We start from the raw sequence: 40,467 nt of genomic DNA, 5'->3' as shown, positions 1-40,467 counted from the left end.
CTTCCCGCCCCCCTCCCGCAGACGCCCCCGATCGCGCGGCCCGACCCGCTGGCCGCCGGGAAGGGAGGGGTCGCGAGCGGAGAGACGGTGCCCGCCGAGCACATCGCCGCGCTGCTGCGCCTCGGCCGCATCGGCCACGTGCGCGGCATCGAGGCCAAGCTCGCCGAACTGGAGGGCGATGCCGCCGTGCCGGCCGCCTTCGTGGCGCAGTTGCGCGGGCTGGTCGCGGCCTACGACATGCGCCGCTACGTCGGCGTGCTGGAAGGGCTCGCCCGCGATGCCTGAGGCGCAGCGCGACATCGTCCTCGTCGTCGATGATTCGCCCGATACCCTGAGCTTCCTCACCGAGGCGATCGAGCGCTCGGGCGCGACGGTGCTGGTGGCGGTGGGCGGCGACCTCGCCCTCGACCTCGTCGAGGAGATCACCCCCGACATCATCCTGCTCGACGCGGTGATGCCGGGCATGGACGGGTTCGAGACCTGCCGCCGCCTCAAGGCCAAGGGCCGGCTCGCCCACGTCCCCGTCATCTTCATGACCGGACTGTCCGAGACCGAGCACATCGTGAAGGGGTTGGGGGCCGGCGGGATCGACTACGTCACCAAGCCGATCGCCCCCGACGAGATCCTGGCCCGCATCCGCGTGCATCTGGCCAATGCCCGGTCGGCCCAGAGCGCGCGCGCCGCGCTCGACACCGCCGGGCGCACCTTGTTCGCGGTCGATGCCGCCGGCTCGGTCCTGTGGTGCACGCCGCAGGCCGCGCAGGTGCTCGCCGCATTTGGCAGTGCCGAACCGTTGAGCCTGCCGCCGAGCGGGCGCGACTGGCTGCAGAGATGCCTCGCCGGCACCGGCACGGCGCCCCTCGCGCTCACCGATGCGGGGGGACGGGCGCATTCCCTCAGCTTCATCGGCCGCACCGGCCCGGAAATCCTGCTGCGCCTGTCCGGCGATCCCACCGCCGCGGGCCTGGAGCGCCTGCGTGAGCGGCTGCCGATCACCGGCCGCGAGGCGGAGGTCCTTCTCTGGCTCTCCCGCGGCAAATCGAGCCGCGACATCGGCGAGATCCTCGGTCTCAGCCCCCGCACGGTGACGAAGCACCTGGAGGGCATCTACGCCAAGCTCGGCGTCGAGAACCGCACCGCGGCTTCGGCGGTGGCGGCGAGGCACCTGCGCGACCTGGATTGATCGGTCACGCCACCATCCGCCCCGGCTCCTGAGCGAGTGGCCTGCGCAAACGACTTGAGGCCTCGCGTGCAGGGGTGTACGGCGCAGGCGTCATGCCTTCGCCGCATTCCACGGGGAAGCAGGCCGCCGTCTCGTTCGGGCAGGAATCGTGCTGCGCCCGAGGCCGCGCACGGCGATCCGGCGCACCGCGCCAGGAAGGCCGCGCCTCGGACCGACGGCCGAGCCTGCCATCCCGCGGGGCTGCGGCGGCCCGAGTGAGCACCGCGTCCGATTTTTACGCGCCATCCGTTGAAGGGGTCAAAACGCCGATGTTCCTTGCCAAGTCTTCCATGGCCAAGCCTTTGGCGCGCCCGCTGCGCGTGGCCGCGTTCCTCGCCATGGCGGGCCTGGGCGCCGGCCTGGGCGGGACCGCGTTCGCCCAGGCGAAGAAGCCGGCCGCCCCGGCGCCGACCCCGGCCCCCGCGCAGGCCCAGCCGGCCGCGCCCGCCCAGCAGCAGGCCCAAGGCGCAGGCCCGCAGCTCATCAACGTGAAGTCCGAGCCGAGCCAGGCCGATTGGACCAAGGTCTGCGGCAAGGATCAGAGCTCCGGCACCGACGTCTGCTACACCACCCGCGACTTCGTCTCGGATTCCGGTCAGCCGGTGCTCGCGGTCGCGCTCTACGACATGAAGAACGCCGCCACGAAGCAGGAGGTGAAGGTCGTCCGCTTCCTGCTGCCGCTCGGCCTGATGCTGGCGCCCGGCATGCGCTTCGACGTCGACGGCAAGGAAGTGACCGGCGGCAAGTTCGCGGTCTGCTTCCCGAACGGCTGCTTCGCCGAGGCCGGCGGCGTCTCGAACGAGCTCATGAACGGCTTCAAGAAGGGCACCACGCTCAACGTCCGCGTCCAGAACCAGACGCAGCGCGAGGTGGTGTTCGCGGTGCCGCTCGCCGGCTTCGGCAAGGCGTTCGACGGTCCGGCCATCGACCCGAAGGTGCTCGAGGAGCAGCAGAAGAAGCTCCAGGCCGAGATGGAGAAGCGCAGCGACGAGATGCGCAAGAAGCTGGAGCAGCAGGGCTCGGCCCCGGCGCCCGCCGCCCCGGCCGCCAACGCCGCGCCGAAGTAAGCCGCCCGCACCAACGGTCGTCAGACGAGAAGCCCCGCCGTGGTCGCCACGGCGGGGCTTTTCTGTCGGCTGCGTCGGGCCGGGCGCCGCCGGCCTTGCAACCATGGGCGGACCTCCGCGTTCAGCATGTCCGAGATCATCCGGACGGCAACAGTCAACCGCCAAGTCGTCGTTAAGGATGTTTCGTCCGCTTGTCGGCGGGATTGCGTGAGCAACGGTGACGAAACGCACCGCGCAATCCCACTGCACAAGGTTAGGGGTTATTTAACGGATCGAGGCGGCCGCGAAGGAGCCGCTACGGAGTTCAGGCGATGAGCCAGCGCATCGAAGACATCAAGTTCATGGCGACGATGACCTTCGTCACCCTGTTCGGCACCTGCCTCACCGCGCTGGTCGGCTGAACGCGTCCGGTCCGGCGCTCCCCTTATCGCCCGGATCCGTTAAGAAGCCGCTTCCCTCTCTCCCCCCAAGCGGGGACGTCGCCGGGACAGAGCCCGGCCGGAAGCGTGAACCTTGCGACACATCCACGTCATCGGCATCGGGACCGGCAATCCGGAGCACCTGACGATTCAGGGCATCCGGGCGCTGAAGGCGACCGACGCCTTCTTCGTCCTCGACAAGGGGGAGGCCAAGGCGGGCCTTCTCGACCTGCGCCGGCAGATCTGCGACCGCTACATCGAGGGCCGGCCCTATCGCTTCATCGAGGCGTCCGACCCGGAGCGCGACCGCCGCCCCGCGGATTACGGCGTGGCGGTGGACGATTGGCACGCCGCCCGCGCGGCCCTCTACGAGGATCTGATCCTCGAGCATCTCCGCGAGGACGAGCGCGGCGCCTTCCTCGTCTGGGGCGATCCCTCCCTCTACGACAGCACCCTGCGCATCCTGGAGCGGGTGCTCGCCCGCGGGCGCGTCGGCTTCACCCACGACGTCGTCCCCGGCATCACCAGCGTGCAGGCGCTCGCCGCCGCCCACCGCATCCCGCTCCACCGCATCGGCGAGCCGGTGCGGATCACCACCGGCCGCCGGCTGCGCGACGGCTTGGGTGACGGCTTGGGCGACGAGCCCGGCGCCACCGTGGTGATGCTCGACGGCGACCCGCGTTTCGAGGGGCTCGATCCCGAGCTGACCATCCACTGGGGCGCCTATCTCGGCACGTCGGACGAATGCTTGGTCGCCGGCCGGCTCGGCGACGTGGCCGAGGAGATCCGCCGGGTCCGCGCGGAGGCCCGCGCCCGCCACGGCTGGATCATGGACATCTACCTCCTGCTGAGACCGGCCCCGTGACTCCGCGCCGGGCTCGCCCGCCCGCCGCGACATAGTGTCAGGGCAGGGGAGCGCCCCGCCACGATCGACGCGTCTCGAGACAGGTTTCTTCCGCCGCCTCACCGCGCGGCGACAAGGACCGCCTCCGGCCGCGTTTTCGCCGTGGCAGAGGCCTTGCTTCGCCGCCGTCGAGAGGGACACATCACGGGTCAAAGACAACCCGGACCATCCTTTGGGGGCAAGATATGGCGGCTGGCTCGCGGCGGGCCGTGCGCGGTGCTGTGTGCGTAACGGTCGGGCTGGCCGGCGCCCTGATGGCGGGACTCCTGTTCTCGGGACAGGACCGGCAAACGGGCCCGCGCGGGATCGTCGATCCGGTCGGCAGCGGCCTCGCCGGCCGCACCGAGTCCCGGCCGCTTGCGCCGGAGGCGGCGCCGATCCGCATCGTCCTCGGACCGGAGGGACGCGACGTGCGCCTGTCGGGCGAGCTGACCGAGGGCGCCGCCGAGCGGCTCGCCGGGCTCCTCGACGCGCATCGAACGGTCGAGCGCATCCATCTCACCAGCGAGGGCGGTCTGGTCGACGAGGGCGCGGCCATCGGCGCGCTGATCGCGGAACGCGGCCTCGTCACCTACGTGCCGGATTACTGCGTCTCCGCCTGCACCCTGGCCTTCGTGCGCGGGCGCGAGCGGCTTGTCCTGGCGGATGCGCGGCTCGGCTTCCACGCCCCCTACGAGACCGACTCGGTCGGCAGCGAGTTCGCCGTCGACAGCGCGCCCGAGCGCGCCGCCTACCTCGCCGCGGGCGTGCGGGCCGACTTCGTCGATGCCGCCCTCACGATCCGGCCGGACGACCTGATGATCCCCGACGCCGACACCCTGGTGAAGGCCGGCGTCGCCACCGGCATCGTCGATGCCTACCGCTTTCCCGACTCCACCCTCGACGACGGCGACACGCCCGAGCGGGTCCGCCGTGTAATCCTGCACGACGTGCCGCTGCTGGACGCGGTGGAGGCGGGTGCGCCGGGCACCGTCGCGCCGATCGCGGCGTGGTATCTCGACGGCTACCACCGAGGCCGCCCGGAGGGGGAGGCGGTGGACGGCGTCCGCCGGATGGCCGCCCACGCGGTGGCGCGAAGCCTCGCCGACGCCGATCCCGCTGCCCTGGACGAACTCGGTCGGATGATCCTGCGGGCGATGCAGCGCCCGAATCCGGACCGGGCGCGGGTCTGCGCGGCGGCCAGGGAGGGGGCGGGCGCCGTGCTGACGCGGCCACGGCTCGACCGGACGCAACTCGCCGCCGGCCGCGCGATCCTCGCGCGCGCCCTCGGATTGAGGCCGGCGGAGGATTCCTCGAAGCGCGCCGCCGTCGAGGCCCTCGCGGCGACGGGGTCGGCGCCGCCGGTCCCGGGACGCGGCTGCTCGGCCCTACGAAAAGCCTTCGCGGCCGCCCTGGCGCGCCCCGTGCCGGAATCGGCACAGGCCCTGCGCCCGCTCCTGTTCCCGGCGCCGCCGGCACGCCTGCGGCCGCCGCTCGAAGCCTCCGCGCTGCCGCCGTGATGCGCCGCCGCGTCGCGATGGTCGCGATGAGCCGCGGACGGCCGAGCATCATCCCGAAAGGCGGCCGCCGGCTTCCGGGAAAATGACGAGGCAAAACGGAAGGCGAGCGCCGCTCAATGCACCTGCCGGCCGCTGCCGCGAAGACGGCGGGCGAGTTCGTGACCGATCTCGACGGCGACCTCATCGACCAGACGGGCCAGCGGCGGATTGCGCAGGCCCGCCACCAGACCCTTCATCGCGGCCGCGTGGTCGGCGAGGCGGTTGGCCTGCCGCTGGGCCTGGTCCGTCTCCGAACCGACGGGGCGGCGCTCCTCCGTCAGGTCGAAGGCGAGCCCCTGCGTCGTCCGCGCGCCCGTGCCGGGATCGCGCCGGCATCGTCCCATCAGGCGCAGCCAGCGCACGCCCTCCGGCCCGGGGCGGGTGCGGAACTCCGCCTCGAAGGGACGGCCATCCTCGACCGCCGCCCGCAAGACACTCTCGAGGCGGAGGGAATCCTCGGCCTCCACCGCCGCCAGAGCCAGCGTCAGGGGTGCCCCACCCGCGGCCTCCCCCGGCACGCCGAGCAGCCGTGCCAGGATCGGCGAGAGCGCGAGACGGTTCGTCGCCGGATCGTGGGCCCAGGCCCCCAGGCAGGCGGAGCCGGCGAAGGCGGAAGGAAGGTCAGGTTCAAAAGCCGTCGTCTCGGGGTACCGGCAGATAGTCTCCGGGCACGAACGGCCGCAGTTCGGGGCTCATCGGCGAGCCGCGGATTCACCCGACCGGAGCAGCATTTGACGCCGCACCGGATCCTGAAAAGCAATCTGAGGTGAATTTATACGGCCGAACCAGTCTTAAGTTATGTTAAGCCGACTCTGCCGACCTCGTAAAGAGCCCAGGTGGCACCGCCACGAAAAACCAACCTCAAGTGAACACAGTGACGGGCGGCAGCCGACCCACCTTTAACGGCCGGTTAACCATGTTGGGCGAAATCCGGGATCTGGGCATCCCGGCATCACAGGACCGGACGGCCCGAAAGACCGAGAACGGTGGGGGTGGCCGGCATGAAAGCGATCACGTTCGTCACGCAGAAGGGAGGCAGCGGCAAGAGCACCCTGTGCATCTCGCTCGCGGTCGCCGCGCAGGAAGCCGGACACGCGGTCTGCATCCTGGAGATGGACCGGCAGGCCACGATCACCGACTGGCTCGATCACCGCACCGCCGACGGCCCCGAGGTGGCGCAGATCGACGCCACGCAGATCGACCTCGTGATGGAGCGGCTGGCCGAGTCGTCCTACGACTACGTGTTCATCGACACCCCCGGCGTCGATTCCAACGGCACGCTCTCGGCGATCCGCGCGGCGGATCTGTGCATCATCCCCTGCCGGCCGACCCCCGCCGACCTTCGCGCCTTCAAGCCGACGCTCGCCGCCGTCTACCGCCTGGAGAAGAAGTTCGCCTTCGTCCTGAACCAGACCCCGCCGCGCTCCTACCGCATCCGCGACGCCGCCGACGGCCTGGCGGTGCTCGGCATCCTGCCCGACGTCAACATCGTGGCGCGCAACGACCACCAGGACGCCATCGGTGTCGGCCAGGGCGTCACCGAGTTCAACCCGAAGGGCCAGGCCGCGGGCGAAGTGCGCCGGCTCTGGAGCTGGATCGAGCGCCGCATGCAGGCGACGGGGCAGCGCCCGAGCAAGGCCGCGGCGACGGGCAAGGACGCGAGAAAGCATGTCAAGGCCGCCTAAGCTCGACCTCGCCTCGATCGTCGCCGCCGCCGGCCCGGCCAACGGGCCGCGGAAAGGCGGGGCCCGACCGGCCGCGAAGGCGAACAAGCCGTCGGGCGCGGAGATCGTCCAGCTCGACCTCGCGGCGTCGCCCCCGCTCTCCGCGCGGGCCGGGACGCTCAAGGAGCGCGCCAAGCAGATGTCGGTCTATCTGGAGCCCCCGGTCTACGACCAGCTCCGGGACCTGGCCTACGCCGAGCGCACCAAGATGCATGCCCTGATGCTCGAAGCGCTCGACCTGCTGTTCAAGCAGCGCGGGGCCCGCTCGATCGAGCAGGTGCTGGGCGAGAACCCGCGCTGAGTTGCGCGCGGCGCCCAGAGGGGTGCGGAGCGCGTCCGGACCGCGCCGTCCGTTCCTCGGTCCGGGAGCGGCCTGCCGGACCTCGCTCGCCCGCGGTGTCCGCTCGCTCGCGGCGCCGACGCGCCGTTCAGCCTTCCTTTACCGCGTCCGGACGATCCTCTGGGGACGGCCGGGCGTCTTCCGGTCGGGCGTAGCGTGATCTCCCGAGACCCAGCTTTCCGCGGTCTCGCGGGAGCCTGTGGCGTAGGCGGGGAGCGGGCGGGCGACATGACCCATGTCATGCCACGGGATTTGGCGCGGGGCGGGAAGACCCCGGAGGATCCGGCGCGCGGCGCGCGGCCGATCCTGCGGCCGGCCCTGCAGCTCCTGGCGGTCTGCGCGGTCGCGCTGACCACCGCCAACTGCGCCAACAACCCGGCCAAGCTCGCGGGCGCCGGATCCTCGTCGGGCAACGGGGTCGATCCGAAATACGGCGTGAAGGCGAGCCGCCGCCTCTACAACGAGGGCGACGTGATCCCGAAGGGCGGCGGACGGCGCTTCTCGGGCAAGCCCTACGTGGTGGCGGGCAAGACCTACGTCCCGCGCGAGGACGCCCGCGGCTACGTCCGCGAGGGCCTCGCCTCCTGGTACGGCAGTGCCTTCCACGGCCGCGTCACCGCCAACGGCGAGGTCTTCGACCGCCACTCCATCGCCGCCGCGCACCCCACCCTGCCGCTGCCGAGCTATGTCCGGGTGACCAACCTCGACAACGGCCACTCGATGATCCTGCGCGTCAACGACCGCGGCCCCTACCATGCCGGCCGCCTGATGGACGTGTCCGAGGAGGCGGCCCGCGCCCTCGACTTCCACCGCAAGGGCACGGCGCGGGTGCGGGTCGAGTATGCCGGAAAGGCCTCGATCGCCGGCAGCGACGACCGCAAGCTGCTCGCGACCCTGCGCACCGACGGCAGCCCCGCCGCGATCGGGCGCGCGCCGGTCATGATGGCCGATCTCGGTCCCTCCGAGCCCGATCCCGCGCCCGAGCGGCTCGAACGCGCCTCCCGCGCGCTCGCCTTCCGCCCGGCGGGCGAGCGCGATGACGACGCGCCGGAGAGCGCGAGCCCCGCAACCCGCCCGACCCGGCCCGCGCCGGTCGTGCTGGCGAGCGCCGCGGTCGCCGTGCCGGCGGCCCTGCAGCCGACCGCCGCCCGCACCGCCCCGTTCCGCCCGGTGCCGGTGGCGCTCGCCGCCGCACCCGCCCACAACGCCGGCGCCAAGCCTGCCGCCGCCGAGCCGCGGCGCATGGTGGCCGAGGCCGGCCGTGCCGCGCCCCCGGCCCGGCACAAGGAGGCGCCGCTCCCGGTCACGCCGACCCGACTGGCCACCGCGCCGGCCAAGGGCACGGCCGTGCCGATCCACACCGCGCAGGCGATGCCGATGAAGGCCGGGGCGACGAAGGCGTCGCCGGTCCAGCAGGTCGCGGCCAAAGGCGAGATCAAGGGCGAGATCAGGGGCGCGTTCAAGCCCGCCAGCCGCGCCGGGGCCGCCGAACCGGCCCCGCGCATGGCGGCCATGCCCGCAACCTCGAAGCAGGCGATCGCGAGGCTCGCCGGCGCCGCCCCGGCACCGGGCGCCAAGGCCGCCGCGAAGCCCGCCGCCAAGACGGCCGTCGCTCAAAGCCCCGGCCCGTCCGGAGCCAAGCCGAGGCGCTCGCAGGTGGCGGCGGCGAACTGACGCCGCCGCGATCGAGCCGGCCTCCGGACGCGGCGGCCGGGAGCGCCTACTCGGCCTTGGCGTTCACGTCGAGCTTGTCGAGGACCGCCGCCGGGGTCGGGGCGGTGCTGACATCGACCATGCCGAGGCCCTCGCCGTTCTTCGCCTTGGCGCTGATCGAGAGGGTGCCGGGCTTGGCCACGAACTTGCCCATCGCCGCGCCGATCGCCTTGGCGGCGGCCGAGTTGCCGAGGATCACCGGCACGCCGATCACGCTCGCGGTGACGTATTCCTTTCGCAGCTCGTCCGGCTTGAGGCTCAGCACCTTCGCCTGGGCGTCGATGAAGCGCTCGAACAGGCCGCCATTCTCCAGCGTGAGGTCCAGCGCCTTCGCGGTGGCCGAGAGCATGGCGAAGCCCGAGACCGCGGCGTCGGGATCGAACACTTCGGGGCCGATGCCGCCGAGCGTGGCGTTGAGATGGAGGCGGCCCATATCCTTGCCGGAGAGCGACAGCTCCTTGAAGCTCAGCTCGCGCTTGTCCTCGTTCCAGGCGGTGTCGGCCGTGGCGTCGAGGTCGAGGTCGCGGTAGCCGTAGAGCCCGAGCGAGCCGAGACCGGGAACGCCCTCGACGACGGAGGCCGGCATGGTGAGGCCGGTCAGCGTGAAGCGGGTCTGGGTCGGCACGCCGTCCTTCGGCGGCCCGAAGCTCATGCTGGCGCCGCGCAGGCCGATATGCAGCGGCGGGAGCACGACCGGCTTCGGTGCCTTGAGCGGATCGCCCGAGGCCACCGGCGCGGGCGCCACCGCCGCCTGCGCGAGATCGAGCCCGAGATCGGACAGGGTCAGCGTGCCGATGACGGGGGTGAGGCGGCGCAGCTCCGCCTCCTGCAGGTCCGGCGCCGGCGCGGCGCCCTTCGCGAGACCCGTGTCGGCGGGCGGCGGCGCCTTGGCGAGACGGCGCAGCGCAGCGATGGTCGGCTCCAGGGAGAAGCCGGTGAGCGTGAGGCGCCCGACCTTCCCCTGCGCCTCCTTGGCGCCGAAGCCGATATCGGCCACCGTCACGCCGGACTCGGCCCCGCCGGCATAGCTCATGCGGCCGATGCTGAAGGAGAGCGGATCCTCGCCCTTCACCTCCTTCACGGTCAGATCCGTCGCCTCCAGGCTGCCGACCGAGACCGATTCGGCGAGGTCCGCGAGCAGGCCGGCGGCGCGGGCGCGCTTGGCCCGGTCGTCCTCGGCGAGGCCGCCGTCGCCCAGAGCTTCCACGGCGCCGCGCCAGGTCGCCGGCGTCTGGCGTCCGGCGAGGTCGCGCCCGGTGAGGCGGGCGATCGACACCGTGGTGCCGCGCTCGTCGATGAAGGCGATGGTCTCGACGGCGAGCGTCGCGTAGAGGCGCAGGAGCGGACTGTCGGCGCCCCCGGCCTCGCTGTAGAGGCGCGCCAGCGCGGTGAGATCGACGTCCTCCGCCCGGATGCGGCCGTAGCTGCCGCTGCCCGCCTGCGGCGCCCCCTCGACGGAGAGCGTCGCGCCGGCCGCGGTCAACTCGCTGATCCGCCCGGCGCGGATCGTGCGCGCCGCCACATCGCGATAGGTCACCACCTGCCGCTTCTCGCCGTCGCGGCGCTCGACCCGCAGCTCCGGCATGGTGAGGCTGCCGGCATCGAGGCGCTGGAGCCGGGCCGGCCAGCTGTCCTTCGGATCCTTGGTATCCTTGGCCTTGAGGATCGCGAGCAGGTCGTCCCGCGACAGGCGGGTCCCGCTCACCGTCACCTTCGGCGCCGTGACGAGCGTGTCGCCGAAGGCGAGGCTCACGTTGTCGAGGACGAGATCCTGGACCGCGGACGCCGCTTCCTGCGCCGCGGCCGGCGCCCACGGCGCGGGCCCTGTCAGCAGCGCCACCGCGCAGGCCGAGGCGAGCAGTGCCCGCATGAGGACGGGACGGCGCGTCGATGACGTCATGGCTGGATCGGATCGCAGGCTGGCGGGAGATCGGGATGGGCCGTGAGGCCACCATCCCTGCCGGTTTTCCACAGGCGTGGCAATTGCGCCGACGCCACGGAGCGGACGGTTCGCCGCCGCTGTTCGGTCCCGCCGCCTCGGATCGCGCCGCCTCAGATCGCGAAGGAGGTGCCGCAGCCGCAGGACGCCGTCGCCAGCGGGTTCTCGATCTTGAAGGACTGGCCGATCAGGTCGTTCACGAAATCGATGGTCGCGCCGCCCATGTATTCCAGCGAGACCGGATCGACGAGCACGGTGGCGCCGTCGCGCTCGATCACCACGTCGTCGCCCTCGCGGGCATGGGTGATGTCGAAGGCGTAGGAGAAGCCCGAGCAGCCGCCGCCGTTGACGCTGATGCGCAGCGACGAGCCGGGGGGCTCGGAGCCCATGATCTCGTTGATGCGCTTGGCGGCGCGGGCAGTGAGGTTGATGTCGGCCATCGTGGTGCGGTCCCGTTCGTGAACCGGTGTCGTGAAGGGCGCGCGTCCGCGATTGCCGCGGGCGTCACCTCACACAAGATATGAGGCGCGAGAGCTGGCTGCAACGCGGCTCGGAGAGGGAAGGGTTGTGCAGGTGCGGCAGAACGGCGAGCGCTGGCGGGCGCCCTACGCCACCGATCCGGCGGCGACCCGCGGACGGCTGATCCCCGAGGCCTTCTCGCCGACCCGCAGCGACTTCCAGCGCGACCGCGACCGCATCATCCATTCCACCGCCTTCCGGCGGCTGAAGCACAAGACGCAGGTCTTCGTGCATCACGAGGGCGACCATTACCGCACCCGGCTCACCCACAGCCTCGAAGTGAGCCAGATCGCCCGGGCGCTCGCCCGGGCATTGGGCCTCGACGAGGATCTCGCCGAGGCGCTGGCGCTGAGCCACGACCTCGGCCACACCTGCTTCGGCCACACGGGCGAGGACGCGCTGCACGCCTGCATGGCCGCCTACGGCGGCTTCGACCACAACGCCCAGGCCCTGCGCATCGTCACCCGGCTGGAGCGGCGCTACGCCGGCTTCGACGGGCTCAACCTGACCTGGGAGACGCTGGAGGGCCTCGTCAAGCACAACGGCCCGCTCCTCGATGCCCGCGGCGTGCCGATCCCGCGCTACGCCGCCGACGGCATCCCGGCGGCGGTGATCGAGTACAACGCGGTCAACGACCTCGAGCTGTCGCGCTTCGCCGGCCCCGAGGCCCAGGCCGCCGCGCTCGCCGACGACATCGCCTACGACGCCCACGACCTCGACGACGGCCTGCGGGCCGGGCTGTTCGACCTCGCCGACCTCGCCACGGTTCCGTTCCTGAAAGGGCTCCTCGACGAGATCGACGCCCTTCATCCCGGCCTGGAGCCCTCGCGAAAGATCCACGAACTGGCGCGCCGGGTCATCACCCGCTTCGTGGAGGACGTGATCCGCGAGGGCGAGGCGCGCCTCGCCGCGCTGGCGCCGGGCAGCGTCGGCGACATCCGCGCCGCGGCCGAGCCGGTGATCGCCTTCTCGCCGGCCATCGCGACGGCGGATGCCGACATCAAGCGCTTCCTGTTCGCGCGGATGTACCGCCATCCCGAGGTGATGGCGGTGCGGGCCAAGGCCGCGACCATCGTCGACGACCTGTTCGCGGCCTTCCGCGCCGATCCCGCGCGGATGCCTGAGGAATGGTCGGCCGGGCTCGAGGGCGCGAGCGAGTCCCGCATCGCCCGGCGTATCGCCGACTACATCGCCGGCATGACCGACACCTACGCGGTGCTGGAGCACGGAAGGCTGTTTCCCGTCACGCCCAACCTGCACTGGAGCCCGCCGAGCCGTGGCCTGCCGCTGACGGAGCCGTGAGGCACCGCCCGCGGGGGGCCGATGGGCGTCAGTAACAGACGCAGTTCGAGCCGTAGCCGGTGTTGTAGACCGGGGCGTAGCCGGTGGTGACGGGCGCGTAGCCATAGCTGTAGCCGTAGGCCGGTGCCGCGTAGCCGCCGTAGCCGCCGGTCAGCGCGCCGCCGGCGAGCCCGAGGCCCAGTCCGAGCCCGGCGCCGGCCAGACCGATCCCGGCCCCCGCGAGGCCGAGGCCCCGGCCGTAGCCGTAGCCGTAGCCGTAGCCTCGGCCGTAGAAGCCGCGCGCGGCGTAGCCACGATATCCGTAGCCGCCCCGGTAGCCGTAACCGCGATACCCGAAGCCGCGATGCCCGAAACCATGGCGGTCGCCGGCGAACCCGCGGTCGCCGCCGACGCGTCCGACATGGCTGAAGCGCGCCCCGCCACCGTGATGGCCGTAGCCGCCGTAGGAGCGGCCGCCGACATAGCCGCCATGACCGCCGAAATCGCGGGCCTCGGCCGTTGCGGGAAGGAGGGTCAGGGCGGCAAAAGCCGTGGCGGCGAGGGCGAAGGACTTCATCGGAGCGGTCTCCAGAGGGGATCTCGGCCTCGACAACGCCGCCATTCGCGCAGGGCGTGCAACGTTGCATTCTACCGAGACGCGGCCTTGTCCCCCCGCGGAAGACGGGGCGGGACGGGCCGACAGCTGGCGGAGGACCGATTGAGCGCCGAACACCGAGCCCCGCGCGACACCCGCGCCGCCTATCCCCGGCTCGTGCCGCTGACGACGCGCTGGGGCGACAACGACGTCTACGGGCACGTCAACAACGTCGTCTACTACGCCTTCTTCGACACGGCGGTGAACGGGATCCTGGTGGAGGCCGGCGCCCTCGACATCGCCCGCTCTCCGGTGATCGGCCTCGTGGTCGAGACGGGCTGCCGCTACTTCGCCCCGGTCGCCTTTCCCGACGCGATCACCGCCGGCGTGCGGGTGGCCCATCTCGGCCGCACCAGCGTGCGCTACGAGATCGCGATTTTTCGCGACGCCGAGGCGGAAGCCGCCGCGCAGGGCCATTTCGTCCACGTCTACGTCGACCGGGAAACGCGCCGGCCGGCACCGCTCCCGGAGCGGCTGCGCGCGGTGCTGGCGGAACTCGCGGCCGCCCAGCCCCCAGCGCCGTGACACTCCCGCCCGCCATTGCTATGCCGCCCCGACGCCGGCCGCCCGACGCGCGGGCCAGCCGGCACGCGGCAACGACGAACACCCGAGCCCCATGAACATCTTCGCCCTCTTCGAGACGCGCGTGCGCGAGGCGCTCGAATCCCTCACCCGCTCCGGCCGGCTGCCCGAGGGGCTCGACCTGTCGCGCGTGGTGGTCGAGCCGCCGCGCGACCCCTCGCACGGGGATCTGGCCACCAACGCCGCCCTGGTGCTGGCGAAGGAGGCCAAGCAGAACCCGAAGGCGCTCGGCGAGGCGCTGGCCGAGGAACTGCGCGGCGATCCCCGCATCGTCGAGGCGAGCGTGGCAGGCCCCGGCTTCATCAACCTGCGGCTCGCGCCCGACGTCTACCATGACGTGATCCGGGCGGCGCTCCGCGAGGGCGAGGCATTCGGGCGCGGAAGGATGCCGGGCGGCCCGGTCAACATCGAGTACGTCTCGGCCAACCCGACGGGGCCGATGCATGTCGGCCACGGGCGCGGCGCGGTGTTCGGCGACGCGCTCGCCAACCTGCTCGCCGCCGCCGGCCGGCCGGTGACGCGCGAGTACTACATCAACGATGCCGGGGCTCAGGTCGATGTGCTCGCCCGCTCGGCCTTCCTGCGCTACCGCGAGGCGCTCGGCGAGACCATCTCGATCCCCGAGGGTCTCTATCCCGGCGACTACCTCAAGCCGGTGGGCGAGGCGCTTGCCGCCGAGCATGGGCGCACGCTCCTCGACAAGCCCGAGTCGGAATGGCTGCCGCTGGTGCGCCGATTCGCCATCGACGCGATGATGGACACGATCCGCGCGGATCTCGCGGCGATCGGCATCCGCCACGACGTCTTCTTTTCCGAAGCGACCCTTCAAGGCGGGAACGGCGGCCGAAAGGGCAACGAAGGGGGCAACCGGGTCGCGGAGCTGCTCGACGCCCTGCGGGAAAAGGGCCTCGTCTACGAGGGACGCCTGCCGCCGCCCAAGGGGCAGCTGCCGGAGGATTGGGAGGACCGGGAGCAGACCCTGTTCCGCTCGACCCAGTTCGGCGACGACGTCGATCGGCCGCTGCTGAAGTCCGACGGCTCCTACACCTACTTCGCCTCCGACATCGCCTATCACCGCGACAAGTGGCTGCGCGGCGCCAGCGAGCTCATCGACGTGCTCGGGGCCGACCATGGCGGCTACGTCAAGCGGATGCAGGCGGCGGTGAAGGCGGTCAGCGACGGACAGGCAAGACTCGACGTCAAGCTCTGCCAGCTCGTGCGGCTTTTGCGCGCAGGCGAGCCGGTGAAGATGTCGAAGCGCGCCGGCGAGTTCGTGACGCTGCGCGACGTCATCGACGAGGTCGGGCGCGACGCGATCCGCTTCATGATGCTCTACCGCAAGAACGACGCGACCCTGGATTTCGACCTCGCCAAGGTCGTGGAGCAGTCGAAGGACAACCCGGTCTTCTACGTGCAGTACGGCCACGCCCGCCGCTTCTCGGTGCTGCGCCAGGCCCGCGAGGCGCTCCCCGGCGAGGACTTTTCGCGCGAGGCCCTCTTGGCCGACTCGGACCTCGCGGTGCTCACCGATCCCGGCGAGGTCGAGATGATGCGCCTGATCGCGCAGTACCCGCGGGTGCTCGAATCGGCGGCTGCGGCGCACGAGCCGCACCGAATCGCGTTCTATCTCTATGAAACGGCAAGCTCGCTTCATAGTTTCTGGAATAAGGGCAAAGACTTGCCGCAATTACGGATTGTTAATCCAACCGACAGAAAGTCCAGTCGGGCCCGCTTGGCCCTCGTGGAGGCCCTGGGCGGCGTTCTCGCCTCGGGCCTCGCGGTTTTGGGCGTCTCCGCACCCGACGAGATGCGGTGACCGAGGACGGCTGTTGAGAGGATGAGGCCATGACGGGACACGCTTCGCGCGCGACGGTCGATTTCGATGCCTTCGAGCGCGAGCTGCGTCAGACGTCGCAGGAGGCGGTTCGGGCGAAGGCGCCGGAGGCCGCCCCCAAGGGCGACCCGCTCGCCGAGCTTGCCCGCATCGTCGGGCAGGACGATCCCTTCCGCGCCCTGCTGGAGGCGCGGGAGAAGAATTCGGTTCAGGACATGCCGGCTCCCGTGACGCGCCCGCCCGAGGGCGGCCGCCCGGCGCGCGTCGAGCCGACCTTCGTGGACGTGCCCGCCCACAACCCGGCCCATGGCCAGACGCAGGCTCACGCGCAGAACCCGGCGGATGCCTTCGACCAGTATCTCGCCTCCGTCGAGCAGGGCATGTACGCCGAGGGCCCGGCCGATCCGGCCGCCTTCGCCGAGCCCGACGAGAGCTACCGCACCGGTCGCGCCGAGCGTCCGCGCGCCCGCAACCGCCTCGTCCAGGTCGGCGCCGGCCTGGCGGTGGTCGCCGTCTGCGTCGGCGGCGCCCTGGCATGGCGCGGCACCCACGGCATCGGCGGCAGCGGCCCGATCACCGTGCTCGCCGACAAGACCCCGCTGAAGGTGCAGCCGACGGCCACCGACGGCGTCGAGATCCCCGACCAGAACAAGCAGATCTACGATCGCAACGCCAAGGACGGTCAGATCAAGATCGTCAACCGCGAGGAGCAGCCCCTCGACGTCAACCAGGCCGCCCGCACCGCCTCCGGTCGCAGCGAGGGCGCGGAGCCGGGGCAGGGCGGGGCGACCCCCGGCCAGGGCGGCATGCTGTCCGACACGTTCGGCGAGCCGCGCCGGGTCCGCACCGTCTCCGTCAAGCCGGACACGCCGGTTCTCCAGCCGCCGGCCGCCCAGGCCGAGACCGCCCCGGCTCACAGCCAGGCCGCGACCTCGCCGATCCCGACCATGACCATGCCCGACACCGCGGGCTCCGGCACCACGACGCCCGCGTCGGAGCCCCGGCGGTCGGCCTCGCCGCCGTCGCGCACCCTGGCCTCGAATCCCCCGCCGGCGGCGGCCCCCGTCGCCGAGGCGTCGCAGGAGACCCCGGCCGCCGCTCCGGCCGCGCGCCCGAAGGCGCCGCAGCGCGTCGCCTCCGTCTCGCCGGAGACCACCGCCAGCACCTCCGAGCCCGCACCCGCCTCCGCCGCGCTCACGGCCTCAGTCGGCGGCTACTCGGTCCAGCTCGGCGTGCGCGGCAGCGAGAGCGAGGCCCGGGCCGCCTTCCGGGAGATGCAGGGCAAGTACAGCCAGCTCGCCGGCAAGCCCGAGCTGATCCGGCAGGCCGAGGTGAACGGCAAGACCCTGTTCCGCGTCCGCGTCGGGCCGCTGGCCAAGAACGAGGCCTCCAGCCTGTGCAGCGCGCTGCAGGGCGCGGGCGGCCAGTGCTTCGTCGCCAAGAACTGAGCGTCGAGGACCCGAACCGAGGACACGGTCGGCCATCGGCCGGCCGCTCCCGTTCATCCCATCACATCCCTCATCCTGAGGTGCGGGCGGGGTCAAAGCCGTGCTCGGCAATCGCCGGAATGCCGCCGAGCACTCTCGCCTGACCTGCCGATTCGAGGACCGTCGGCCCCATGACCGCAGCCAGCACGCCCCGCGCCGTCATCCTCGGCTGTTCCGGCACGGCGCTGACGGCCGAGGAGACCGCCTTCTTCCGCGACCTGCGGCCCTGGGGCTTCATCCTGTTCAAGCGCAACATCGGCACCCCGGACGAGGTGCGCGCGCTGACCGACGCCCTGCGCGGGACGCTCGGCCGGGCGGACGCACCGATCCTGATCGACCAGGAGGGCGGGCGGGTGCAGCGGATGGGCCCGCCGCACTGGCCGAAATACCCCGCGGCCGGACGCTTCGATCCGCTCGGCGACGAAGCCGCGGAAATCGCCCGGCTCGGCGCCCGGCTGATGGCCCACGACCTCCGGGAGGTCGGCATCAACGTCGATTGCGCGCCGATGCTCGACGTCCCCGTCGCGGGCTCGGACAACATCATCGGCGACCGGGCCTACGGCGACACGCCGGAGCGGGTGATCGCGCTCGGCCGCGCCGTGGCCGAGGGGCTGATGGCGGGCGGCGTGCTGCCGGTCATCAAGCACATCCCCGGTCACGGCCGGGCGACCTGCGACAGCCATCTCGACCTGCCCGTGGTCGAGGCCGACCGCGAAAGCCTGTCGCGGAGCGACTTCCGCCCGTTCCGCGCGCTCGCCGACCTGCCGCTCGCCATGAGCGCGCACGTGGTCTTCACCGCCCTCGACCCGGAGCGGCCCGCCACCCTGTCGGAGCGCGTGATCCGCGAGATCGTGCGCGGCGAGATCGGGTTCGACGGGCTCCTGATGACCGACGACCTGTCGATGCACGCGCTCCAGGGCCCGTTCCGCGAGCGGGCGGACGCCGCCTACCGCGCCGGCATCGACGTCGTGCTCCATTGCAACGGGCGCATGGACGAGATGCGGGCGGTCGCGGACGCGGCCGTCGATCTCGACGGAGCGGGCGCGCGCCGTGCCGAGGCCGCGCTCGCCCGCCTCGCCGCACCGGACGCCCTCGACCTGGCCGAGGCCCGCGCCCGCTTCGAGACCGCATTCCTGACGGCCTGAGGCTGCGCCCCGCAACGAGGCGAAGTGCGACAAAGAAGGGCAAGGGCTGCGCAGCCTTTGCCCGCTCAAGCGCCCCGCGCTGCTTGTGTTCGCGCCACTCGATCCCTAGGTTCGCCCCAATTCAAGTGGAGGCGCCGCCGGAGTTGGCGCGGCGCAGGAGGTTGCCATGGGCAGCATGAGTGTCTGGCACTGGGTCATCGTTGCGGTCGTCGTCATGCTGCTGTTCGGCCGCGGCAAGGTGTCGGAGCTGATGGGCGACGTCGCCAAGGGCATCAAGGCCTTCAAGAAGGGCATGGCCGACGACGAGACCCAGGCGAACACGACGACGAGCGTGCCGCCGGTGGGCCCGAACGATCCTGTCCGCACGCTGCCGCATCAGGGCGTGCCGGGCACTGCCCCGCAGCCGACGCATGCGCAGCCTCAGGTGCCGCCGCACGTGCCGGCGGGCGACCACAAGGCCGTCTGAACAACGGGTTTGTCGGGCTGAATCGGCGGTCGGGCACGGTTGAAGATCGGCCCCGGGCAGGATAGCGCGGGCCGCGCGCCCGTCCTCGACAGGCGCGGCCCCGCGGGACGGACGACGCAATGCTGGACATGAGCTGGGGCGAGGTGATGCTGATCGGCGGCGTCGCCCTGATCGTCATCGGACCCAAGGACCTGCCGAAGGCCCTGCGCACGCTCGGCCAGATCACCACCAAGGTCCGCCGCATGGCCGGCGAGTTCCAGTCGCAGTTCAACGAGGCGATCCGCGAGGCGGAGCTGGAAGAGGTCCGCCGCGACGTCGAGGGCGTGAAGCGCACCGTCGATGCTGCGCGCCCGACCTTCAATCCCGTGGACACCATCCGCAACGAGATCCGCAGCGCGGTCGAGGGCCGCCCCGGCTCCGGCGGCAGGGAGACCGGCGCGACGGACACGGGCAGCTTCGACGTGCCGCGGCCGACGCCCGAGCAGCAGGCCGCGCGGATGCACGACGCGCCGCCCCCCGCTTCCGCGGCCGAGACGCCTCCCACCACCTCCGGCAGCAAGACCGAGACAGGCCCGACTCCATGAGCGACGAGCGCGATGAGGCCGAGATCGAGGCCTCGCGGGCACCCCTTCTGGAGCACCTGATCGAACTGCGCTCGCGGCTGATCAAGTCGCTGCTCGCGTTCATCGTGATGTTCTTCGGCTGCTTCTTCTTCTCGAAGCAGATCTACAACGTGCTCGTGCACCCCTACGTCTCGATCGTGGGGCCGCAGAACGCCGAGCTGATCGCGACCCACTTCCTCGAACAGGTCTTCACCAACATCAAACTCAGCGTGTTCGGGGCGGGCTTCCTCGCCTTCCCGGTCATCGCCACGCAGGTCTACGCCTTCGTCGCGCCCGGCCTCTACCGCAACGAGCGGCAGGCCTTCCTGCCCTACCTCGTCGCCACGCCGATCTTCTTCCTGCTCGGGGCGCTTGTCGTCTACTTCCTGGCGATGCCGCTGCTGATCCAGTTCTCGGTCTCGCTGCAGCAGATCGGGCAGCCGGGCGAGGCGACGATCCGGCTGCTGCCGAAGGTCGACGAGTACCTCTCGCTGATCATGACGCTGATCTTCGCCTTCGGCCTCGCGTTCCAGATGCCGGTCATCCTGACGCTTCTGGGCCAGATCGGCGTGATCGACGCCGCCTTCCTGCGGGAGAAGCGGCGCTACGCGATCGTGCTCGTCTTCGTCGCCGCCGCCGTCCTGACCCCGCCGGACGTGATCTCCCAGCTCTCGCTCGCGATCCCGATGCTGCTCCTCTACGAGGCCTCCGTGTTCTCGGTCGCCCGGATGGAGAAGGTCCGCGCCGCCCGGCGCCGGGCAGAGGGGCTCGAGGACTGACGGGATCGAGGACCGGTCGGCCCTGAGGAGAAAATAAGTCGGGTTGCGCATCACCATCTTGTGCGCAACCTTGAAAGGGGGCTGCCCGGCGCCAGGATTCTCTGACCTCAACCGGAGAAAGCCCCATGTTTCGCACGATGCGGACCGCCTTCGCGGTCGCCGCCCTGACGACGCTGGCGGGTGCGGCCCAGGCCGCGGACCTGCAACGGGTGCGCGGCACGATCGAGAGCAGCGATGCCGGCTCGGTCACCGTCAAGACCACCGACGGCACGTCGCAGACGGTGCAGCTCGGCGGCGCCAAGTTCGTCCAGGTGGTGAAGTCGAGCCTCGACCAGATCAAGGACGGCACCTTCATCGGCACCGCCACCAAGGGCGAGAACCCGATGACGGCCCTCGAAGTGGTGCTGTTCCCCGAATCCATGCGCGGGACGGCCGAGGGGCACTATGCCTGGGACGCGATCCCCGATCACACCGCGGGGAGCGGCGGCCCGGTTGTGAAGAGCTCGATGACGAACGGCACCGTGAAGGCGGGCGCCGCGGCGGGCGGCGCGCCGAAGGTCAAGAGTTCGATGACCAACGCGACGGTCGCCAGCAGCACCGCCGGCTCCGGCAATAGCGGCGAGCGCACGCTCACGGTGACCTACGACAAGGACGGCTCGAAGACGATCGTGGTGCCGCCCAAGGCGCCGATCGTCACCTTCGAGCCCGCCGACAAGTCGATCCTGGCGCCGGGCGGCAAGATCTTCGTGGTCGCGGCCAAGGACGGCGGCAAGCTCGACGGCAAGCTCGTGGCGGTGGGCAAGGACGGCCTCACCCCGCCGATGTGAGCCTCGTTGACGGACTCACCGTCCCTGGCTTTCGGCCAGGGACGGCCGCAGGGGTCGCGCGACCGCCGTGGCGGCAAGGCCGAGGCCGAGCAGTGAAACCGCCGCCGCCAGGGCCGGCAATTCCGAATAGCCCGCGCCGAGCGTCAGCGCCGTGCCGCCGAGCCAAGCGCCGAGGGCGTTGCCGAGATTGAACGCGCCCTGGTTGAGGGTCGAGGCGAGGTTCGGCGCGTCGCTCGCCGCCTCCAGCACCCAGACCTGGAGCGGCGAGACCAGGGCGAAGGCGAGCCCGCTCCACAGCACCAGCACCGCGAGCGCCGGACCGGCGAAGGGCGCGACCAGCGCGAAGGCGACGAGCACCGCGATGAGCCCCATGAAGCTGCCGAGCACCGTGCGCATCAGGCTGCGGTCGGCGAGCCAGCCGCCGGCGAGGTTTCCGACGGTGAGCCCGACGCCGGCCGCGAACAGAGCCCCCGTCACGCCGCCGGGCGTCAGATGCGTCACGGTGAGCAGGAACGGCGCGATGTAGGTGAAGACGGTGAAGAAGCTCACCGAGGACAGGGTCGAGACCAGCATCGGCCGCAGCACCGGCCAGCGCCCGAGCGCCCGGAATTCCCTGGCGAGACCGCCGCGGGTGCCCGGCATCCCGCCGGGCAGGGCGAGCGCGATGGCGGCACCTGCCGCGAGCCCGATCCCGACCACGGCCCAGAAGGTCGAACGCCAGCCGAGGGCCTGACCGAGCGCGGTGCCCAGCGGCACGCCGAGCACGTTGGCGAGCGTCAGCCCGGCGAACATCAGCGAGACGGCCTGCGTCCGCTTCTCCCGCGGCACGAGGTTGCGCGCGACGATGGCGCCGATGCCGAAGAAGGCGCCGTGGGCAAACGCCGTGGCGACCCGCGCGGCCATCAATAGTTCGTAGCTCGAGGCCAGGGCGCAGGCGAGGTTGCCGAGGGTGAACACCGCCATCAGGGCGAGCAGGGCCGCCTTGCGCGGCAGGGGCGCCGTCGCCATCGCGACGAGCGGCGCGCCGACCACCACGCCGAGCGCGTAGCCGGAGACGAGGTGGCCCGCCTGCGGGATGGTGACGTCGAAATCGCGCGCCACCTCGGGCAGGAGGCCCATGATGACGAACTCGGTCGTGCCGATGCCGAAGGAGGCGACGGCCAGCGCGAGGATCGGCAGGGATACCATGCAGGGTGCTCCGAGGCGGCGCCCGTGATCGGCGCTTTTGCTGCGCTGCAATACGAGCGCCGCAAATTGGTCATTCACGGCGCGCGCGACAGGCGCGTGACCGGGAGGCAGGTCTGCGCTGACGTCAGGACGGTGCCGGTTCGAGAGCGTGCGTGACCCCGGACCTCGTGGCCGGACACGACCGGCTCTTACCGACAGAAAGATTTTCCCTGCCTCGCGTCGTATAAACGGAGAACTCTCCTCCACCTTCAAGAAACAACGCAAAAACAATCCGTTGATTTGCCCCACCCCAGGTCTCTAAATTTCAGGGCAACAACGTCTCAACAACGCTCCGCGGATCTTGTGAATATCGAAGTTCCGAAATGCTCCTGCCGGAGCGTTCGGGCGCCGGTCTTCCTTTGTCTGCGGCCCTGCCTCGGATGTTTCGCGATGCCCGCACGGATCGTTGCCTTCTCCGGCAACACGCACCGCCCCTCCCGCACCCGCACCCTGGTCGAGGCGGTGGCCGCCGAGCTGTCGCGACTGCGCCCGATCGACCTGAAGGTCTACGACCTCGTCGATGCCGGCACCGGCATCGCGGTCGCGGGCCGCTCGGCCCTGCCGCTGCCCGCGGCGCGGATCGTGGAGGCGATCGAGTCGGCCGATGCGCTGATCGTCGGCTCGCCGGTCTACAAGGGCAGCTACGCGGGGCTGTTCAAGCACCTGATCGACTTCGTCGCCCCCGAGGCGCTGATCGGCAAACCGGTGGTGCTGACCGCGACCGGCGGCGGCCCGCGCCACGCGCTGGTGGTCGAGCACAGCTTGCGCCCGCTGTTCGGCTTCTTCTCGGCGCAGGCCGTGCCGACCGCGGTCTATGCCGGCGACACCGAGATCGCCGAGGGCCGAATCGCCGACCCGATCGTGCGCGCCCGCGTCGCCCAGGCCGCGGCCGAACTCGCCCGGCTCCTCGACATCGGGCAGGGCGACGCCGTCTCCACCTCGGCACCGCTGGCCGCGGCCCGCTGAGGCACCGATGCTCGACCGCCGCCTCCTCCTCGCAGCCGGCCTCGCCGCGGCCGGCACGGCGCTCCCCCTCCGCCGCGCCCGCGCCGTCGAGCCGGGCGTGATCCGCATCGGCTACCAGAAGAACGGCATCCTCGCCGTCGCCCGCGAGCAGGCGGCGATCGAGGCCGCGCTGAAGCCGCTTAACGTCGGCGTGCGCTGGGTCGAGTTCTCGTTCGGGCCGCCGCTCCTGGAGGCGCTGAACCTCGGCGCGATCGATTTCGGCCAGACCGGCGACGCCCCGCCGATCTTCGCCCAGGCCGCGGGCGCCAACCTCGTCTACGCGGCGGCGCAGCCGAAGGGCGGCTCCGGCGCGGCGATCCTGCTGCCGAAGGGCTCGGGCATCGCCACGCTCGCCGATCTCAAGGGCAAGCGCGTCGCCTTCGCCAAGGGATCGAGCGCGCACAACCTCACCGTCGCCGCCCTGGAGAAGGCGGGCCTGACCTACCGCGACATCACCCCGGTCCTTCTGGCGCCGGCCGACGGCGCGGCGGCGTTCACCGGCGGCACGATCGACGCCTGGACGGTGTGGGATCCCTACTTCGCCATCGCCGAGGAGGGGCAGGGCGCGCGCATCCTGGTGCAGGCCCCCGACATCACCCCCACCAACAACTTCTTCCTCGCGAACAAAGCCTTCGCCGAGGAGCGGGCCGACGTGTTGCGGGCGGCCATCGCCGCGCTCGGCGAGGTCGCGATCTGGTGCGAGGGCAACCGCCCCAGCGTCGCGGCGAGCCTGTCGAAGATCACCGGCGTGCCGCTCGCCGCCACGCGCCGCGCGGTCGAGCGCATCCGCTTCGTCATCGCGCCGATGGATGCGGCGGTCACCGCCGAGCAGCAGCGCATCGCCGACCGCTTCCAGCAGATCGGCGTGATCCCCCGCCCGGTGCGGGTGTCCGACATCGTCTGGACGCCGGCCGAGACCCCGAACAAGACCTAAGGACAACGGGTGAGCCCAACCATGGCCGATTCCGCCGCGATCCGATCGCTCCCCGTCCGCGCGCGCCGCGCCGAGGCCGCAGCGCCGCTCAAGCGAGAGCCCCTGGGCAAGCCCGTGCGCCTGCCGACGGCGAAGCTGCTGCCCTGGCTGCTGCCGACCCTCGTCATCGCCGGCTGGCAGGCGGCGGCCTCCCTCGGGCTCGTCTCGACCCGGTTCATGCCGGCCCCCCTCGACGTCGCCGCCGCCGGCTGGCGCCTCGCCCAGACCGGCGAGCTCTGGGAGAACCTCTGGGTCAGCTTCGCCCGCGCCGCCGCCGGCTTCCTCATCGGCGGCGGCATCGGCCTCTCCTTCGGCCTCGCCAACGGGCTGTCCAACCTCTCGGAAAAGCTCACCGACACCACGCTGCAGATGGTGCGCAACATCCCCCACCTGTCGCTGATCCCGCTGGTGATCCTGTGGTTCGGCATCGACGAGGGGGCCAAGCTCTTCCTCGTGGCGCTCGGCGTGTTCTTCCCCGTCTACGCCAACACCCTGCACGGCATCCGCTCGGTCGATCCGCAGCTGATCGAGATGGGCCGGGTCTACGGCATGAACCGGCGCGAACTGTTCCGGCGCGTGGTGCTGCCGGGCGCGCTCCCCTCGATCTTCGTCGGCATCCGCTACGCCCTCGGCATCATGTGGCTGACGCTCATCGTCGCCGAGACGATCTCCGCCAATTCCGGCCTCGGCTACATGGCGATGCAGGCGCGCGAGTTCATGCTGGTCGATGTCGTGGTGCTGGCGATCCTGATCTACGCCGCGCTCGGCAAGCTCGCCGACAGCCTGACGCGGGCGCTGGAGCGCACCTGCCTCGCCTGGAACCCGGCCTACCGCAACGCCTGAGACCCGAGCCCTCCCATCAATCCCCCCTCATCCTGAGGTGCGGAGCGCAGCGAAGCCTCGAAGGAGGGTTCCAGCCCGCTCGCGATCTCTGGAACCCTCCTTCGAGGCCGCTCACGCGGCACCTCAGGATGAGGGCAATGGATGGGATGAGAGGCCGGACCACCGACCCATCGAGAAGAGTTCCGCCATGACCGCCGCTCTCCGCCTCGCCGAGACGCCCGACCGCAGCCCGCGCGACGCCGGCCTCGCCATCACCCTGCGCGGCCTCTCGAAAAGCTTCGACGGGGGCGCCCCCGTCATCCGCGGACTCGACCTGCACGTGCCCGCCGGCCAGTTCGTGGCCGTGGTCGGCCGCTCGGGCTGCGGCAAGAGCACCCTGCTGCGCCTGATCCTCGGCCTCGAAGAGCCGAGCGCCGGCCGCGTGACGATCAACGGCGGTGCAGGCAAGGGCGCAGGGCAGTCGAAAAAGATCATGTTCCAGGAGCCGCGGCTGCTGCCCTGGGCGCGGGTCGCCGACAACGTCGCCGTCGGGCTCGGGCGCGACACGCCCCGCGCCGAGCGGCGCGCCCGGGCGCTCGCCGTCCTCGACGAGGTCGGGTTGGCGGAAAAGGCCGGCAACTGGCCGGCGACCCTGTCCGGCGGCCAGCGCCAGCGGGTGGCGCTGGCCCGCGCGCTCGTCAGCCGCCCCTCGCTTCTCGCGCTGGACGAGCCCCTGGGCGCGCTCGACGCGCTCACCCGCATCGAAATGCAGGCGATGATCGAGCGGATCTGGGAGGCGCAGGGCTTCACCGCGATCCTCGTCACCCACGACGTCGGCGAGGCGGTGGCGATGGCCGACCGCATCCTCGTGGTCGAGGAGGGCGCCATCGCCCTCGACGTCGAGGTGGACGTGCCGCGCCCCCGCCGCCGCGGCGATGCGGCCTTGGCCGAACTCGAAGGCCGCATCCTCGACCGGCTCCTCGGCCGGGGCGCCTGATTTCCTTTCCGTAATTCTCGGAGCGTACCCCATGACCGCCCAGACCGACGGCAAGACCGACGTTCTCTGGTTCCTGCCCACCCACGGCGACGGCCGCTATCTCGGCGCCTCGGACGGCGCCCGCGACGTCTCGCTGCCCTATCTCCGCCAGATCGCGCAGGCGGCGGACGACCTCGGCTATTACGGCGTGCTGCTGCCGACCGGCCGCTCCTGCGAGGATTCCTGGGTCGTCGCCTCGGCGCTGGCCCCCCTGACGCAGCGGCTGCGCTTCCTCGTCGCCGTGCGCCCCGGCCTGCAGGAGCCGGCGGTCGCCGCGCGCATGGCCGCCACCCTCGACCGGATCTCGGACGGGCGCCTGCTCATCAACGTCGTGACCGGGGGTGATCCGGTCGAGCTCAAGGGCGACGGCGTCTTCCTCGATCACGACGAGCGCTACGCCGTCACCGACGAGTTTTTGCATATCTGGCGCGGGCTGATGGCCGGCGAGACCGTGAATTTCGAGGGGCGCCACCTGCGCACCGAGAACGGCCGGGTGATCTTCCGCCCAGTCCAGGCGCCCTATCCGCCGCTCTATTTCGGCGGCTCCTCGCCCGCCGGGATCGAGGTCGCGGCCGAGCATTGCGAGGTCTACCTCACCTGGGGCGAGCCGCCCGCCGGTGTCGCCGAGAAGATTTCTCGCGCCCGCGAGGCGGCGGAGCGAAAAGGCAAAACCTTCTCCTACGGCATCCGCCTGCACGTGATCGTGCGCGAGACGGAAGGCGAGGCGTGGGATGCGGCCGACCGGCTGATCTCGAAACTCGACGACGCCACCATCGCCCAGGCGCAGGCCACCCTGAAGCGCCAGGATTCCGTCGGCCAGAGCCGGATGATGGCGCTCCACGGCGGCGACCGGAGCAAGCTCGTCGTCTCGCCCAACCTCTGGGCCGGCGTCGGCCTCGTGCGCGGCGGCGCGGGCACGGCCCTGGTCGGCTCGGCGGATCAGGTCGCCGACCGGATGAAGGAGTACATCGATCTCGGCATCGACCGCTTCATCCTCTCCGGCTACCCGCATCTGGAGGAGGCCTACCGCTTCGCCGAACTGGTCTTCCCCAAGCTCCCCCTGCGCGCCACCACCGGCACCGCCCCGAGCACCGCCCGCAACAACGGCCCGTTCGGCGAGGTGATCGCCAACGACATCGTGCCGGCCCGCCGCGTCGGCGCGCATTGATCGGGAGGCTTCGATGACGAACCGCCCCCGCGCCCTCGTTGCGCCCGCGCTGCTGCCGCGCCTGTGGCTGGCGCTCGCCGCGCTGATCTTCGCGAGCCTGACGCTCGCGGCCCATGCCGACGAGCGCACGGTGCGGATCGGCTACCAGAAATACGGCACCCTGGTCCTGCTGAAGGGCCGCGGCAACCTGGAGCCGAAGCTGAAGGCGCTCGGCTACCGGGTGCAGTGGTCGGAGTTCCCCTCCGGCCCGCCGCTGATGGAGGCGCTGAATGCCGGCGCGGTCGATTTCGGCTCGGCGGGCGAGACCCCGCCGATCTTCGCTCAGGCCGCCAGCGACGCGCTCGTCTACGTGGCCCACGAACCGGCCGCGCCGAGGGGCGAGGCGATCCTGGTGCCCAAGAACAGTCCGATCCAGTCGGTCGCCGACCTGCGGGGCAAGAAGGTCGCGTTCAACAAGGGCTCGAACGTCCACTACCTGCTCGTGCGCGCCGTCGAGGCCGCGGGCCTGACGCTGGACGACATCACCGTCGCCTACCTCGCCCCCGCCGATGCGCGGGCGGCCTTCGAGCGCGGCGCCGTCGATGCCTGGGTGATCTGGGACCCGTTCTTCGCCGCGGCCGAAGCGGGCGGCAACGCCCGGGTGCTCGCCGACGGCACCGGCCTCGTGCCGAACCACCAGTTCTATCTCTCGTCCAAGACCTTCGCCGCCGAGAACGGCCCGGCGCTCGACGCCATCGTCGCGGCCATCGCCGAGATCGATGACTGGGCCAAGGACAACACCGACGCGGTGGCGAAGGAACTTGCCCCATCGGTCGGCATCCCGGCGCCGATCCTCGCCGTCGCGCTCAAGCGCCAGACCTTCGGCATCCGCCCCCTCGACGAGGCGGTGACGAAAGAACAGCAGCGCATCGCCGACACCTTCCACGGCCTCAAGCTCGTGCCGAGGACCGTCGACATCGCCGGGGCCGTGCGCAAGCCGGGAAGCTGATCGGTTCGCGGTTCTCTCCTCCCCCCTCGTGGGGGTGGCGCAGAAGGCACCGCTCCGCCTCGTTCTGAACCACCCCCACCCCGAATCCCTCCCCGCAAGGGGGAGGGGACATGCCGCCCATCGGCCTCCTCCAAAAAAACGAAAAGCCCCCCATGAACCGCCGGTCCGCCACCCGCCTCGTCCTCGCCGGCCTCGCGCTCGGTCTCAGCCTCGGCCGGTCGCCGGCGGAGGCGGAGGAATCCACCCTGCGCATCGGCTACCAGCGCTCCTCGGCGCTGATCGCGCTCCTGCGCGAGGACGCCAGTCTTGAGACGGCCCTGAAGCCGCTCGGCGTCACCGTCTCCTGGCACGAATTCACCAGCGGCCTGCCGATCATGGAGGCGCTCAATGTCGGCCGCATCGACGTCTCGGCGGACGTCGCCGACACCGTGCCGGTCTTCGCGCAAGGCGCGAATGCCAGGATCACCTACATCGCGCAGGAGGCGGCCTCGCCGGAGGCGCAAGCGATCCTGGTGCCGGGCGATTCCCCGTTGAAGACCGTGGCCGACCTGAAGGGCCGCAAGGTCGCCGTCACCAAGGGCGCCGGCAGCCACTACCTGCTGCTTGCCGCGCTGAAGGCAGAGGGGCTGCCGTTCAAGAGCATCACCCCGGCCTACCTCACCCCGGCGGACGGGCGCAGCGCGCTGGCCGGCGGCAGCGTCGATGCCTGGGTGGCGTGGGACCCGTTCCTCTCCGCCGCGCAGATCCAGGCCGGGGCGCGCATCCTGCGGGACGGCACCGGCCTCTCTTCCTACAAGCGCTACTACCTCGCCTCCGACGCCTACGCGGAGAAGCGCGCCGACGTCCTGACCCTCCTCGTCGCCAAGCTGCGCGAGGCCGGCATCTGGGTGAAGGCCAACCCGGACGCGGCCGCCGCGCGGCTGGCCGCCCTGTGGAAGATCGAGCCCGAGGTCGTGAAACGGGCCAATACCCGCCGCTCCTACCGGGTCGAGCCGGTGAGCCGCGAGGGCCTGTCCGAGCAGCAGACCATCGCCGACGCCTTCCGCGCCGAAGGGCTCCTGCCGCGCGCCGTCGATGCCGCGGCGCTTCCGGTCTGGGATCCGCCGACGCGCTGAGGTACTGAAGGGGAGCGAGCGCAGGAACGTTCAGGATGACCCGTCAGGCGAGCCTGCCCCCCGTCGCGGTGATCGGCGCGGGGTTCAGCGGCACCATGGCCGCGCTCCAGCTCCTCTCCGTCCTGCCGCCGGAGCGGCCGGTGCTGCTGTGCGAGCGGTCGGGGAGCTTCGCCCGCGGGCTCGCCTACGGCACCGGCAACCCGGCCCACCTGCTCAACGTGCGCGCCGCCAACATGAGCGCCTTCCCCGACCGGCCGGGCCATTTCGAGGAGTGGCTCGCCGGCGCCGACCTCGGGGAGGGCGTGGTCAGGACCCCGGCCGGCACCTTCGTGGCGCGGGGTCATTACGGCAGCTACCTCACCGACCTGCTGAAGGCGGCCGTCACCGGGCCGGGGGCACCGCGCCTGCGACTCGTCAACGACGCGGTGATCGACCTCGAACCGCGGGCCGACGGCTTCCTGCTCCGCACCGAGGGCGGGCAGAGCCACCGCGTCGCTGGCGCCGTGCTCGCCATGGGCAACCTCGCGACGGCGGCAGGCAGGAGCCGCCACAGCCTCGATCCCTGGGCGCCCGAGCGCTTCGGGCGCCTGCACGCGCACGCGCCGGTCCTCATCGTCGGAACCGGCCTCACCATGCTCGATGCGGTGGCGAGCCTGCGGGCGCAGGGCTTTTCCGGCGCCATCCTCGCCCTGTCGCGCCGCGGCCTGCTGCCGAACGCCCACGCCCCCGCCGCCCCCTGGCCCGCCCCGGACCTGACACAGGCCGACTTCGCCACCCTGAGGCGGCTCGTCGCCCGCATCCGCGGGGAGGTGGCGCGGGCGGCGCAGGCGGGCGTCGGCTGGCACGGCGTCGTCGACGCCCTGCGTCCGCTCACCGACACGATCTGGCGCAGCCTGCCGCCGCGCGAGCAGGCCCGCTTCCAGCGCCACCTGCGTCCGTTCTGGGACGTGCACCGCCACCGCACCGCCCCGCCCACCGCGCGGATCATCGCCGACGAGATCGCCCGCGGCGCGCTGACGGTACGGGCCGGGCGCCTGCTCGCCGTCGAGGACGAGGCGGCGCGGGCGGTGGTGACGCTGCGCCTGCGCGGGGCGGAGCGCCCGGAGCGCCTCGCCGTCCAGGCGATCATCGACGCCACCGGCTTCGGGCGTCTCAACGAAAGCCGCGATCCGCTGCTGCACCGCCTGCTCGAGCGGGGTCTCGTGCGCCCCGGACCGTTCGGGCTCGGCCTCGATGCCGGCGTCGATTACCGGGCCCTCGGCGGATCGGCCGGGGAGGGCGGGGGACCGCTCTGGATCCTCGGGCCGCTCCTGCGCGGCGTCCTGTGGGAATGCACCGCCGTGCCGGACATCCGCAACGAGGCGGCGGACCTCGCCAGCCTCGTCGCCGCCGACTTGGACCGCGCCGCCGCGGCCTGACGAATACCATCCTCCCCTTTGTCCTGAAGCGGCGGAGAGCCGCGGCTCCCCGCCGCTTCACGCGTTCGTGACATCGGCTGATCCCCGTCTCGGGCGCCCCGGCCCCGACGCCTCCCGCCGCAAATCCCTGTCTCGCCTGCCGTTTCCCGCCGTGCGGCGACCGGCGTTTCCGCCGCCGGCTCATAAATCGGAATCGTTCTAAAGAACTGGACACGAGTTTGGACTTGTTCTAATTAAGAACCGTGACGGCGGGAGGCCCGGAGCCGCCGGGCTCGGGACGGAGACCGCCAGCCGACGACCGAACGAAACCGGAGAGAGATCATGGCCACCTCGAGCAACGCCGCCTGCCAGAGCTGCCGCTTCTTCGACGAGCACAAGACGAACGGCGCCCAGGCGTCGGGCGATCAGGGCCTGTGCCGCTACAACCCGCCGGTGAGCCAGCCCGACCCGCAGGGCAACGGCCTCTGGCCGGTGGTCGCCTCCAAGGATTGGTGCGGCCACTTCACCGCCGACGTCACCCCGGCCGAGTAAGACGCGGTCCGACAGGGTTAGTCCGAAAGGGCCGGTGCCAGGGACGCCGGCCCTTTTCGCATGCGCCGCTCGCAAGGGCCGTTCGCATGGTCGGCTCAGCCGGGCCGCGCAAACACCGGCGAATTGCGCGGGAACCGCCCCGCGGCGGCCATGATCCGGTCACCTTCCGATTCGATGGCTGCGGCGAAGGGGCAACGGTCCGTGAGTGGACGGCCCGGTCGACAGGATGAACGGTGCGGCCAGCACTCGCCGCCGCACCCGAGTGGGGATGATTGCATGATCTTCGGACCGATTGGTGCCCGCGCGCCTTTCCTCCGCGCCGCGGCCGTCGCCGCCGGCTTCACGGCCCTGGGGGCCCTGTCGGCGGGTCCCGCCTCGGCCGCCGCGCCCCAGCATGACCCGAGCGGCACGTGGCTGACGCAGGACGGCAAGGCCCGCATCCGCGTCGAGAAGTGCGGCCCGCAGGAGAAGAACCTGTGCGGCTACGCGGTGTGGCTGAAGACCCCGCTCAACGACGAGGGCAAGCCGCGGGTCGATTTCCGCAACCCCGATCCGAAGAAGCGCGCCCGCGCCTCGCTCGGCCATCAGCTCATCCTCGGCCTCAAGCTGAACGAGGACGCCCATTACGAGGGCAAGATCTACAACGCCGAGGACGGCAAGTTCTACGACGTCACGATCTGGTCGGATGAGCCGGAGGAGCTGACGGTCAAGGGCTGCCTGATCGCCTTCCTGTGCCAGTCGCAGACCTGGAAGCGGGTCGGCGACACGCTGCCGGGCCAGCTCACCGGCCCGACCAACGGCGCGAACGGCCCCCGCGCCGACGCCGAGTGGGCGCCCAAGCCCGCCCCCGGCGCGACCGCCAACGGCCCCGCCGCCACCGGCACCACCGGCCCGGCGCCCGCCGCCAAGCCGGCGCCGAAGCCCGCCGCGCCGAAGGCTCCGGCCGCCGCGGCTCCGGCGCAGTAATCCGCCCCACGGCTGAAGAGGCCGCGTCAGGGCTGCGCCTGCGGGTTTACTGGGCGCGCTCTCAAAGCATCCCCCGCCGTCATTCCGGGGCCGCAACGCGGAACCCGGAATCCATCCGAGATGCGACGCTGACGAATGGCGTGGCGGCCAGTCATGGATTCCGGGTTCGCTTGTCAGCGCCCCGGAATGACGGGGGCGGGACCAAAGAGTCCGGCAAAGACCATCACGCCGTCGGGGTCGCCACGCGCTGGCGCAGACCGGCGATCACTGCCTTCAGCATCTCGCCGCTTGCCTCGTCCGAGAGGCCGCCGGGGCTGCGCGCGGCGTAGATCCGCTCGTGCACGAAGGCGAGCTTGGCGATCACCGCGGGCGTCAGCTTGAACGGGTAGAGCGGCGGCTGGCCCATGGAGCGGTTGAGCGAGTTCACCGCGTAGGTGAGCGGGATCCACGCCTCGATCACCCGCTCGAAATCCGGCGTCTCGTAGGGATCGAAATCGACGCAGGTCGAGGCCACGGCCGGCTCGGCCGCGCCGCGCAGCTTCGGCCGCAGGCGGATCTCGAAGGCGCTGCCGGTCTCCAGCGTGTCGATGATGTGCAGGTAGTGGGCGAAGGTCTCGGCGAAATCCTCCCAGGGATGCGCGGTGGCGTAGGCCGAGACGAAGGATTCCTGCCAGTCGGCGGGCGGACCCTGGGCGTGATGGCGCCGAAGCGCGGCGCCGTAATCGAGGCTCTCGTCGCCGAACAGGGCGCGGAAGGACGGCAGGCTCGCGTCGAAGCGCACCAGCAGGTTCCAGAAATAATGCCCGATCTCGTGCCGGAAGTGGCCGAGCAGGGTGCGGTAATACTCGCCGAACAGCTTGCGCCGGCGCTCCCGCTCGACGTCGTCCGCCTCGGCGATGGACAGCGTAATGAGCCCGTCGAGATGGCCCGTCATCACCGGCGGCCCGGCGGACTCGGCGAGGAAGTCGAAGGCGAGGCCGTCGGAATACTCCGCCCGCGTCACCAGCGGCAGGTCGAGGCGCAGGAGCGAGTAGAACAGCCGGTGCTTGGCCGCCTCGATCTGGCGCCAGCGGTCGAGGTTGGCCGGCACGCTCAGGTCCGGAACGACGCGGTTGTGGCGGCAGGTGACGCAGTAGGTCTCGGGCGAATCCTCCGGCACCATCCAGTTGCAGGCGTCGTGGGCGGCGTTGGCGCAGAAGCGGTACTTGCGCCCCGGATGGGCGTAGGCGCGGAAGAGGGCGCCGCGCCCGTCCTCGCCGCAGGGCTCCAGGGCCGAGACCTCGTGCCGGTCGCAGACATAGCCGAGCCGGCGCTCGCAGCTCTCGCAGACCGTGCTCTCGAAGGAGACCGGCTGGTCGCAGGCCTGACACTGGAAAATCTTCATGAAGAGGGCCCGCTCCGTCCGTTGCGGGGACCAGACAAGAACCGGACCGTGCCCTCGCTCGCGCGGCCCGCACCAACCAAGGTCGTGAGCCCGACGAAGTTCCGCACCGCCCCTCCGCCGGGCCGCTGCACGCTTCTTGCTTTTTTCGGGCGCTCCATCCCGCGGCGTTGGGATGTATAAGGCGGGCGGCCTGCGGCAGCGCGCACCGCATCTCATCGTGCCGAGAGACCTCACGACAACGTTCCCGGAGCCTCCGTGTCGATCCAAGCCGCCCTGCACCACGTCACGCATTACCGCTACGACCGGCCGATCGCGCTGGGGCCGCAGACCATCCGCCTGCGCCCGGCCCCGCATGCCCGGACCAAGGTACCGGCCTACGCGCTGAAGGTGAGCCCGGAGAACCACTTCATCAACTGGCAGCAGGACCCAGCCGGCAACTGGCTCGCCCGCCTCGTCTTTCCGGAGAAGACCACGGAGTTCCGCGTCGAGGTCGATCTCACCGCCGACCTCGCGGTCATCAACCCGTTCGACTTCTTCGTCGAGCCCTATGCCGAGCGCCGCCCCTTCGATTACGAGGCGGATCTGAAGGTCGCGCTCGCGCCCTACCTCGTCCTCGACGAGGCGCAGGGACCGGAGATCGACGCCTTCCTCGCCGAGGTGCCCGACGAGACCCACACGGTCAGCTTCCTCGTGGCGCTGAACGAGCGGGTGCGCGCGCACGTCGCCTACGGCGTCCGGATGGAGCCCGGCGTGCAGACCGCCGCCGAGACGCTGACGCTCAAGAGCGGCTCCTGCCGCGATTCCGCGTGGCTGCTGGTGCAGGTGCTGCGCCGGCTCGGCTTCGCCGCCCGCTTCGTCTCGGGCTACCTGATCCAGCTCGTGCCCGACACCACCGCCGTCGACGGCCCGGCCGGCACCACCACCGACTTCACCGACCTGCACGCCTGGGCCGAGGTCTACCTGCCCGGCGCCGGCTGGATCGGCTTCGACGCCACCTCCGGCCTGCTCACCGGCGAGGGGCACATCCCGCTGGTTGCCACCGCCCACTACAACGCCGCCGCGCCGATCTCGGGCCTCGCCGAGCCGGCCAAGGTCGAGTTCGCCTACGAGATGACGATCAGCCGCGTGGCGGAAGCCCCGCGGATCACCAAGCCGTTCTCCGACGAGGTCTGGGCGGCGATGGATGCGCTCGGCGAGCGGGTCGACGCGGATCTCGCCGCGCAGGACGTGCGCCTGACCATGGGCGGCGAGCCGACCTTCGTCTCGGTGGACGATTTCGAATCGCCCGAATGGAACGTCGCCGCCGTCGGCCCGACCAAACGGGGCCTCGCCGACACGCTGGTCCGGCGCCTGCGCGACCGCTTCGCGCCGGGCGGCATGCTGCATTACGGCCAGGGCAAGTGGTATCCCGGCGAGAGCCTGCCGCGCTGGGCCTTCGCCCTGTACTGGCGCAAGGACGGCGTGCCGGTCTGGAAGAACGCCGACCTGATCGCGGTGGAGGACGGGCCGAAGACGGCCTCCATCGCGGATGCCGAGCGGCTGATCCGCGCCTTGGCCGAGCGGCTCGAACTCGCCCGCTTCGTCTTCCCGGCCTACGAGGACGCGGTCTACTGGAAGAACCGCGAGAGCGAGTTGCCGGTCAACGTCACGACCGCGGCGCCGCAGACCGGCAGCCTGGAGGCCGATGCCCGCTTCCAACGGGTGTTCGGGCGCGGCCTCGACACCCCCGTCGGCTACGTCCTGCCGCTGGCCAACCTCGCCGTGGACGGCGGCCGCGCCTGGATCTCCGAAGGATGGACCTTCCGCCGCGGCGGCGCCTATCTCAGCCCCGGCGATTCGCCGATGGGCTTCCGCCTGCCGCTCGGCTCGCTTCCATATGTGCCGCCGGATTCCTACCCCTATTACCACCCGCAGGATCCGATGGAGGCCCGCGGCGACCTGCCCGCCGAGCCCGGCGGACCCAAGGACGCGCCGCTGCCCAAGGGATCGGACCGTGACAACGGGGCCGGCCTGGAGGGCGTGGCGGTGCGCACCGCGCTCGCGGTCGAGCCCCGCGACGGCGTGCTCTGCGTGTTCATGCCGCCGCTGGAGCGGGCGGACGAGTATCTCGACCTCGTCGGGCATCTGGAGCGCGCCGCGGAAGCCGTGGGCCAGCCGATCCATATCGAAGGCTACGAGCCGCCCTACGATCCGCGCCTCTCGGTCATCAAGGTCACGCCCGATCCCGGCGTGATCGAGGTCAACGTCCACCCCGCCGGCTCCTGGCGCGAGGCGGTGGACATCACCACCGGCCTCTACGAGGAGGCGCGGCAGACCCGCCTCTGCGCCGAGAAATTCATGATCGACGGGCGCCATACCGGCACGGGGGGCGGCAACCACGTCGTGCTCGGCGGCGCGAGCCCCGCCGACTCGCCGTTCCTGCGCCGGCCGGACCTGCTGAAGAGCCTCGTGCTGTTCTGGCAGCGGCATCCCTGCCTGTCCTACCTGTTCGCCGGCCTCTATGTCGGCCCGACGAGTCAGGCGCCGCGCATGGACGAGGCGCGCCATGACGGGCTCTACGAACTGGAGATCGCACTCGCCCAGGTGCCGGGGCCGGACGAGGCCAACATCCCGCACTGGCTGGTCGACCGGCTGTTCCGCAACATCCTCGCCGACGTGACCGGCAACACCCACCGGGCTGAGATCTGCATCGACAAGCTGTTCTCGCCGGACGGGCCGACGGGGCGCCTCGGCCTCCTCGAATTCCGCTCCTTCGAGATGCCGCCGGACGCGCGCATGAGCCTCGCGCAGCAGGTGCTCTTGCGCGCCATCGTCGCGTGGCTCTGGCGCGAGCCGCAGACGGGCGGCTGTGTCCGCTGGGGCACGGCCCTGCACGATCGCTTCATGCTGCCGCATTTCCTCTGGGCCGACTTCCTCTCCGTGCTGGAAGACCTGCGCGCCGGCGGCTACGACTTCGACCCTCAGGCCTTCGCGGCGCAGGCCGCGTTCCGCTTCCCCGTCTTCGGCCGGGTGGAGCAGGGCGGCGTGAGCCTCGAACTGCGCCAGGCGCTGGAGCCCTGGCACGTGCTGGGCGAAGAAGGGACCGCCGGGGGAACCGTGCGCTTCGTGGACGCATCCGTCGAGCGGCTTCAGGTGAAGGTCGAGGGCTATGTCCCCGGCCGGCACGTGATCGCCTGCAACGGCCGGCGCCTGCCGATGACCGCGACCGGCGCCAGCGGCGAGGCGGTCGCGGGCCTGCGCTTCAAGGCGTGGCAGCCCGCTTCCTCGCTGCACCCGACGATCCCGCCGCACGGGCCGCTCACCTTCGACATCCTGGATGCCTGGAGCGGCCGCTCGCTCGGCGGCTGTCGCTACCATGTGAGCCATCCGGGCGGGCGCAATTACGAGAGCTTCCCGGTCAACGCCTACGAGGCGGAGGGGCGCCGCCTCGCCCGGTTCGAGGCCATGGGCCACACCCCCGGCCGCGTCGCGATGCCGGCCGAGGAGCGCACCGGCGACTTCCCCCTGACCCTCGACCTGCGCACGCCCGCCCCGCGATGACCGCTTCGGCCGCCCTCGCGGACGGGCCCGCCCGGCCCGACCCTGACGCGGCGGCCGAGGATCCGGCCGCGCGCATGCGCCGCTGGACGGAAGCGTACGCGCCCCGGCCCGGCCTCGCCGACGCGCTGATGGATGCGGACGGGACTCTGCGCGGCGGCTGGCCGCGCTTCCTCGAACGCCTCGCCCGGCTCGACGACCGGGAGGTCGCCGCCCGCTTCCTCTCCGCCGAGCGGCACATCCGCGACGCGGGCATCTCCTACCGGGTCTACGGCGACGGGCGCGAGCATCCCTGGCCGCTCGGATCGCTGCCCCTCGTCATCGACGCCGCCGACTGGGCGGAGCTGTCGGCCGGCATCGTCCAGCGCGCCGGACTGATGGAGCGCATCGTCGCCGACATCTACGGCGCCGGCCGGCTCGTCGCGGAAGGCTTTCTGCCCGCGGGGGTGGTGGCCGGGCATCCCGAATTCCTGCGGCCCGTCCACGGCATCGCGCCCCCCGGCGGGCGCTGGCTGCCGATCTACGCCGCGGATGTCGGCCGCGGGCCGGACGGGCGCTGGCAGGTCCTGGCCGACCGCACGCAGGCGCCCTCCGGCCTCGGCTACGCGCTGGAGAACCGGATGGTGCTCGCCCGCGCCTTCCCGGATCTCTTCGCAGACCTCCACGTCGAGCGCCTGCCCGGCTTCTTCCAGGCCTTCCGCGCCGGCCTCGCCGCGTCGTGCGAGCGCAGCGACCCGCGCATCTGCCTGCTCACGTCGGGCCCCTACAGCAGCACCTATGTCGAGCAGGCCGCGCTCGCCCGCTATCTCGGCTTCCTCCTGGTGGAGGGCGACGACCTCGTAGTGCGCGACGGTCTCCTGCACGTGCGCACCATCGCCGGGCTCAAGCGCACCGACGCGGTGTGGCGGCGGATCGATGCCGACTACCTCGACCCGATGGAGCTGCGCTCGGATTCGCGCCTCGGCGTGCCCGGCATCCTCCAGGTGCTGCGTCGGGGCGGGACGGTGGTCGGCAACATGCCGGGTTCCGGCGTGCTCGAATCGGCCGCGCTCGGGCCCTACCTGCCGGCCATCGCCCGGCGCCTCACCGGCGAGGAACTGCAGCTCGCCGGCCCCCGCACGTGGTGGTGCGGCGATCCCGAGGGTCTGGCCCACGCGCTCGCCAATCTCGACCACCTGACGCTGCGCCCCGCGGCGACGCCGCTGCGCGGTCCCGAGCGCGACGCGATGCTCGCCGGCCCCGTCCTCGACGCCGCCCGCGCCCGCGCCGTGGCCTCCTTGCGCGAGCGCCCGTTCGACTGGGTGGCGCAGGAGCCCGCGCCGCTCTCGACCATGCCCGCCTGGCAGGACGGACGCCTGGTGCCCCGGCCCTTCGTCATGCGCGTCTTCGCCGCTGCCACGCCGGAGGGCTGGCGGGTGCTGCCGAGCGCCTTCTGCCGCGTCGCCGAGCGCGACGGCGCCGACCCGACCGAGATGCGCGCCGGCATCCGCTCGGCGGATGTCTGGGTCCTGTCCGACACGCCGGTCGACACGCCGACCCTCCTGCACACCAGCGCCCCGCGCATCCGCCGCATCGCCGGCCACCTGCCGTCGCGGGCGGCCGACAACCTGTTCTGGTTCGGGCGCTACCTGGAGCGGGCGGAGGCGGTGATCCGCCTCGTCCAGGCCCATCTCGGCGTGTTCACCGAGGCGGTCGCCGCCGACGCCTGCGGCGAGGAGGGGGCGCCGACGGCGCGCGCCATCCGCGCGCTGCTGAAGGAGTGGGACTCGGTGAGCGCGGCCGACCTCGCCCCGGCGGCGCTCGCCCAGGAAGCGCTGTCCGGCAAGACGGTCTTCGGCTCGGGCCTCGCCCACGTGATGGAAGCCCGGCGCATCGCCGCGTCCCTGCGCGAGCGGCTGCCGGCGGAATCCTGGCGGGCGCTGGCCGACCTGCGCGACACCCTGGTCTATGCCGAGGGCTGGACGCCGACCGAGGCCCAGCTCTTCGGCAAGGCCGAGCGGGCGCTCGGCCACCTCGCCGCGCTCTCCGGCCTGCTGCACGAGAATATGGGCCACGCCGCCGGCTGGCGCTTCGCCGATATGGGCCGGCGCATCGAGCGGGCGATCAACACCTGCGGCTTCGCCCTGCGCTTCTGCGGCCCGGACGCGAGCGCCGAGGATCTCGGCGTGATGCTCTCCCTGGCCGATTCGCAGATCGCCTACGGTGCCCGCTACCTCGTCGGCGTGAGCCGGGACGCGGTCTGCGACATGGCGGTGCTCGACCCCAACAATCCCCGCTCCGTCGCCTACCAGCTCCAGGCGATCACCGCCCATCTCGACGCCCTGCCGGCGCTGGCCGCCGACGGGCTGCCCGAGCCGCACCGCCGCCGGGCGCTGGCGCTCGCGGTCACGCTCCAGACCGCGGAGGCCGCCGCGCTCGATGCCGAGGCTCTGGAGCGGTTCGAGACCGATCTGGAGGCCCTCGCCGACCGCATCGCCGGCCGCTACTTCCCCAACGGCCCCGACGCCCTGCGGCCGGAGAAGCTCACGGGTCTCGCTTGATCTACACCCTGCGGCACCTGACGACCTACCGCTACGCCCGGACCGTCCGCTTCGCGCGCTGCAACCTGCGCCTGCGCCCCCGCGACGGCGACGGACAGCGGGTGCTGGAGAGCGCGCTGCACGTCGCGCCCGAGCCGACCCGCCGCCTGGAGCGGCGCGACTTCTTCGGCCTCGACACGCTGACGCTGACCCTCGACGAGCCGCACCGCGAATTCGCGGTCGAGGCCGTCTCTCGGGTCGCCGTGGCGCGGCCGGCCCCGCCGCCGCCCGAGGCCGGACCCGCCTGGGAGGCGGTGCGGGCGGCCGCCCTGGCGCTGCCCTCCCTCGGGCCGGACGGGCCGGCGCATTTCCAGTTTCCGAGCCAGCGGGTGCCGCTCGTGGCCGAGGTGACGGATTACGCCCGGAAAAGTTTTTCGCCCGGGCGCAGCGCCTACGGGGCGGCGGTCGAGCTGATGCACCGCATCCGCGACGACTTCCGCTTCGACGCCAAGGCGACCACCGTCTCGACGCCCCTGGCGGAGGCCTTCACCCTCAGGGCGGGCGTCTGCCAGGACTTCGCCCACGTGATGATCGCGGGTCTGCGCGGGCTCGGCCTGCCGGCGGCCTATGTCAGCGGCTACCTGCGCACCCGGCCGCCGCCCGGCCGCCCGCGCCTGCGCGGCGCCGATGCCAGCCACGCCTGGGTCGCGCTCTGGTGCGGCGCGGACGAGGGCG

36 protein-coding genes are annotated in these 40,467 nt (G+C 71.9%); 30 read left to right on the top strand and 6 right to left on the bottom strand.

Translation table 11 applies throughout. The features are described 5' to 3' along the window. The 5 genes from ABS772_RS10170 to ABS772_RS10150 all read left to right on the top strand — a co-directional run. Positions 1-285, top strand: a 285-nt coding sequence (locus ABS772_RS10170; protein WP_350394208.1) for a hypothetical protein, incomplete at its 5' end; no start/stop codon positions are given. Beyond that, positions 278-1,183: a DNA-binding response regulator gene (locus ABS772_RS10165; RefSeq protein ID WP_350394206.1), complete on the top strand. Its 906-nt coding sequence runs from the start codon at positions 278-280 to the stop codon at positions 1,181-1,183. The genes ABS772_RS10170 and ABS772_RS10165, both read left to right, overlap by 8 nt. Positions 1,184-1,491: 308 nt before the next feature. Then, the gene (locus tag ABS772_RS10160) at positions 1,492-2,289 is read left to right on the top strand and encodes an invasion associated locus B family protein (protein WP_238257885.1); all 798 of its coding nucleotides are present in this window, start codon (positions 1,492-1,494) and stop codon (positions 2,287-2,289) included. Positions 2,290-2,802: 513 nt separating this feature from the next. Continuing rightward, the gene (gene cobF / locus ABS772_RS10155) at positions 2,803-3,573 is read left to right on the top strand and encodes a precorrin-6A synthase (deacetylating) (protein ID WP_350394204.1); all 771 of its coding nucleotides are present in this window, start codon (positions 2,803-2,805) and stop codon (positions 3,571-3,573) included. A 224-nt stretch (positions 3,574-3,797) separates the two neighbouring features. Further along, on the top strand, positions 3,798-5,111 hold the full coding sequence (locus ABS772_RS10150) for a COG3904 family protein (protein ID WP_407942982.1): 1,314 nt from the start codon (positions 3,798-3,800) through the stop codon (positions 5,109-5,111). Between the two features lie 113 nt (positions 5,112-5,224). On the opposite strand, the gene ABS772_RS10145 is transcribed toward ABS772_RS10150, so the two are convergent. Continuing rightward, positions 5,225-5,668 carry a hypothetical protein gene (locus tag ABS772_RS10145; RefSeq protein WP_350394200.1) on the bottom strand — a complete coding sequence of 148 codons (444 nt, stop codon included), beginning with the start codon at positions 5,666-5,668 and terminating at the stop codon, positions 5,225-5,227. Between the two features lie 483 nt (positions 5,669-6,151). On the opposite strand from ABS772_RS10145, the gene ABS772_RS10140 reads away from it, so the two are divergent. The 3 genes from ABS772_RS10140 (at position 6,152) to ABS772_RS10130 (ending at position 8,888) form a co-directional block, all read left to right on the top strand. Continuing rightward, complete coding sequence (locus tag ABS772_RS10140) at positions 6,152-6,835, top strand: ParA family protein (RefSeq protein ID WP_238255267.1); 684 nt, start codon at positions 6,152-6,154, stop codon at positions 6,833-6,835. After that, positions 6,819-7,175, top strand: coding sequence for a ribbon-helix-helix domain-containing protein (locus ABS772_RS10135; RefSeq protein WP_238255268.1), 357 nt, complete (start codon positions 6,819-6,821; stop codon positions 7,173-7,175). Before ABS772_RS10140 ends, ABS772_RS10135 begins: the two co-directional genes overlap by 17 nt. Before the next feature lie 267 nt (positions 7,176-7,442). Beyond that, positions 7,443-8,888 (top strand): septal ring lytic transglycosylase RlpA family protein, encoded by a 1,446-nt coding sequence (locus ABS772_RS10130; RefSeq protein ID WP_350394197.1) that lies wholly within the window; start codon positions 7,443-7,445, stop codon positions 8,886-8,888. Between the two features lie 46 nt (positions 8,889-8,934). Here the strand turns inward: ABS772_RS10130 and ABS772_RS10125 are convergent, their stop codons facing one another. Together ABS772_RS10125 and ABS772_RS10120 are read right to left on the bottom strand one after the other, a co-directional pair. After that, entirely contained in the window at positions 8,935-10,827 is a 1,893-nt protein-coding gene (locus ABS772_RS10125) for a hypothetical protein (RefSeq protein WP_350394196.1), read from the bottom strand. Positions 10,828-10,979: 152 nt separating this feature from the next. Then, positions 10,980-11,306, bottom strand: coding sequence for a HesB/IscA family protein (locus tag ABS772_RS10120; RefSeq protein ID WP_056246834.1), 327 nt, complete (start codon positions 11,304-11,306; stop codon positions 10,980-10,982). Between the two features lie 127 nt (positions 11,307-11,433). Between ABS772_RS10120 and ABS772_RS10115 the strand changes: the two genes are divergently transcribed. Next, positions 11,434-12,687 carry a deoxyguanosinetriphosphate triphosphohydrolase gene (locus ABS772_RS10115; protein WP_350394194.1) on the top strand — a complete coding sequence of 418 codons (1,254 nt, stop codon included), beginning with the start codon at positions 11,434-11,436 and terminating at the stop codon, positions 12,685-12,687. A gap of 28 nt (positions 12,688-12,715) precedes the next feature. Here ABS772_RS10115 and ABS772_RS10110 read toward each other — a convergent pair whose 3' ends face one another. Beyond that, positions 12,716-13,243, bottom strand: a complete 528-nt coding sequence (locus ABS772_RS10110) for a hypothetical protein (protein WP_350394193.1) — start codon at positions 13,241-13,243, stop codon at positions 12,716-12,718. Between the two features lie 141 nt (positions 13,244-13,384). Here ABS772_RS10110 and ABS772_RS10105 point away from each other — a divergent pair, with 141 nt between their 5' ends. The 8 genes from ABS772_RS10105 (at position 13,385) to ABS772_RS10070 (ending at position 21,043) form a co-directional block, all read left to right on the top strand. Further along, positions 13,385-13,846, top strand: coding sequence for an acyl-CoA thioesterase (locus ABS772_RS10105; protein ID WP_350394191.1), 462 nt, complete (start codon positions 13,385-13,387; stop codon positions 13,844-13,846). Positions 13,847-13,937: 91 nt separating this feature from the next. Beyond that, complete coding sequence (gene argS, locus ABS772_RS10100; protein WP_350394190.1) at positions 13,938-15,719, top strand: arginine--tRNA ligase; 1,782 nt, start codon at positions 13,938-13,940, stop codon at positions 15,717-15,719. Between the two features lie 29 nt (positions 15,720-15,748). Next, positions 15,749-17,185, top strand: a complete 1,437-nt coding sequence (locus ABS772_RS10095) for an SPOR domain-containing protein (protein ID WP_350394188.1) — start codon at positions 15,749-15,751, stop codon at positions 17,183-17,185. Positions 17,186-17,355: 170 nt separating this feature from the next. Continuing rightward, positions 17,356-18,369 (top strand): beta-N-acetylhexosaminidase, encoded by a 1,014-nt coding sequence (gene nagZ / locus ABS772_RS10090; protein WP_350394186.1) that lies wholly within the window; start codon positions 17,356-17,358, stop codon positions 18,367-18,369. Between the two features lie 166 nt (positions 18,370-18,535). Further along, positions 18,536-18,835 carry a twin-arginine translocase TatA/TatE family subunit gene (locus ABS772_RS10085; RefSeq protein WP_238258038.1) on the top strand — a complete coding sequence of 100 codons (300 nt, stop codon included), beginning with the start codon at positions 18,536-18,538 and terminating at the stop codon, positions 18,833-18,835. Positions 18,836-18,954: 119 nt separating this feature from the next. Beyond that, on the top strand, positions 18,955-19,419 hold the full coding sequence (gene tatB / locus ABS772_RS10080) for a Sec-independent protein translocase protein TatB (RefSeq protein WP_350394185.1): 465 nt from the start codon (positions 18,955-18,957) through the stop codon (positions 19,417-19,419). Next, positions 19,416-20,216 (top strand): twin-arginine translocase subunit TatC, encoded by an 801-nt coding sequence (gene tatC, locus ABS772_RS10075; RefSeq protein WP_350394183.1) that lies wholly within the window; start codon positions 19,416-19,418, stop codon positions 20,214-20,216. The genes tatB and tatC overlap by 4 nt, the downstream gene beginning before the upstream one ends. A 125-nt stretch (positions 20,217-20,341) precedes the next feature. Next, complete coding sequence (locus ABS772_RS10070) at positions 20,342-21,043, top strand: metal ABC transporter permease (RefSeq protein WP_350394181.1); 702 nt, start codon at positions 20,342-20,344, stop codon at positions 21,041-21,043. Between the two features lie 15 nt (positions 21,044-21,058). Here the strand turns inward: ABS772_RS10070 and ABS772_RS10065 are convergent, their stop codons facing one another. Next, on the bottom strand, positions 21,059-22,231 hold the full coding sequence (locus ABS772_RS10065) for an MFS transporter (RefSeq protein ID WP_350394180.1): 1,173 nt from the start codon (positions 22,229-22,231) through the stop codon (positions 21,059-21,061). A gap of 429 nt (positions 22,232-22,660) precedes the next feature. Here ABS772_RS10065 and msuE point away from each other — a divergent pair, with 429 nt between their 5' ends. From msuE to ABS772_RS10015, 10 genes are all read left to right on the top strand, one after another. After that, the gene (gene msuE / locus ABS772_RS10060) at positions 22,661-23,236 is read left to right on the top strand and encodes an FMN reductase (RefSeq protein WP_350394178.1); all 576 of its coding nucleotides are present in this window, start codon (positions 22,661-22,663) and stop codon (positions 23,234-23,236) included. Positions 23,237-23,243: 7 nt separating this feature from the next. Continuing rightward, entirely contained in the window at positions 23,244-24,209 is a 966-nt protein-coding gene (locus tag ABS772_RS10055) for an aliphatic sulfonate ABC transporter substrate-binding protein (RefSeq protein ID WP_350394176.1), read from the top strand. Positions 24,210-24,230: 21 nt separating this feature from the next. Continuing rightward, the gene (locus tag ABS772_RS10050; RefSeq protein WP_350394175.1) at positions 24,231-25,091 is read left to right on the top strand and encodes an ABC transporter permease subunit; all 861 of its coding nucleotides are present in this window, start codon (positions 24,231-24,233) and stop codon (positions 25,089-25,091) included. Between the two features lie 187 nt (positions 25,092-25,278). Beyond that, positions 25,279-26,067, top strand: coding sequence for an ATP-binding cassette domain-containing protein (locus ABS772_RS10045; protein WP_350394173.1), 789 nt, complete (start codon positions 25,279-25,281; stop codon positions 26,065-26,067). A 31-nt stretch (positions 26,068-26,098) separates the two neighbouring features. Next, positions 26,099-27,274, top strand: a complete 1,176-nt coding sequence (ssuD, locus tag ABS772_RS10040) for an FMNH2-dependent alkanesulfonate monooxygenase (protein ID WP_350394171.1) — start codon at positions 26,099-26,101, stop codon at positions 27,272-27,274. A 13-nt stretch (positions 27,275-27,287) separates the two neighbouring features. Further along, complete coding sequence (locus tag ABS772_RS10035) at positions 27,288-28,262, top strand: sulfonate ABC transporter substrate-binding protein (RefSeq protein ID WP_350394169.1); 975 nt, start codon at positions 27,288-27,290, stop codon at positions 28,260-28,262. Between the two features lie 152 nt (positions 28,263-28,414). Further along, on the top strand, positions 28,415-29,377 hold the full coding sequence (locus ABS772_RS10030; RefSeq protein WP_350394167.1) for an aliphatic sulfonate ABC transporter substrate-binding protein: 963 nt from the start codon (positions 28,415-28,417) through the stop codon (positions 29,375-29,377). A gap of 35 nt (positions 29,378-29,412) precedes the next feature. Continuing rightward, positions 29,413-30,795 (top strand): FAD/NAD(P)-binding protein, encoded by a 1,383-nt coding sequence (locus ABS772_RS10025; protein WP_350394166.1) that lies wholly within the window; start codon positions 29,413-29,415, stop codon positions 30,793-30,795. Positions 30,796-31,116: 321 nt separating this feature from the next. Then, positions 31,117-31,326, top strand: coding sequence for a hypothetical protein (locus ABS772_RS10020; protein WP_238256971.1), 210 nt, complete (start codon positions 31,117-31,119; stop codon positions 31,324-31,326). A gap of 276 nt (positions 31,327-31,602) precedes the next feature. Beyond that, positions 31,603-32,292 (top strand): DUF2147 domain-containing protein, encoded by a 690-nt coding sequence (locus ABS772_RS10015; protein ID WP_350394165.1) that lies wholly within the window; start codon positions 31,603-31,605, stop codon positions 32,290-32,292. A gap of 223 nt (positions 32,293-32,515) precedes the next feature. Here ABS772_RS10015 and ABS772_RS10010 read toward each other — a convergent pair whose 3' ends face one another. Beyond that, entirely contained in the window at positions 32,516-33,676 is a 1,161-nt protein-coding gene (locus ABS772_RS10010; protein ID WP_350394163.1) for a zinc-binding metallopeptidase family protein, read from the bottom strand. A 255-nt stretch (positions 33,677-33,931) separates the two neighbouring features. Here ABS772_RS10010 and ABS772_RS10005 point away from each other — a divergent pair, with 255 nt between their 5' ends. From ABS772_RS10005 to ABS772_RS09995, 3 genes are all read left to right on the top strand, one after another. Beyond that, on the top strand, positions 33,932-37,216 hold the full coding sequence (locus tag ABS772_RS10005; RefSeq protein WP_350394161.1) for a transglutaminase family protein: 3,285 nt from the start codon (positions 33,932-33,934) through the stop codon (positions 37,214-37,216). Continuing rightward, positions 37,213-39,753, top strand: a complete 2,541-nt coding sequence (locus ABS772_RS10000) for a circularly permuted type 2 ATP-grasp protein (RefSeq protein ID WP_350394158.1) — start codon at positions 37,213-37,215, stop codon at positions 39,751-39,753. The genes ABS772_RS10005 and ABS772_RS10000 overlap by 4 nt, the downstream gene beginning before the upstream one ends. Beyond that, positions 39,750-40,467: transglutaminase family protein (locus tag ABS772_RS09995; protein WP_350394156.1), on the top strand; the 718-nt coding region annotated here is incomplete at its 3' end. The genes ABS772_RS10000 and ABS772_RS09995, both read left to right, overlap by 4 nt.

This window comes from Methylorubrum podarium, assembly GCF_040270385.1.
GTDB lineage: Bacteria > Pseudomonadota > Alphaproteobacteria > Rhizobiales > Beijerinckiaceae > Methylobacterium > Methylobacterium podarium.
This window is presented reverse-complemented; position numbering and strand designations above follow the sequence as displayed.

Coding starts and splice junctions, on each gene's coding strand:
- ABS772_RS10165 (WP_350394206.1), top strand. CDS start 278: ATGCCTGAGGCGCAGCGCGACATCGTCCTCGTCGTCGATGATTCGCCC.
- ABS772_RS10160 (WP_238257885.1), top strand. CDS start 1,492: ATGTTCCTTGCCAAGTCTTCCATGGCCAAGCCTTTGGCGCGCCCGCTG.
- ABS772_RS10150 (WP_407942982.1), top strand. CDS start 3,798: ATGGCGGCTGGCTCGCGGCGGGCCGTGCGCGGTGCTGTGTGCGTAACG.
- ABS772_RS10140 (WP_238255267.1), top strand. CDS start 6,152: ATGAAAGCGATCACGTTCGTCACGCAGAAGGGAGGCAGCGGCAAGAGC.
- ABS772_RS10135 (WP_238255268.1), top strand. CDS start 6,819: ATGTCAAGGCCGCCTAAGCTCGACCTCGCCTCGATCGTCGCCGCCGCC.
- ABS772_RS10130 (WP_350394197.1), top strand. CDS start 7,443: ATGACCCATGTCATGCCACGGGATTTGGCGCGGGGCGGGAAGACCCCG.
- ABS772_RS10125 (WP_350394196.1), bottom strand. CDS start 10,827: ATGACGTCATCGACGCGCCGTCCCGTCCTCATGCGGGCACTGCTCGCC.
- ABS772_RS10120 (WP_056246834.1), bottom strand. CDS start 11,306: ATGGCCGACATCAACCTCACTGCCCGCGCCGCCAAGCGCATCAACGAG.
- ABS772_RS10110 (WP_350394193.1), bottom strand. CDS start 13,243: ATGAAGTCCTTCGCCCTCGCCGCCACGGCTTTTGCCGCCCTGACCCTC.
- argS (WP_350394190.1), top strand. CDS start 13,938: ATGAACATCTTCGCCCTCTTCGAGACGCGCGTGCGCGAGGCGCTCGAA.
- ABS772_RS10095 (WP_350394188.1), top strand. CDS start 15,749: ATGACGGGACACGCTTCGCGCGCGACGGTCGATTTCGATGCCTTCGAG.
- nagZ (WP_350394186.1), top strand. CDS start 17,356: ATGACCGCAGCCAGCACGCCCCGCGCCGTCATCCTCGGCTGTTCCGGC.
- ABS772_RS10085 (WP_238258038.1), top strand. CDS start 18,536: ATGGGCAGCATGAGTGTCTGGCACTGGGTCATCGTTGCGGTCGTCGTC.
- tatB (WP_350394185.1), top strand. CDS start 18,955: ATGCTGGACATGAGCTGGGGCGAGGTGATGCTGATCGGCGGCGTCGCC.
- tatC (WP_350394183.1), top strand. CDS start 19,416: ATGAGCGACGAGCGCGATGAGGCCGAGATCGAGGCCTCGCGGGCACCC.
- ABS772_RS10070 (WP_350394181.1), top strand. CDS start 20,342: ATGTTTCGCACGATGCGGACCGCCTTCGCGGTCGCCGCCCTGACGACG.
- ABS772_RS10065 (WP_350394180.1), bottom strand. CDS start 22,231: ATGGTATCCCTGCCGATCCTCGCGCTGGCCGTCGCCTCCTTCGGCATC.
- msuE (WP_350394178.1), top strand. CDS start 22,661: ATGCCCGCACGGATCGTTGCCTTCTCCGGCAACACGCACCGCCCCTCC.
- ABS772_RS10055 (WP_350394176.1), top strand. CDS start 23,244: ATGCTCGACCGCCGCCTCCTCCTCGCAGCCGGCCTCGCCGCGGCCGGC.
- ABS772_RS10050 (WP_350394175.1), top strand. CDS start 24,231: ATGGCCGATTCCGCCGCGATCCGATCGCTCCCCGTCCGCGCGCGCCGC.
- ABS772_RS10045 (WP_350394173.1), top strand. CDS start 25,279: ATGACCGCCGCTCTCCGCCTCGCCGAGACGCCCGACCGCAGCCCGCGC.
- ssuD (WP_350394171.1), top strand. CDS start 26,099: ATGACCGCCCAGACCGACGGCAAGACCGACGTTCTCTGGTTCCTGCCC.
- ABS772_RS10035 (WP_350394169.1), top strand. CDS start 27,288: ATGACGAACCGCCCCCGCGCCCTCGTTGCGCCCGCGCTGCTGCCGCGC.
- ABS772_RS10030 (WP_350394167.1), top strand. CDS start 28,415: ATGAACCGCCGGTCCGCCACCCGCCTCGTCCTCGCCGGCCTCGCGCTC.
- ABS772_RS10025 (WP_350394166.1), top strand. CDS start 29,413: ATGACCCGTCAGGCGAGCCTGCCCCCCGTCGCGGTGATCGGCGCGGGG.
- ABS772_RS10020 (WP_238256971.1), top strand. CDS start 31,117: ATGGCCACCTCGAGCAACGCCGCCTGCCAGAGCTGCCGCTTCTTCGAC.
- ABS772_RS10015 (WP_350394165.1), top strand. CDS start 31,603: ATGATCTTCGGACCGATTGGTGCCCGCGCGCCTTTCCTCCGCGCCGCG.
- ABS772_RS10010 (WP_350394163.1), bottom strand. CDS start 33,676: ATGAAGATTTTCCAGTGTCAGGCCTGCGACCAGCCGGTCTCCTTCGAG.
- ABS772_RS10000 (WP_350394158.1), top strand. CDS start 37,213: ATGACCGCTTCGGCCGCCCTCGCGGACGGGCCCGCCCGGCCCGACCCT.